The sequence below is a fragment of the Streptococcus hongkongensis genome, from assembly GCF_053206145.1.
The window spans coordinates 115,344-156,991 of the sequence record NZ_JBRUGD010000005.1 but is presented as its reverse complement, the minus strand read 5'-3'; the positions used below and the strand labels follow the sequence as shown (position 1 = coordinate 156,991).

Below are 41,648 nucleotides of genomic sequence, written 5' to 3'. Positions count from 1 at the left end.
TCCTTTTGGTGTATAATAGTCTTGCATCTCAGAGTCCTTCTAATTGTGGTTGTCGTAGATTACAATTATATCTCTTTGAGATGTTTTTTTATACACTTAAGTGGCTAACTTCATTTTAGAACTTTCCTAATTATTCTATTTTGAGCTATTCTTGACTATTTTAAAGAAGTAGTTTACTTTTTTTTCATTTTTGATATAATGAATCTATCGGATAAGTAATGCTTATTAACTTTTCAGGAAGTCTGTGGTCGCTGTGAACAGATAAGTTAACTGTATGAAATTCTACCGATAGTAATTAATCAGATAGTAATTAAGTGCACAGATTGTGAAGCTGGATGGAACCGCGCAAAAGCGCTCCAGCGATATCATAGTCTGTGCCTTTTATTTTTATAAATTAAAGGAGAAAATACTATGTTAGATTTAAAACGAATTCGTACTGATTTTGATCAAGTTGCCCAAAAATTAAAAGTTCGTGGTGTAAATGAAGATGTCCTCACTAATTTAAAAGATCTTGATGAAAAACGTCGTCAATTATTAGTACAGTCAGAAGAATTAAAAGCCGAACGTAATATCGCCTCAGCTGCGATTGCTCAAGCAAAGCGTCAAAAAGAAGATGCTAGTCAACAAATTGAAGACATGCAAAAAGTTTCTGCTGATATCAAAGCTATCGATGCTGAATTAGCAGAGATCGATGAGAAAGTTACTGAAATCATCACCATTTTACCAAATACACCTCATGACTCAGTTCCAGTCGGTGCTGATGAGGAGGAAAATATTGAAGTCCGTCGTTGGGGTACACCAAGGGAATTTGATTTTGAAGCAAAAGCACACTGGGAACTCGGTGAAAGTTTAGATATTCTTGACTGGGAACGTGGTGCAAAAGTAACTGGTGCTCGTTTCTTATTCTATAAAAACTTAGGCGCTCGTTTAGAACGTGCCATCTATAACTTTATGTTAGATGAACATGGTAAAGAAGGCTATCAAGAAATCATTACACCTTATATAGTTAACCACGATTCAATGTTTGGTACAGGGCAATATCCAAAATTTAAAGAAGACACCTTTGAATTGAAAGATACAAACTTCGTTCTCATCCCAACTGCCGAGGTCCCATTAACAAACTTCTACCGTGGTGAAATCTTGGAAGGTAAAGAATTACCAATTTACTTCACAGCAATGAGTCCATCATTCCGTTCAGAAGCTGGTTCTGCAGGACGTGATACACGTGGTTTGATTCGTCTCCATCAATTCCATAAAGTAGAAATGGTCAAATTCGCTAAGCCAGAAGAATCATATGAAGAATTAGAAAAAATGACAGCTAATGCTGAAAACATTCTTCAAAAACTCAATTTGCCCTATCGTGTTATCACTCTATGTACAGGAGATATGGGCTTCTCAGCTGCCAAAACATATGACTTAGAAGTTTGGATTCCAGCTCAAAACACCTACCGTGAAATTTCAAGCTGTTCAAACACTGAAGATTTCCAAGCGCGACGCGCTCAAATCCGCTACCGCGACGAAGCAGATGGCAAGGTTAAACTCTTGCATACTTTGAACGGATCAGGCTTAGCCGTGGGACGCACCGTAGCAGCAATCCTTGAAAACTACCAAAATGAGGATGGATCTGTTACAATTCCCGAAGTTCTTCGCCCTTATATGGGTGGGGTAGAAGTTATTGCTCCAAAATAAAATATATAGAAAAAGACAAAGCAGCTGCTTTGTCTTTTTGAGTGTCAAGATTATAAATTTTTTAATTTGGATAGTCGCCACCAGGCACACCATAATACTCTTCTAAAGTTTTTCCAGATTTGGCAATGTCCTTAGCTTCTTTTCCGACATAACGAATATGCCAGCTTTCAGCCTGATAGCCTGTAGAAGCTTCTTTATTAGGTAAATAGCGTAGAATAAAGCCATAATCTGGAGCATGCTCTAAGAGCCACTGTGAAGCTTGTGGTTCTTCTAATAGATTTCCTTGACCATCTAGAATATCAAAAGCTAAACCTGATTGATGCTCACTGTAGCCCGGTCTGGCAGAATAACGATCTGCCTGAGCTTTTCCGTCTCGATTGACATAGTTTTGGTAAAGCTCAGTTTGTGTATCATAAGACCTAAAACCACTGTATTGGTCACTAACTGAAAAGCCTTGATTTTTCATTTCAGCAATAACTTGCAGAAAAGCCTTTTTAGCTTTAGCATCTTCACCAGGATTATAATGCTTATCTAGTGGATGTCGCTTATTAACAATAATAACTGAGCCATATTTACCTTCTACACTATAATAAGAGCCGTTATTAGTGACTTTTACAGGCTTATTTTTTTGTCCAATTGGGGTCTTTTTCATCGGTAACGATCCAGTAGACTTATTAGTATCTGTTTTCTCGCCTTGAGAGGAGGTACTTTGGCATGCTGATAAAGTAAGTATTAGTGGGATTAAGAGCAAATAGTTTCTTTTTTTCAAATGAAATCTCCTAGTCATAAAAAAATCCTTCTACTAAGGATTTTAAAATTGTCTAAACTTATGATACCTCTTTTCAAGCAGTTGGTCTAGAGTCAACTTTTTCAATTCTGCAAATTCTGTGATTAAATGATCACGCATCCTATCAATTATTTCAGATGAAAAATAACCTCTTTCAGTAATCAACTGATCAACCACACCCAAATTAAGCAACTCTCTAGCTGTAATCTTCATTAATTGTGCCGCTTCACTGGCGCGCGAGCCATCCTTCCAAAGTATTGAGGCAAAGCCTTCTGGACTTAAAACAGCATAGATAGTATTCTCTAACATCCATACCTTGTCGGCTACAGCTAATGCAAGTGCGCCACCTGAACCACCTTCACCAATAATGATGGCAATAATAGGAACCTTTAGATCACTCATCTCAAGGAGATTACGGGCAATGGCTTCACCCTGCCCTCGCTCTTCTGCGCCAACTCCTGGAAAAGCTCCCGCAGTGTTAATTAAGGTAACAATCGGCCGTCCGAATTTTTCTGCTTGTTTCATTAAGCGCAAGGCTTTCCGATAACCTTCCGGATGAGGCTGCCCAAAATTGCGGTACAAATTATCATGAAGATTCTTTCCCTTTTGAATCCCAACGATTGTAATAGGCTCATCACCAAGATGACCTATCCCACCAATTATTGCCCCATCATCTGCGAATTGACGATCACCATGTAATTCTATAAAATCTGGACAAAGAGCCTTGGCATATTCTAAAGCAGTCAAACGACCTTGATCTCTTGCTTCTTTTAGAATTCTACTTGTATCAGTCATTTGCCACCTCCATGTAAATCAATCAATTGAGCTATTGTTGCGGATAAATTTGGCCTCTCTACAATGGCATCAATAAAACCATGATTCAAGAGAAATTCAGCTTTTTGGAAATCCTCTGGAAGATCTTGTCTAACTGTTGTTTCAATAACACGTCGACCAGCAAAACCAACCATGGTCTGTGGCTCCGCTAGGATAATATCTCCTTGCATGGCAAAACTTGCAGTCACCCCACCAGTTGTTGGATCAGTAAGAATGGTCAAGTAAAAGAGCCCTGCTTTGGAATGCTTTTGGATAGCTGAAGAGATTTTTGCCATCTGCATTAAGCTAAAAATACCTTCTTGCATACGCGCACCACCTGAAGCAGTAAAAATCACCAAAGGAAGCGATTCCTCAATGGCTAATTCAATCAGTCGCGTGATTTTTTCACCCACAACAGTTCCCATACTCCCCATGATAAAATGGCTGTCCATAATGGCTAAGGCTAATCTATGCCCTTTAATTGTTGCTGTTCCTGTCAAGACAGCTTCATGAAGCCCTGTTATTTGTCTTGTCTGTTGAATTTTTTGCTGATACCCAGGAAACTGCAACGGATCCTTGGTTTCAATTTCTGTAAACATATCACTAAAAGAGCCCTGATCAACAGTCATCTGTAAACGTTCTAATGCTGAAAGTCTAAAGTTATAGGCGCATCTTGGGCACATTTTCGTTAGACCTAAATCTTTTTGATAAACCATATGCTTACAAGATGGACACTTTGCAAAAAGTTCATCTGGAACTTCTGGAACGATTGCGCTACTTGAGGAGTGATTAGGAGTAATCCGAATATATTTATCTTTTCTTTTAAATAAAGCCATACGCCCTCCTAATCCTTATTGTAATTTGGTAAAAATGTTTCCATCAAAAATGACGTATCATAATCACCGGCAATAACCTGTTGATTAGCAATTAAGTCTAGTTGAAAATTCACATTTGTTGACACGCCTTCAATTTCCATCTCAAATAAGGCCCTTTGCATTTTCATCAAAGCATCAAAACGATTATCACCATGTACAATAACTTTGGCAATCATACTATCATAATATGGCGGAATGGTATAACCAGGATAAACAGCAGAATCAACTCTTAAACCGACACCTCCACTTGGCAAATATAACTCTGTTATACGACCAGGGCTTGGCGCGAAATTAAAAGAAGGATTTTCGGCATTAATCCGACATTCAATGGCGTGCCCCTTAATTGTAATATCTTCTTGTTTAAGCTCTAATGGGTTGCCTGCAGCAATCTTGATTTGTTCTTTAACCAAGTCAACACCAGTCACAAATTCGGTTACTGGGTGTTCAACCTGTATCCGCGTATTCATTTCCATGAAGAAAAACTGCCCACTAGCTTCATCCAATAAGAATTCAATGGTTCCCGCATTTTCATAGCCCACAGCCTTTGCTGCTCTAACTGCTGCATCTCCCATTTCTTTTCTCAAGGTCTGTCCAATAGCTATTGATGGACTTTCTTCAAGAACTTTTTGATTATTTCGTTGTAATGAACAGTCACGTTCACCTAGATGAATAACATGACCAAGGGCATCTCCTAAAATTTGCACTTCAATATGCCTAGCCGGGTAAATAACTTTTTCCATATACATGGTACCATTACCAAAGGCACTCAAAGCTTCTTGCGAAGCAGAGTGAAATGCAGCAGCTAAATCAGCTGCTTTTTCCACTTTACGAATACCTTTACCTCCACCTCCAGCAGAAGCTTTCAGCATCAAAGGAAAACCAATTTCTTCGGCCACTTTTACAGCCTGCTCTACAGTTTCAATCTGGCCTGATGAGCCAGGGATAACTGGTACACCAGCTGTAATCATTTCAGCACGCGCATTAATTTTATCCCCCATCTTATCCATTACTTTAGCAGATGGTCCAATAAATTTAATATGCATCTCTTCACACATGGTTACAAACTTAGAATTCTCACTTAAAAAACCAAATCCAGGATGAATAGCTTGTGCACCTGTAATAATAGCTGCCGATAAGACTGAACTCATGTTTAAATAGGAGTCCGTTGATCTTGTTGGCCCAATGCAAATGGCTTCATCAGCTAAAATCGTGTGAAGAGCATCCTTATCAGCTTCAGAGTAGACTGCTACTGTGGAAATTCCAAGTTCTCTAGCCGCTCGGATGATACGCACAGCAATTTCGCCACGATTAGCAATTAAGATTTTTTTAAACATAACTTCCCCCACAGAAACTTTCTTTTTTACTTCTCAATTGCAAATGTTAGGGTTCCACTTGCAGCAAGTTGCCCGTCTACTTCAGCTGTTGCTTGGACAACAGCAATATTCGCACGTCGTTTAACAAACTTGGCTGTCATGATTAATTGATCTCCAGGAACAACTTGTTTTTTGAATTTAACTTTATCCATACCGGCATAAAAAACGAGTTTTCCTTTATTTTCATCTTTTGATAATTCTAAAACACCAGCTGTTTGAGCCAATGCTTCCATAATGAGAACTCCTGGCATGACTGGATAGGAAGGAAAATGCCCATTAAAAAATGGTTCATTAATACTGACATTTTTTAATGCGATAATTTGGTCTTCTGAAACCTCAAGAATTCGATCTACTAATAACATCGGGTAACGATGGGGTAAAGCTTCTTGAATTGCATTAATATCCATCATTTTATTCTTACCAAACCTTTCCCAAACTCAACCAGTTCTTCATTAGCAACTAGAATTTCAGTAATTGTTCCGTCTGACGGCGCTGGCACCTCATTCATTACTTTCATTGCTTCAATAATCAGAAGTGTTTGTCCTTTTTTAACCTTATCACCTACAGCTACAAAATTTTCTTTTCCAGGTGCAGAAGATAAATAAGCGACTCCAACTAATGGACTGTTAACAACTTCTCCCTCAGCAAGACTATTATCAACAGGTGTCGAAGTCGTTTGGGGAGCTTCCCTAGTTACATCTATCTCTTTAGCAACTGGAGCTTCTACAGCCTTTGCTAATACTGTTGTATTTTCTGAAGCTTTACTATCATTTTTACTAAAACTGATTTCAGTTTCATTTGTTTTAAAGGAAAATTCCCTTAAACCTGATTCATCGAACTGTGTCATCAAGTCTTTTACTATTTGAATATCCAAATTAAGTCTCCCAATCTTCAAATTCCAAAATTGTTCCACTAAAAGATTCTTCTTCATTCAAAAAAGTCTTCGCCTGTGGTAGTATCTCTATCTTTTCCTTTGTATCTTTTATTATACATTCCGTTGAATGATTCTTTTTAAAAATTAGATCAATTTTTTCTGTTTTTAGAGTAAACTCGCTTAAGCATAATGCATCTAAATGTGAAATTAAATTTCTAATCTCCTCAAAGGTCACATTAATCCTCCCATTTCTTAAAGGCTAGGACAGCATTGTGTCCACCAAAACCAAAGGTATTTGAAATAGCATAGTGAATTGTAGCTTCTTGTCCTTGTCCAATAATGATATTAGCTTCAATATCATCAGATAATTCAGTAGTGCCTGCAGTCATCGGAATAAAGGAGTGTTGCATCGCCTCTAAAGTCGCAATAGCTTCAACTGCACCAGCTGCACCTAGCAAGTGACCAGTAAATGACTTTGTTGAAGAAACTGGAACTTGATTACCTAAAGTCGCAACAATTGCACTACTTTCACCTTTTTCATTTGCTGGAGTTGATGTACCATGTGCATTAACATAGTCTACTTGATTTGCTTCAATACCCGCTTCATTTAAGGCAAGCATAATTGCCTTACGTGCTCCCAATCCTTCTGGATGTGGCGAAGTCATATGATAGGCATCACAAGTATTTCCGTAACCGACTACTTCAGCTAAAATAGTTGCTCCACGTTTTTGAGCATGCTCTAAACTTTCAAGCACTAGCATTCCAGCTCCTTCGCCCATAATAAACCCATTACGTTCTTTATCAAAAGGAATAGAACTTCTCTTTGGATCTTCAGTTGTTGACAAAGCTGTCAATGCTTGGAAGCCGGCAATAGCAAATGGTGTAATGGCAGCTTCTGCACCGCCCACAACCATAATGTCTTGTAAGCCAAACTTAATCGTACGGAAAGCATCTCCAATAGCATCATTAGAGGATGCACAAGCTGTATTAATTGATTTACAAATCCCTTGAGCATTCAAACGCATGGCAACATTTCCTGCAGCCATATTTGGAAGTGCCTTTGGTAAGGTCATTGGTTTTAAGCGTTTTGGACCTTTTTCATGCAGTCTAATCACTTGCTCTTCAATTTCTTTAATACCACCAATACCAGTTGCTACAATCACTCCAAAACGATCTGGATTCAAGCTATCTAAGTCTAGTTTTGCATTCTTAACGGCTTCTAAAGAGGCATATAAAGCATATAAAGAATACATGTCAAAACGGTTCAAATCTTTTCTGATGAAATAGTTATCAAAAGGAAAATCATCAATTTGAGCAGCATTTTTCACTTGATACTCACTAGTATCAAACTTTGTGATTGGCCCAATTCCAATATTTCCTTCTTTTAAGTTAGTCCAAAACTCATCTGGCGTATGTCCAATTGGAGAAGTTACCCCATATCCTGTAATTACTACTCTTGTTCCACTCATTGTTATTCTCCTTTATTGCATCGTCACTCCGCCATCAATAGCAATAACTTGACCAGTTATATAGTCTTGGCTTGCTAAAAAGAGCGCTAATTGAGCCACTTCGTCTGCTTGTCCAATGCGTTTCATTGGAATTTGATTTAAAATGGCAGCTTGTTGCTTTTCTGATAATGTTCCCGTCATGTCCGATTCTATAAAACCAGGTGCGATAGCATTGACGGTTACTTTTCGACCTGCTACTTCACGGGCAACCGACTTAGTAAACCCAATTAACCCTGCCTTTGAAGCAGCATAGTTGGCTTGGCCTGCATTCCCAGTTAAACCGACTACACTTGATAAATTAATAATTGCTCCTTGTCTTGCTTTAATCATTGGTTTTAATACTGCTTGCGTCATATTAAAAGCCCCAGTTAAATTAACTTTTAAAACATCCTCAAAATCTTTATCCGTCATTTTTAAAAGAAGTTTATCATTTGTGATACCAGCATTATTAATGAGAACATCTATTTGTCCTAAAGAGCTAGTGGCTTCATCAATCATACCTTGTGCATCTGCATAATCTGATACATCACCTGAAACAGGGAGGATTTGTCCAGAATAATCTTTAAATTGATCTAATAAATCACCTGAAATAGTGGAACGTCCATTAATAACGACATTAGCACCTACTTTTGCAAACTGATGTGCGATGGCTAAACCAATACCTCGTGTTGATCCTGTTATAAATACATTTTTATTTTGTAAATCCATTACTTTACCTTCCTACTGATTTAAATAATCTGTTAAACTTTGAACTGAGTCAATACTAGTACATGATAAGGAGTTATCAATTTTTTTGAGAAATCCAGTTAGAACTTTTCCTGGTCCAATTTCAATAAAGTCTTTAATAGTCATTGCTTTTAAGGTTTCAATACTGTCATAAAATCTGACTGGCTCCATAACTTGACGCGCTAACAATTGCTTAATTTCTGCTTGTTTCATTACGCTTGCCTCAGTATTTCCAACAAGTGGCACTGTCATTTCTTGAAAGTCATAATTATCAAGAACTTTTGCCAACTCCTGACTTGCTGATTCAAGAAGTGCTGTGTGAAATGGTCCAGAAACATTCAAAGGAATGATTCTTTTGACACCCTTTTCAGTCAACAATGTGACTGCCTTATCAACTGCATCAATCTCGCCACCAATGACAATTTGACTAGGAGTATTATAGTTTGCAGGAGCAACAACCCCAAGGGATGAGGCTTGCAGACAAACCTCTTCAATAGTCGAAGCAGCTGTATTTAAAATAGCAACCATTTTACCAGAACCAGCAGGGGTAGCTTCTTCCATTAGCTGTCCTCTTTTTTGAACCAATTGCAGAGCAGCTTCAAAAGTTATTGCACCAGTAGCTACCAGTGCAGAATATTCACCGAGTGACAATCCTGCTACAGCAGTGGGTTTAATCCCATTTTCAGCTAAGAGTCTGTATATCGCTACTGAAGTTGTTAAAATAGCTGGTTGAGTATATCTTGTTTGATTTAATCTATCTGGCTCCTGATCAATTAACAATCGTAAATCATAACCTAAAATTGCTTGAGCCTGAGCAAAAGTCTCCCTAACAACTGGGAAAGCTTCGTATAAGTCACTTGCCATCCCAACAGTTTGCGCCCCTTGTCCAGCAAATAAAAATGCGACTTCTGTCATTTTCTTTCCTCTACTTCTCAGATGCGTTTCTACTAACTGAAACCCAACGCTGAGCTTCTTTATTAATTACTTCGGCAGCTGTATAGAAAATATCTTCCAAAATCTCCTGACAACTTTCCTCTTTTTTGATTAGCCCTGCGATTTGACCAGCCATAACTGAACCATTCACAACATCACCATCAACAACAGCGTCGCGTAATGAGCCAGCACCCATCTCTTCAATATCTTCTGCTGTTTTTAAATCACTCAAGAATTTTTTTTCTGCTTTTGCATAAGCAGACGTTAATTTATTCTTGATGGATCGAACGGGATGCCCGACAACTTGAGCTGAGACTACCGTATCAATGTCTTTGGCCTTGAGGATTTTATCTTTAAAATTTTGATGCGCATTTGATTCTTTTGCGACAACAAATCTTGTTCCAACTTGCACCGCTTCAGCACCAAGCATGAAGGCTGCAGCTGCGCCAGCACCATCGGCAATACCACCTGCAGCAATAACAGGAATTGAAATGGCATCAACGACTTGGCGAACCAAAGTCATTGTTGTCAATTTCCCGATATGTCCACCAGCTTCCATACCTTCCGTGATGACAGCATCGACGCCTAATTTTTCCATTCGCTTTGCTAGCGCTACACTAGGTACAACTGGAATAACCTGGATTCCTGCAGCATGTAGACGTTCCATGTATTTCCCAGGATTTCCCGCACCAGTTGTTACTACTTTAACACCTTCTTCAATCACAAGATCTACAATATCATCTGCAAAGGGTGATAAAAGCATAATGTTAACTCCAAAAGGGTTAGTTGTGATTGATTTTACTTTATCAATGTTTGCTTTAACAACTTCCTTTGGGGCATTTCCGCCTCCAATAATACCTAATCCTCCAGCGTTTGATACAGCTCCCGCTAGGTCGCCGTCAGCAACCCAAGCCATTCCTCCTTGGAATATTGGATACTTAATATTTAATAATTTCGTAATTCGTGTTTTCATTACTTTAACCTACTTTATCCAAGAAAAATAGTTTGATTATCAAACTATTATAAAAAAAGAAAGAGTGAGTTAGGTCCATAAAAGGGGCTAATCTCACCCACATATTAAGAATTATTCAGAACTAGTTACTGACTAGTTGAATTTGTCTTAACAGTATTTTATTATTTAGTTTTTGCTTCTACATAAGCAACTAAATCACCAACTGTATTTAAGCCTTCTTCAGTTTCAATTTGGATATCAAATGCATCTTCAATTTCTGAGATAACTTGGAAAACATCTAGCGAGTCAGCATCTAACTCATCAAAAGTTGTTTCCATTTTTACTTCTTCTACTTCTTTTCCTAATTCTTCAACGATGATTTCTTGTACTTTTTCAAATACTGCCATTTTATTTCTCCTTAAGTAATGTATATGTTTTTATAAATGTGCGAGGCACATGATATAACTAGATTTTAACAATTAGACTTCCCCATGTCAAACCACCACCAAAACCGGCTATTAGGATTGTTTGGCTACCATCTAATCTAATTTTCCCATTTTCAACTGACTCTGATAACAAGATAGGAATACTTGCTGCACTTGTGTTTCCATAGGTCATCATATTCTCTAGAAATTTTTCTCGAGGTAATTTGACCTTTTGTGCCATTTTATCTAAAATACGTCTATTCGCTTGATGAAAGAAGACATAATCAATTGCATCTTTGTCAATTGCTGTGCTATCAATCAAATCAGAGACACTTTTTGAAACGTCTCTAATTGCAAAGTCAAATATCGTACGTCCATCCATTGTTAAATAGGGATTGGATGAAATAGTATCAGAGAAAGGGGATACAAGTGGACTTAGTCCAGACTGTAAACTCTGTCCTCGTGACCCATCTGTATGTAGTGATTCAGCCAGAAATTGTTTTCCCTGACTACTTTCAAGCAATACACCTCCAGCACCATCCCCAAACAGTACTGCAGTTGTTCGATCTGACCAATCAAGTGTTTTTGATAAAACTTCTGCCCCTATGACAATACCTCTTTGGTATAGCCCTGAAGCAATCAACTTTTCTCCCATCGCTAAGGCATAAACGAAACCACTACAAGCTGCAGATAAATCAAAAGCAAAGGCCTGTTTAGCATTAATTTTTGCTTGGACAAGCGCTGCTGTTGATGGCATCATGGAATCGGGAGTAATAGTTGCCACGATAATAAAATCAAGCTGATCTGCCCTTAATTCTGCCACTTGTAATAATTTCAGCGCAACATGGCTTGCTAGATCACTTGTATTTTCATTTCGGCTAATGTACCTAGATTCGATTCCTGTTCGAGATTGAATCCATTCGTGACTCGTATCAAGAAATTGAGTCAGTTTATCATTTTCAATTTTTTGGTTAGGAACATAATGTGCTACTTGACTGATTTTTGCAAAAGGCATTAAATCAAGTCCTCCAAGAATTGATGTAAATTTTTCAGACCTTTTAACAGCGATTCCATACTCTCTTCATCCATACCCTCAGTCACCTGACCAACCATATTTTTATGAAATTTTGCATGCAACCTGTCAAGCAGTCTTCCTCGTTTTGTGAGGGATAAGTAAACGACACGGCGATCATTTACGGAGCGAGTCCGAGTAATATACCCTTTTGCTTCAAGTTTATTCAAGCTAGTTGTCACTGTACCTAGAGTAACCATAAGTTCCCGAGCTACATCACTTGGTGTGACATTGTCATATTTTCCGATAATATCAATGGTATGCATTTCTTTAAGTGAAACATCCTTAAATTGACTAGTCTTTAAACTAATTTCCTCAATTACTAAGATCCTATTAAAGACATCCACTAAATAATCATTGATTTTATTGTATTCCAATTCTACACCTCCTTACTGATAAACTTTGACTCTCAAATTATATCAAACGTCAAAGTTTTATGCAAGATGAGAACTTCTTATTTCCCCTTGAAGCTTGGTCTTCTTTTTTCTGCGTAAGCCATAACGCCTTCTTTAAAATCTTCTTTAAAAGCAAGCTCTTTTTGATAGTGTAATTCTTGTTTTGCGTAATTTTCCCAATCTGAAAAATTACTTTCCCAAATCAACTGTTTCATTGCGCCATAAGAGTTAGACGAACCTCTTCTCAAACGTTTTAACAATTGTTCAAGTGTTTTTTCCAATTTCTCAGGATTAGGAGCTTTGTAAACAAAACCATAATTAAAAGCTTGCTCTGCCGTAACACCATCTCCAGTCATTACCAGATGCGTCGCTTTATTAATACCAACAGCTCGTGTTAGCAGATATAGGCCACCAGCATCCGGAGCTAAGGCAACATTTACGAAAGCTTGAACAAATTTACTGTTGGTACTTGCAATACAAAAATCAACAGCAAGGGCTATGTTGAAAGCAGCTCCTGCAACCGCACCGTCCGCACATAAAATAACTGGTTTAGGTAATTGTTTTATCTCAAATGTAATATCTTGGACAAGTTCAGCAATTTTAACTAATGAATCAACAGCATCTTCTTCTACAGCTTTCTGCATTTGGACTAAGTCGCCACCGACAGAAAAAATTTTCCCATTGGCTTTGATGACTAAGAACCGAATATCACTATTTCCTTTTACACTCGCTAAAACATCTAAGATTTCTTGACACATTGGTATATTAAAACCATTAGCCACTTGAACACGATTAAATGTCAAAACTGCTGTATCATCTACTGTCTCAAAAAGAATATGTTGATATGTCATAACCACTCACTTTCTATCACCAGTAATATTTGAGATTCAAATAATTTGATAGTCAAACTATTTTAAAAACATTTTACACCACTTATTGAAATCTTGCAAGAAAAAAATAAATTTTTTTAGCGACTGAAAAAATTGTTATAAAAATAAGGTCTTTAAAAGTCAATTTTCAAGAAAAGAAAAAAGTGAGGACAATCAATTTTGTCCCCACTTTGAAGAGAATAAGTTCTCAATTACGATTAAATTTCGTCAAAAGCGTCTTTCATTTTATCCAAAAAACCTTTTTTCTTTGGTTTTGAAATACTTTCACCACTCGCTAGGGCAAATGCTTCCAAAGCTTCTTTTTGTTGATCATTTAATTTTGTTGGTGTTACAACATTAACGGTAACGTGTTGATCGCCTTGACCTGCTCCACGTAGTTTTGGAGCTCCTTTGCCTTTTAGTCTGAATACTTTCCCTGTTTGTGTTCCTGCCGGAATAGACATTTCTACCTCGCCATGCACTGTTGGAATATCAACACTTGCACCCAAAGCCGCTTGGACAAAACTAATATCCATTGTGTAATAGATTGTAGAGCCATTTCGTTCAAACTGCTTGCTTGGCAATACATTCAAAATAACAAAGAGATCGCCATAAGGACCACCATTTGTACCTGCTTCACCTTGCCCTTGAAGTCGGATTTGTTGACCTGTTTCAACCCCAGCAGGGATTTTAACAGATACTTTGTGTGTTTCTTTTTCATGACCACTTCCATGACAAGTATGACACGGTTCTTTGATTTCTTTACCTGTTCCGTAGCAGACATCACAAGTCACTTGACGACGCATCATGCCGAGTGGTGTTTGGGTATCAACATTGATCACGCCTGCACCATGGCATCGACCACAGGTTACAGGACTTGTACCTGGTTTGGCACCAGAACCATTACATGTTGAACAGCTTGATTCACGGTTATAAGTAACCTCTTTTTCAGTACCAAAAACAGCTTCTTCGAAACTTAAATTGACGCGATATTGTAAGTCATCACCCTGACGAGGAGCATTCGGATTACGCATGCCACCGCCACCGCCGAAAAAGCTTGAGAAGATGTCTTCAAAGCCACCAAAGCCAGCCCCATCAAATCCACCACCGAAGCCACCTTGTCCACCTGCCGCACCATATTGATCATAGGCAGCACGTTTTTGTGAATCACTTAAGGTTTCATATGCTTCTTGAACATCTTTGTATTTTTGTTCAGCGCCAGCTTCCTTATTAATATCTGGATGGTATTTTTTAGACAGTTTACGGTATGCTTTTTTTATCTCGTCTGAAGCTGCGTCTTTGGTTACCCCTAGACGTTCATAAAATTCAGTATTATTCATATATTTTAAATAGTAAGCCATTAAACGACTCAAAGAAAATTAAGGCCATCCAGTTAAGATAGAACACTATCCAGGAGATATTTTTCTTTTTCATCGGGTCTTAAGCATAGCAGTTCTACTTATATTTTACTAAGTAGAATTCTCGCCCTAACAACTTAATTCAATTCCTCTCTACGTATTAGACTAATTACTTCACTGTTACAAAACAATTGACTGTCTTTTTATTATGATTGACAAGAAATCTCATTATGATAGAAAGATTTCTTTTTATTACTTATAGATAGCCAAAACAGACGGGGCGAGGCGCCCCGCCTTTTTGGAATGCTACTTTAGTAGAAGTGGAGACTATTTTGTTGCCACTCAGAAACCCCCATTCACTTCCTGTTTCTAAGCTCGTGGGATAAAACAGTCCACTGAGTTGCCTCTCGCTTTTTGTTTCTAAGCTCGTGGGATAAAACAGTCCACAGGACTGTTTTATTTCTCCGTGAATTCTCCATCTACAACATCGTCACCAGCTGATGCCTTATCTGCTGATTGAGCACCTTCAGCGCCTTGTGTTGCTTGTTGTGCTGCAGCAGCTTGTTCATACATTTTAACTGCTAACGCTTGAGCTTTTTCATTCAATGCTTCAAGTTTAGCTTTCATGTCTTCAAGATTACCAGATTCTTGAGCAGCCTTTAAGTCATCAAGTGCTGATTGAGCAGCATCATGTTCTGTATCGAAGCCTTTGCCTTCTGTTTCTTTAATTGTTTTTTCAGTTGCGAAGATAGCTTGGTCAACTTCGTTCTTAAGGTCAACTTCTTCTTTACGTTTTGCATCTGCTTCTGCATTTGCTTCTGCATCTTTCATCATACGATCGATTTCATCTTCACTTAAACCATCATTTGATTTAATAACGATATGTTGTTCTTTTTGAGTACCAAGGTCTTTAGCTTTAACAGAAACAATACCATTTTTGTCAATATCAAAAGTTACTTCAATTTGAGGGATTCCACGAGGTGCAGCTGGAATATCAGTCAATTGGAAACGACCAAGAGTTTTGTTATCTGCTGCCATTGGGCGTTCACCCTGAAGCACATGGATATCAACAGCTGGTTGATTATCTGCTGCTGTTGAGAAAACTTGTGATTTTGATGTAGGGATTGTTGTATTACGGTCGATTAATTTAGTGAATACACCACCCATAGTCTCAATACCAAGTGATAATGGCGTTACGTCTAAAAGAACAACATCTTTAACATCACCAGTGATAACACCACCTTGAATTGCAGCACCCATTGCTACAACTTCATCTGGGTTAACTGATTTATTTGGTTCTTTACCAGTTTCAGATTTAACAGCTTCAACAACAGCTGGGATACGAGTCGATCCACCAACTAAGATAACTTCATCAATTTCTGATAATGAAAGACCTGCATCTGACAATGCGCGACGAACTGGTGTTTTAGTACGTTCTACTAAGTCACGAGTAAGATCATCAAACTTCGCACGAGATAGGCTCATTTCTAAGTGAAGTGGGCCAGCGCTGCCAGCAGTAATAAACGGTAAGCTGATTTGTGTTTGAGTAACACCTGAAAGATCTTTTTTAGCTTTTTCAGCAGCATCTTTCAAACGTTGCAATGCCATTTTATCTTGTGACAAATCAATGCCATTTTCTTTTTTGAATTCTTCAACTAAGAAATCAATAATTTTTTGGTCAAAGTCATCCCCACCAAGTTTGTTATCACCTGCAGTAGCAAGTACATCAAAGACACCATCACCTAATTCAAGAATTGATACGTCAAACGTACCCCCACCAAGGTCAAATACCAAGATTTTTTCTTCTTTATCAGTTTTATCCATACCATAAGCTAAAGCTGCTGCTGTAGGTTCATTGACAATACGTTCAACTTCTAAACCAGCAATTTTCCCAGCATCTTTAGTTGCTTGACGTTGGGCATCGTTAAAGTAAGCAGGTACAGTGATAACGGCTTTTTCTACCTTTTCACCAAGATAGTCTTCAGCATAACCTTTAAGGTATTGAAGAATCATTGCTGAAATTTCTTGTGGAGTGTATTCTTTACCATTAGCAGAAACTTTTTCAGAAGTACCCATTTTAGATTTAATAGAGATTACTGTTTCTGGGTTAGTTACTGCTTGACGTTTTGCAGCATCACCAACGATGATTTCACCATTTTTGAATGATACTACTGAAGGAGTTGTACGATTTCCTTCTGGGTTAGCAATAATTTTTGATTCCGTTCCTTCGAGAACTGCTACAGCTGAGTTAGTTGTACCTAAGTCAATACCAATAATTTTAGACATAATATAAGATACCAAGAACGTTGAAATAGTCCAGTGGACTATTTCAATCTGGAGATAAGAAAAGCGAAGCTTTTGACATCAACGATTGAACACGTTCAATTCCTTTCAAATTTTAAAGTTCGTTTATTAATTTATTTAGAGTCTAGTTTAACGACTTGGCGGTCGAAATAATAATTTAGATTTAATTTAGTTGAACACGGGCTAAAATCTTAGTGAAAAAGATAAATCGTTTCGAAATTCAGAATTGTCTACCGATTTCCTATTTTCATACAGATTTCTAACGCCCTTTGTATCCTAGTTAGTTGTAAACCACTACCATGGCCGGTCTTAACAAGCGTTCATGAAGTTTGTAGCCTTTTTGGAAGACTTGTGCAATTGAATCAGCTGGGTGTTCATCATCAGCTGGCATCGTTTGAATAGCCATATGTAGGTTGTGATCAAATGTTTCAACAGCAACTTCTTCAATCCCCTCTTCTTTAAGAGCTTGAAGTAAACTTTCTTGAACCATTTCTAAACCTTTTTTAACATCATCTGTTAAGCCTTCAACAGCTAAAGCACGTTCTAAGTTATCTAAACTTGGCAAGATTTTTTTAGCTAAATCCTGTGAACGATATCGTTGAATCGTTTGACGCTCTTCAGTAGCACGGCGTTGGATATTTTGCATTTCAGCATGTGCACGAAGATACTTATTCTCAAATTCTTCAGACCGTTCCATAGCTAAGTCAAGCTCGCTTTTTTCAGGAACTTTTTCTTCTGCAACATCTTCAACTGACTCATCAGATGCAACAACTTCCTCAGTCACTTGATCTAAGTCTTCATTGATTTCTTCTTGTTTGACATCATCATTTTTGTGTTTCGACAAGTCACATACCTCTTTTCATTTTTCTATTAAAATTCATTTACTTCATAGTGGTTACTATTGAGATAACGATAGTAATCTCGCAACTTCATGGCTAAGATACGACCAACGACATTGATTAAGCTAACATTGCGTCGATAATTCATGTCAATTGGACCAATCAAACTCAGTAAGCCAAACCCTCTATAAGGAATTAAGAATTTGTAAGTTAGTAAACTTAAATCAGATAAGGCCGGCTCACAACTATCAGCAACTTGAACCGTTGCCATTTCATTTTCCGCCATCCCTTGCCTAATTGACAGTGCCAAAGCTTGCTCACTATCTAAAAATTGATAAGTTTCAATCCCTGCGTATTCTAAAGCATTGACCTTTCCTGAAACAAAAATAGTTTCCCGAAAAAGACTACTGAAAATATAATCAAACAAGTCTGAAACATTATCCGTAATCGCGAAATATTTCTGTAGAACTTGAGGAATCTCTGTCCTTAACTTGTAGTGAACATCCAACAATTCCCTACCTGTCAACCTTTCATCCACAATCTCTTTGAGTTTGAACAAATCACGTGCCAAGAAATTTTTAGGAATGGCAAATTGAACAGTCAAGGGCTTTGAATCATCTAAGTTTAAAACAGCCAAAGCATCATGCGTCGATAGTTGAACGATATCAAAGCCCGTCAACTTTTGCCTTGCTGGCTCAACATCAAGAATGGCTACGCTGTAACCTGTAATATCAGCTAAAACTTGACTGGCTTTTTTTAAGATATCCTCTAAATTGAAAGCTTCGAAATCAAAAGCTTTAACCATTTGATAAACATCACGTTCATCAATGCTATCAAGACTCAAAGAATGCTCTACAAAATATTTAAAGCCGGCTGGACTTGGCATGCGTCCGCTAGAAGTATGAGCTTTTTCAAGTAGCCCCATTTTTTCCAGTTTAGCCATCTCGTTTCGAATAGTTGCACTACTTGATTCGATACTGGCTTGGAGAGCCTTAGACCCAACAGGTTCATGTGTTTGAGTAAAGAGGTCAACAATTAAATTTAAAATGTCATTTTGACGTTCTGTTATCATTAACACTCCCCCTTTTTACTTTAGCACTCTACCAGTTAGACTGCTAACTTATATTTCCATTATACTCCTAAAAAGAACCTTGTCAAGAGAAAAGCATAAAAAATTAGCACTCTTTTTTTAGAGTGCTAATGACTTAATCATATTGCGTTAAATTCTTATCTTCAATGACTTTTATAAGCTTTGTCGGATAATTTTTATCATAAGAATAGATATATTTCCCTAGTGACTCTGCTGGTGCCTTATAGCCTTCTTGCGTAGCTAACTGATGATACAATTGTTTATCCCAAATTGTACCTTGTCGAAGACAAGCAAAATAATCAGCAATAGAGGCTTCCCAATTTGGATAAGAGCTAAATTTTAATCTTGTATTATTTGGATTAGTTAAGATAGGCTTTGTTGACTCTAAAATAACATAGTTATCACCCGGTTTTGCAAGCATGGAAAATAAATTATGATACTTGGCCGCCAAAATACTTTGCCCATTTTGACTATCTATTACAATTTGACCAATCACAATAGAGGGTCTAATGCCGTATATTTTCGCATAAGGTTTCACCCTCTTTGCAATGTCATCAATAAAACCTTTTTCAGAATAAGGAACAGTGACTAGCTGACTAGCATTTGGTGTTTTAGCATGTAACAACAAGGGTGTGACGATTGCAAAAACAAAGAAAAATAACAGGAGTAAAAATGTATTTAATGTTAATCGCGATCTCATTGATTCTCCTTTAGTAAGGCAATATATTCTTCTAGCGTCAGCTTATGCTCAGACATGTACTTAGCGGAAGCTTTTCCCACATAACGATAGTGCCAATCTTCATACCCAACTCCAGTAATCTTTTCCTTGTCTTCAGGGAATCGTAAGACAAAACCATAATCAGCAGCTAGTGCAACAATTTGTTTGACCGTTTCAACATGGCTCTGATTCAAGTAGTTAGAGGTTCCCATGTCCATCGCTAAGCCAGTCACATGTTCACTAGCCCCTGCTGGTTGGGAATAGGTTTGAACTAATTTTTCAGCTTCAGCATCCGTCAAACTAGGATTATTGGCCTTTTCCTGATCAATATAAGACTGAAACAGTTGGGCTTGCGTCTCTACACTACGGTAACCCGAGATGAGATGTTCTTCGGGGTCAATGGCTTGCGCAGCTGCTAAAAATCCTGCTGCAGCGTCAACAATACGAGCATCTAGTTGGATCCCATTTAAGTCAGCTAAAGTTGGATTCAATTCTTGTGTAGGATGATCTCTATTTACCAAAATGAGTTCCCAATCTTTTGTTGATACCTTAGGTAGCCCAGTAATTTTCTTTTTGGTTGTTGTATGTTTTTTATCCTTGGTTAAATTAACTTTATCTTGCCTGACTGTCTGACTTGGATTATCCTCTCGGATAAGCACATAAAGTCCAAAGAAAAAGACGAAAACAACCAAAACTTTTCCTAAAAAAATAATAATTTTTCTATTTTTCATGACATTCTTCTTCAATCATTTGGCGACCACGTAGACGGTAGGACATATCACCAACGGTTTCAATAGTGAATTTACCATCTTCGAAGTCAACTACTGTAATACTTCCATTATCAATGTATTGTTTTTTACGACTTGGATCAATTAACCACATGAAAGTCCCAATAGTCATTCCGTGACTCACAACAATGGCATTACCTCCACCACTATTTTGAATAGATAAAGCGATAGCTTCAAAACCATCATAAATCCGTTTACGCAATATTTCCCAAGGCTCTGCCCAATTAGCAGTATCTACTTCAACAATACTTTGTGCCAATTCAGAATAAGGAACTTCTGACATATTTTCTTTACCTTCAAAGGCTTTTGTTCTAGGAAGGACACCTAAAAATAACTCCGAGTCATAGGCGCCATCTAAACTACCAAAGCACCATTCACGGATTCGTTTATCTCTAGTATAAGGTAGGAACTCATTTTCTGACTCACGTAAAACAATTTCCATGGTTTGCATGGTTCTGCCAGAGTCACTTGAAAATGCTGCTTGAAAAGGGATTGCGGCATCCTTTAAACCTAATCCTAATTCTCTGATGCCCTCTTCACCTTTTTTAGTTAAGGGTGTATCACTCCAACCTTGGGCACGACCTATTGTATTAAACATTGTTTTCCCGTGACGCGCAATATATAATCTTGTCTTTGTCATAGTAACCTCCAGATTCTCTTTAATATTATAGCATTAAATAGGCTTTCAGCCAATCTTAGACAATTAATCGATGGGCATTAAAAACCAAGAGGCTGACAAAAACACCTGCTAAAAAGCAAGTGTTTCTTCTTAATTCTTAAAGCTATGGATTGGCGCAGGGATTTGTCCACCACGCGCAATAAAGTCTGCTGATGAGTTTTTATTGACTGATATGACTGGTGCAGTTCCAAGTAAGCCACCAAATTCAATCATTTGGCCAACTTTACCTTTTGGAATAATCCTAACTGCTGTTGTTTTTTGATTAATGACACCAATAGCTGCTTCATCAGCAATCATGGCAGCAATGGTTTCATATGGGGTATCGTCAGGAATAGCAATCATATCCAGACCTACTGAACAAATCGCCGTCATGGCTTCTAATTTTTCTAGGTTCAGAGATCCATTCTGAACAGCCGCAATCATCCCCTCATCCTCTGAGACTGGTATGAAGGCACCTGACAGTCCTCCAACTTGGTTGCAGGCCATTACGCCACCTTTTTTCACAGCGTCATTTAAGAGGGCTAGCGCAGCAGTTGTCCCATGAGTCCCTACCATTTCAAGACCCATCTCTTCGAGCACGCGCGCCACAGAGTCACCAACAGCCGGAGTCGGAGCTAAGGACAAATCAACAATCCCGAACTTAACGCCTAGACGCTCACTAGCCATTTGCCCAACCAATTGACCAATCCGAGTAATTTTGAAAGCCGTCTTCTTAACGGTTTCAGCGAGAACGTCAAAGCTTTCGCCTCTCACTTTTTCAAGAGCACGTTTGACAACGCCAGGACCAGAAACGCCAACGTTAATCACTACGTCAGCCTCTCCAACCCCGTGGAATGCGCCAGCCATAAATGGATTATCCTCCACAGCATTGGCAAAAACCACCAGTTTTGCAGCACCTAAATCTGATAATTGAGCAGTTTCTTTAATGATACGGCCCATATCAGCTACCGCAGTCATGTTAATCCCTGACTTAGTTGACCCAATGTTTACGGATGAACAAACTTTTTGAGTCTCAGCTAGTGCTTTAGGAATAGAATTAATTAAAATCTCATCACCCTTTTGGTAGCCCTTTTGAACGAGTGCCGAAAAGCCACCAATAAAGTCCACCCCAATTTCATGCGCAGCTTTGTCTAAAGCCTTAGCAAGAGGTAGATAGTCTGTTGCATCAGTTGCTGCGCCAATCAAAGCAATTGGTGTGACCGACACACGTTTATTAACAATGGGAATACCCAATTCAGCAGCAATCTCATCACCAACAGCAACTAGGTTAGCAGCTTTTGTCACTACTTTTTGATAGATTTTTTCAGCCGAACGATCAATATCAGAGTCAATACAATCAAGAAGGGAAATTCCCATTGTGATGGTTCTGATATCAAAGTGTTGTTCTTCAATCATATCAATTGTTTCTTTAACTTGTTTGATATCCATTTAGAGGCTCCTTATAAGTTATGCATAGCATCAAAAATAGCCGTACTTTGGATATTAATCTTCACTTGTAAGCTATCACCGTAATCTTTAAAAGCTTGACGTAAGACCGTAAAGTCTTGCTTATCTGGACTCGAAACCAAGGCCATCATGGTAAAATAATCATCTAGGACAGTTTGCGAAATATCATCAATATTTAAACCAAGTTCAGCAATCTTACCAGAAACACCAGCAACAATCCCTTTGCTGTCTTTACCAACCACTGTAATAATAGCTTTCATTCGAAGCACCTCCTAATATTTGTTAAATTTTACCATAAAAATACGAACAATTCCAGAACACCCTTGCTATTTCGTTAATTCATTTCAGAAAGATGACAACTACAACATTTAAGATAAAAATTGTCACTCAATTGACACCAAAAAACCATACTGATTATCTATAATAGGCATAGCAACCAATAAAAGAGATAAGACAATTTTATGTTGCTTGTAAAGAACACACTATTAGAAATGTTGATTTAACAAGGTTTCTAGGTGTGTTTTTTTGTTGAAAATAATATTTATAAAAAATAGTTTATTCAATTGATAACGGTTACAAAGATGCTATAATTCCTCTTATATTAATAAAAAGGTGGTATATAGCTATAGCTATTGAGATAAAAAATGATACTTTTACAAAATTAGGTGCCTCTGAGAAGTTCGAACATAAGATATTGGTTAAGTTTAAGGATAAATCTGAATCAATTAAAAATTACCCAGAAATTAATGCTTTATCTAATTGGACTTATCAAGATAGTTTAAGTGGTTACGTTGGGAAAACAAAAATGAACCTTTCTCAAATCCAACAACAATTTAAAGAAATCTATAATCTTGATAAAAAAGCGGTAGCCGTCCAAAAAATCGGTGGAACATGGGCTAGCATGATATAGCAAAGTCACCTTCTAGATGGCTTTTGTTTCTTTTTGTGATCAATTATTAAATATAAAATCTTTTCACACTTTTGATTGTACTATTGTATCTTTTTCACTACTGAGGTATCATTTAGGTATCAAAATAATCTAAGGTATTACTTTGGAAACTCAGTTCAAAGTGTTATAACTATTGTTTCTACCCAACTTTGGCTTGCACTTTGTGAATACCTTAAAGAGGATTGTAATAGAAAGAGGGCTCGGAATGAAAAAAATAAATGATATTAAATTTATTAGGCTAATCAAAATTGTCCAAATTTTCCTTTTTCTCTTAGGAAATATTCTGTTAAGCAAAGGATTTTCAACTTATTTTAGTTATGGGATTTTAATAGTCATATTAATTTTAGCCATTCCCATTCCAAAGCAGTATAAGTGGGGCTTTACTGCTGAAAAAACGACATTTTTAAGGAATAATAATGCTGTTATCGAAACTGCAATGTTATTGATTATTATCATCAGTTTAGCATTTTTGATTGGAACTTTTATTTGATTTATCCCCCTACTCCACCACCCTAATAAATTGATGGCTTTTGCCGATGAGTCTGATTTTTTTGTCGATGTTTCCCGTTAGGGAGCGGATATAGTCTGCTTCAGTGACTTCATGGTAGTGATGAATTAGTCCTGAGACATACTCGACTTCTAGGGCATTGTCTTCCCACCCAATTGATTTGACCAGACGTGCTGTTACAGTTTGTCTTTTCATTCTATACGATGCTTTCTAGTAGATTATTCTTGTCATGTATTTCATCAAATAGCATTTTTCATGCAAAAACCGTTGATCGCCCAACGGTTTTTATTTTTTTCCAAACAACATCGAAACTAGGGCAATCACAATAGCCGCACCCAAAATTGATGGGAGCAAGGCCATCCCAGCCAAATGTGGTCCCCAATTGCCAAATAAACTTTGGCCAACTGATGACCCAATTAGACCAGCTGCAATATTAGTGATGCAACCCATTGAATCACTTTTTTCAGTTATTTTTCCAGCTATCATCCCGATGATAGCACCGACAATTATCGACCCAATCATAATAGTCTCCTTTTTAGTTTTACCCATTATATCATAGTTTGCTTCAAAGTAAGCTTTCAAGCTCAGCGCAAATCTTGAAAGTTCTTCTGACGCCTCAACAGGATAATATCTCTAAGTGAAATCAGTAGCACAGCCATCATAATAAAAAGCATACCAAGGAGATCTATGGGATAAAAAATTTCCGAAAGGAGAAGAACAGCAAAGAGTACCGAAGCAATAGGCTCAACAGCTGCTAATAAACTTCCCTTGACAGGCCCTACGAGACTTGCCCCTTTTAAAAAGAAAGTATAGGCAAAAATTGTGCCGACGATAATTAGCCCAAAAAGTGCAATGCTGTTGCCAACCGTCAACTCCAAATGGTAACGCCATGGTCGAACAATGACTGTAAAAATTGAACCCGAGAAAATCATAGCCAGACCAATAACAACCAAACTCCCCCAAGTTTCAATCAACCGTGCAGGCATCATCACATAAAGGGTAGCTGTTACAGCTGAAATCAAGCCCCATATAAGCCCTTTGGGAGTAATCGCTAAGCTGCCCAACTGTCCATGAGTGGCAATGATAGCAGTTCCAAAAATCGCAAAAAAGATAGAAAGACCTTCTGCTACACTTGGTTTACGTTTTTCATTTAAGGCAACTACTGTCATAACGAGGACAGGGGATAAGTATTGCAAGACAGTCGCCGTTCCGGCATTTGTGTGTTTAATGGCATTCATATAGGAATACTGATTCATTAACAACCCAATGATACTAAACATCAAAATATTGATTAGAATCTGTTTGTGTGATAAGACATGGAGGAGCTTTTCTCTTTGTGTCATAAACGCCATACCACAAAGAACCATTCCAGAAATCATCAGACGAAGCGAGGTAAGTAAATTCACTTCTACCCCATGTGACATCAAATATTGACCTGAAACACCTGACAAGCCCCAAGCAAGACCTGCCATCAACACCATTAATGACCCTTTATTCTTCACAATAACCACCATTCTAACTTATTTGTTCTAACTATTGTATCATAGAAAAAGTATGCTTGCAGAATCAAATTTTTGAGAAAAGTAAAAGAGAGCCAAGCCCTCTTTTTGATTAATCTAATAATTTTTGCAGTTCTTGTGCTAATAATTGTTGAGCAACTTGTGGGTTTGCTTGGCCTTTTGTAGCTTTCATAAGGAAACCTGTAAAAGCTTTATCAGCATTACGTTTGCCTGATTTAAAGTCAGCCACGGCTGCTTCATGATCAGCAAAGACTTGATGAATAATTGGAATCAAGACTTCAGGATCTGAAATTTGAACCAAACCAGCTTTTTCAACGTATTCACGCGCAGAACCACCATTTTTTGCTAAGTGAACAAAAACTTTCTTAGCAATTTTTGATGAAATGGTACCATCAGCAATAATAGCAATCATTTCAACTAAGTTTTCTGGTGTCAATTCAATTTGACTAATTGTTTTGCCTTCAGCATTTAGGAACTGAGCTACTTCACCTTGCAACCAGTTGGAAACTTGTTTAGCATCTCCACCAATAGCAACCGCAGCTTCAAAGAAATCTGATAAATCTTTGGTTGCTGTTAACTGACTAGCATCATAATCTGATAAGCCAAGTTGGCTGACATATTTGTCACGACGTTCTGCAGGGAATTGTGGTAATTGATCACGCATTTCCTCAATCCAAGCCTGATCAATTTCATACAATGGTAGGTCAGGTTCTGGGAAGTAACGGTAATCTGCTGCACCTTCTTTGACACGCATTAAGATAGTCCCTTTATTGGCTTCATCATAGCGACGTGTTTCTTGACGGATAATGCCACCAGAACGAAGAATCTTAGCTTGGCGTTCAACCTCATGCTCTAAACCTTTACGAACATTAGAGAATGAGTTCAAGTTTTTCAATTCCGTTTTAGTACCAAATTTTTCTTGTCCATAAGGACGAAGCGAAATATTGGCATCCACGCGCATTGACCCTTCTTCCATCTTAACATCTGAAATACCCGTGTACTGGATAATTTCTTTAAGAGCTGTTAAGTAGGCATAAGCTTCCTCTGGAGAACGCATATCGGCTTCAGATACGATTTCGATTAATGGGACACCCTGACGGTTTAAGTCAACATAGCTATAGCCATCAGTTCCGTGAGTGTTTTTACCAGCATCTTCCTCTAAGTGGGCACGTTCGATACGGATTTTCTTCTTAGTGCCATCTTCCAACTGCACTTCAATCCATCCATTGTAACCAATTGGCTCATCAAATTGAGAAATTTGGTAGGCTTTGGGATTATCAGGGTAGAAATAATTTTTGCGGTCAAAATGCATTTCTTGGTGGATATCCATATTGAGTGCCAGCGCAGCTTTGATCCCCGCATCAATGACACCCTTGTTAATGACTGGGAGGACCCCTGGGAATGACCAGTCAATAACATTGGTGTTTGCATTAGCTTCTTGCCCAAAATGGGCAGATGAAGGTGAGAAAATTTTTGAATTTGTATTTAATTCAACATGGACTTCAAGACCAATGATAGTTTCAAAATTCATTACTTGTCACCTCCGAAAATACTTGGTCGTTTTGTATGGTAATCTGTTGCTGCTTCAAAGGCTGCAGCGGCTTGATAGACTGTCTCTTCGCTGTACTTAGGTCCAATCAATTGGATACCAACTGGTAAGCCATCAACAAATCCTGAAGGAATTGAGATACCTGGGATACCAGCTAAGTTGACTGGGATAGTTAAGAGGTCAGCAAGGTACATGGAAACTGGATCATGGTTAAGTGTATCCAATCCAAATGCAGGGCTTGGCGTTGTTGGGCCGATGATCAAGTCATAATTAGCAAATACTTTTTCAAAGTCTTGGATAATCAGTGTACGAACACGGCCTGCCTTTTTAAAGTAGGCATCATAGTAACCTGATGACAAGCTAAATGTTCCAAGCATGATTCGACGTTTAACTTCGTCACCAAAACCTTGACTACGAGTTTTGACATAAATGTCATCTAAGCTAGTTGCATCTTCGGCACGGTAGCCATAACGAATGCCATCAAAGCGTTGAAGATTTGATGATGCTTCTGATGAGGCGATAATATAGTAAACAGCTACGCCATATTTGCTATGTGGTAAGCTAACTTCTTCAACAGTCGCACCTAGTTCTTCGAACTGTTTGGCTGCTGCTAGAACATTTTCTTTGATTTCAGGGTCGATTCCTTCACCAAGGTATTCTTTTGGAAGGGCAATCTTCATGCCTTTAATGTCTTGTCCAATTTTAGAAGTGAAATCAGCAATTCTAACTGGTGCTGATGTTGAGTCTTTTTCATCTGGACTAGCTAAGACATTCATCAATTGGGCATTTTCTTTAACTGTTTTTGAAAATGAACCAATTTGGTCTAATGAACTACCGAAGGCAATCAAACCAAAACGAGAAATAGTTCCATAAGTTGGTTTCATACCAACTACACCATTAAAAGCTGCAGGTTGACGGATTGAACCACCTGTATCAGATCCAATAGATAGTGGTGCTTGACCTGAGGCAACTGAAGTTGCTGAACCACCTGATGAACCACCAGGAACTTTGGTTTGATCCCAAACATTTTTCGTTTTCTTGAAATAGGATGTTTCAGTAGAGCCACCCATGGCAAACTCATCCATATTTGCTTTCCCAATGATAATCATATCTTTTGCCTTAGCATTAGCAATAACTGTTGCATCAAAGACTGGTTCATAATTGTAAAGCATTTTTGAAGCTGCTGTTGTTAAGATATCTTTTGTTGAGATATTATCTTTAACAACCAAAGGAATTCCAGCCATCACATTTTCAGGATCAATGCCTTTTGCATCAAGGGCATCTGCGGCTGCAAGTGCTTGCTCTTCAGCAAGAGTAATAAAAGAACCAATTGCTTCTTCACGTTCTTTAATATCAGCAATTGTCGCTTCAATTAATTGTCTAACTGTTATTTCTTTCATGACAAGGAGCTCATGTAATTGGTCAACTGTATAGTGATTATATGACATTATGCATCTCCTCCGTCTTCTAAGATTGCTGGTACTTTGATAAAGTTATTTTCTTTTTCTGGAACATTTTTAAATAATAAGTCACGGTCAGTTCCTGCTTGGGCAATATCTTGACGCATCACATTTTTACGGTCTGCCATTGTTGTTGTGATGGCAACACCTTCTGTATCAACTTCATTTAACATTTCTACCATTTCAACAATTTTTGTCAAAGTTGTGGCAAATTCACTTGTTTCTTGGTCTGTAAATGATAATTTTGATAGTGTCGCTACATGGCGAACTTCTTCTTCAGAAATTTTCATGTCTACTCCTTAGGTTTCAAATTGACATAGTCTAAGTTATTATAACACATTTCAACCCAATTTTTACAGCCGACCAACTGATTCTTTTAGGCTTTGCACTTACAAAAAACCTTAATTGATTACATATGTAATCAATTAAGGTTTGGCTTTATTTATCTACATGAAGGCTTGAGCCTTGGCCTTTAATCTTAGCTTGTGCGGCAGCTAATTTAGCAATAGGCACACGAAAAGGCGAACATGAAACATAGTTGAGACCTTGACGGTAGCAAAATTCGACTGTGTTTGGTTCTCCACCATGTTCTCCACAGATACCAAGTTTAAGCTCAGGTTTCACACCACGACCAAGTTCAACGGCCATGCCTAAGAGGCGACCAATCCCTTTTTGATCAAGTACTTCAAATGGATCTTTTTCAAAGATGTTTTTATCAACATATTCTCCGAGGAACTTGCCAGCATCATCACGAGAGAAACCGAAGCCCATTTGAGTAAGGTCATTAGTACCAAAGCTAAAGAAGTCAGCAACTTCTGCAATTTCATCAGCAGTGACACAAGCTCTTGGAATTTCAATCATTGTACCAATTGTATAATTCATTTGAATATTAGCAGCAGCTAGCTCTTCTTCAACAGTATCTTCAATAAGTTTTCTTAAAATCTTGAATTCTTCAACGATACTTACCAATGGAACCATAATCTCAGGACTAACTTTTACGCCTTCTTTATGTGCCTTGATAGCCCCTTGGGCAATTGCTCGCGCTTGCATGATGCACATTTCTGGATAGGTAATTGCAAGACGACAACCACGATGACCTAACATTGGGTTAAATTCTTCAAGTTCCTTGATCCGTTTTTGGAGATCTTTAGCTGACATCCTTAACTGGCTAGCAAGACTCTCAACAGATGCTTGATCATGTGGCAAGAATTCATGAAGCGGTGGGTCCAAAAGACGAATAGTACAAGATTTGCCATTAAGCACCCTGAAGAGTTGATAGAAGTCATCTCTTTGGTGAGGAAGTAGCTTATCAAGTGCTTTAACACGATCATCCACATTGTCAGCAACAATCATTTCACGAACGAGTGGGATACGTTCATCATCAAAGAACATATGTTCTGTACGGCATAAGCCAATACCTTCTGCACCAAATTCCAAGGCTTTTTTTGCATCACGAGGTGTATCAGCATTACATCTAACCATTATGTCACGTTCTTCATTAACCCATTCCATGAAAGTTAGGTAGTCTTGATCAAGAGCTGTTGAAGCCATTGGTACTTGATTAAGGTATACTGATCCTGTTCCACCATCGATTGATAAAAAGTCGCCTTCTTTGATAACTAATGGTCCACATGTTAAAACTTTTTCTTCTTCGTCAACCATTAATTGGCTACATCCAGCCACACATGGTTTACCCATACCACGGGCAACAACTGCGGCATGTGACGTCATTCCACCACGCGCAGTAATGATACCTTTGGCACTAACCATTCCTTCAATGTCTTCAGGAGATGTCTCTTGTCTTACGAGAAGAACTGTTTTACCTGCATTGGCTTCACGTACCGCGTCATCGGCGTGGAAGTAAATTTGACCACAAGCTGCACCTGGTGATGCAGGAAGTCCTTTGACAAGAAGCTCGGCATTTTCTAAATCTTTTGGATCAAATGACGGGTGTAATATTTGTTCTAACTGACGAGGTTCAATACGAAGAATCGCTTCTTCTTTTGTGATTAAACCTTCATTAACTTGGTCTACTGCAATCTTAATAGCAGCTTTAGCTGTCCGTTTACCATTACGTGTTTGGAGCATAAATAAACGTCCTTTTTCAATGGTAAACTCAACATCCTGCATATCTTTATAATGTTTTTCAAGGATGTTTGTAATTTCAACAAATTGATCATAAATCTTAAGCATATCTTCTTTAAGACGATCGATGCTTTGAGGTGTGCGAATACCTGCAACCACATCTTCGCCTTGAGCATTAATTAAGTATTCACCGAAAAGATGTTTTTCTCCAGTTGATGGATTACGAGTGAAAGCAACCCCTGTTCCGCTGTTATCACCCATATTTCCATAAACCATTGATTGAATATTAACTGCTGTGCCAAGCGTATGTGAAATATCGTTTAGTCGACGATAAACTTGAGCTCTTGGATTATTCCAAGATTTGAAAACTGCTTCAATAGCTAGCATCAACTGTTCTTTTGGTTCCTGTGGAAAAGCAGTTCCAGTTTCAGATTGATAAATATTTTTGAATGCGGTTACAATTTTTTGTAAGTCTTCACTTGTTAAATCTGTATCATCTTGATAGCCATTTTCTGCTTTGACTTTATCTAGAACAGATTCAAATTTGTATTTTGGAATACCAATAGCTACATCTGCAAACATTTGGATAAAACGACGGTAGCTATCATAAGCAAAGCGTTCATTTTTCGTTGCTGAAATTAGTCCAAGGACACTGGTATCATTTAAACCAAGGTTTAAAATGGTATCCATCATACCTGGCATTGAAAAGACTGCACCAGAACGAACAGATACTAAAAGTGGATCTTGATCACTTCCTAATTTTTTTTCTTGTTCAACTTCTAATTCTTCCAAAGCGGAATCAATTTGATCTAATACGATGTCGCGAATTTGACTATCATTATCATAATAGTCATTACAAGCTTCAGTTGTAATGGTAAATCCTTGAGGAACAGGTAAGCCGATACTTGTCATTTCTGCCAAATTAGCTCCTTTTCCACCTAAAAGACTGCGCATGTCTTTATGGCCTTCAACAAAACGATAAACAAACTTAGTTTCCATGTGTGCCTCCATTTTTATAGCTCATTATTTTTTAAGATTTCAAGAATAATTGTTGCTGTTTCTTCAATAGCTTTTTCAGAAACGTTAATTATAGGACAGGTAAGTTTTTTCATGACGTCTTCTGCATAGGTCGATTCTTCAAAAATACGATCCATATTTGCATAGTTCGCAGTGCTTGATAAGCCCATGGCTCTTAACCTTTCTCTTCGAACTTGACTGAGTCGTTCAATCGAATTTGTCAAACCAATTATCTTTCTTGGATTAATCTGATAAAGTTCCTTAGGAATTGGAATTTCAGGTATTAAAGGGATATTGACAACCTTAAGATGCTTATCTGCCAAGTACATACTTAAAGGTGTTTTTGACGTTCTTGATACCCCTAATAAAACTAAATCCGCAGCTAGAATTGCCCTTGGATCTTTGCCATCATCATATTTTACTGCAAATTCAATAGCTTCGACACGCTTAAAATACTCTTTATCTAACTTCCGCAACAGTCCTGGTTGTCCAAGTGGTGTAATCCCTGAAACTCTTGACATTGCTTTAATAACATTGGTTAATAAATCAACATAGACAACAGCTTCTTCTTCACATCTTTTCTGAGCATATGTAGCCAAGTGGTCGTCGACGAGGCTATACATGATGCAAACATTCTTATTTTTCGCCTCTTCTAATACATTTTCTAAAAGTGATTCTGTATTAATATTTGAGAAACGCTTAAATTGCCATTCATCTTGCATTGGAAATTGTTGTATACAGGCATTAGCGATAGCACGTGCTGTCTCTCCTAACGAATCTGATACAATATATATTTCTAATTGATCGTCCATAATACCTCCACCAATCTACTTCTCTTTTAATTCAAGGAAAAGTTTGGTAATTATCGTTTTTGACAGTTTTCCTATCACCTTTAATTTACCATGTTCAGCTTGTTCTACGACAGGAAGACTATCCACTTCTCGGGCCACCAATTTTTCAGCCGCTGAAAGGACAAATTCATCGCCACTAACAGTTGAAACATTAGGTACACGAGTCATTATCATTCCAATAGGCAGTTTTGTTAAATCGCCACTACCAATTGTCGCTTTCAATAAATCTTTCCTAGAAACTAGTCCACAGAGATAATCTGATTCATCCAAGATAAAAACGCCACCTGAATCTTCCATAAAGATTTGAACGATAACATCATAAACCGAGTCATTCTGATGTGCCATTTGAGGTATTCCCATAATATCTGACACTTTCATATTTTTATATAACTGGTATTCTTGATGAGATTCTGACTTGCCAACATAAAAATAACCAACTTTGGGTTTCGCATCTAAAACTCCTAGCATGGTTAAAACAACTAAGTCTGATCGCAAGGTTGCTCTTGTAACTTGTAAGAGATCTGCAATTTTTTCACCAGTTATTGGCTCTTTTTCTTTAACAATCGATATAATCGACTTTTGTCTTGTGGTGAATTGAATAATAAATACCTCACTTTTGCTTAAATATGATATACTATATATATCTTTACGTGATATATTATATGTCTATTTTTTCAAAAAAACAAGTCAAAAAAATATTTTTGTCTATTTTTTTAAAAATATGACTATAATTAAAAGAAGATTTCTTAGATAAAGGCTATATAGGCAAATCTGCTGGTCGTGGTTTTTACACTTACTAACCTTTTACGCCTAGTGACATAAACTCTCTTCTTTCTTCCTAAACACAATTCCCAATCTATTAAAGGCCTTAGGAGTTTTCCTAAGGCCTTTTAATAGCTAATCTAATTTTCCTGTCCAGGCGCTTGTTCCGCCTTCAACATTTGTCACATCTTCAAATCCTTGATTGCTCAGATAAGCACATGCTTGGGCTGAACGACCACCAGAATGGCAAATAATATGGTAGCTTTTGTTTTTATCCAAGGTCTGATAGCTTTCTTCAAAGTCGCTTAAGGGCATATTGACTGCACTTGGTACATGTCCTGCTTCGTATTCAAAGCTTTCACGAACATCAATTAGATTTAGCTTGTCTTGTTTAAGTAATTCTTGTAACTGTGTGATTGATTCCGATTTAAACATGGGTAATCCTTTCTGGGTAAACACTTTGATAAAGAGAGTAGGCACCATCTAAATTTTGAACGGTAAAACCTTCCTGCTTAAGAATGCGTTCCGCCAAATAAGAGCGCAAACCACTATGACAACTAACAATATACGCTTGCTCTTTATCAAGTTCATTTAATCGATTACGTAAGTCATCAAGAGGGATATTGATCCCTTCAGCAAAATGACCTGCTGCAAACTCTGAAACAGTACGCACATCCAATAGCTTTTTACCTTTTGACAATTCTTCTTCTAACTGATACCATTGTACCGTTTCACTAGTTCCCTCTAACAGATTGGTTGCGACATAGCCCGCCATATTTACAGGGTCTTTAGCAACACCAAATGGTGGCGCATAAGTAAATTCTAACTCTGGCAATTCCTCTACAGTCAATCCAACTTTTATAGCGGTAGCTAGGATATCAATGCGTTTATCAACACCTTTTTGTCCAACTGCTTGAGCGCCATAGATAAGGCCACTGTTTTTACTAAATACCAATTTAAGAGTAATGTCAGTTGCACCTGGGAAGTATGAAGCATGATCTTTGCCACTCGTATGAAGTACAGCGACATCGTTAAAGCTTTGTTTAGCTTGACGTTCACTAAGTCCCGTTGAGGCTGCCAAAAGGTCAAAAACACGGACAATAGCTGTGCCAATACTTCCTTTATTTTTGCGGCTGATTCCTGCTATGACATCTGCAACTTGACGGCCTTGACGATTTGCTGGGCTAGCCAGAGAAATCAAAGCATCTTGACCTGTAATTTCTTGTTTAACAATGATGGCATCGCCAACTGCATAAATATCATCATTGCTTGTTTGATAATTGTCATTGACCAAAATACCATCTTTAAACCCTAATGTTAACCCAGCTTCTTTTGCCAAATCTGATGCAGGCATGACACCAACCGACATAATTGTCAGGTCTGACATTAATTTGCTACCATCTTCTAAAATAATCACGCGTCCTTTTTCTTCAAAGGATTGTGCAGACTGTCCAGTAATGACTTTGATCTTATTTTTTACCAACTCTGCTTGAACAAAGCTAGCCATTTCTTCATCTAAAGGCGGCAAAACATGAAGCGCCTTTTCAACGATTGTAACGTCATAGCCTTTCTTTGATAGACTTTCAGCCATTTCAAGACCAATAAATCCTGCTCCAATGACCGTTGCTTGTCCCACTTTTTGATGATCAATCTGAGCCATAATCTTATCTAGATCTGGTATATTTCTTAAACTAAATACATTTTCAGACTCATCTAAGCCAGGTATCTGAGGAAAAAATGGTTTCGCGCCAGGTGACAAGATAAGCTTATCATAAGACTCTGTATACGTTACTCCAGCATGCTGAGCAGTAACCATTTTTTCCTTTGGATGGATCGCCATTACCTCAGTTTCTGGACGAACATCTAATTCAAACCTTGCTTTAAGTCGTTCCGGAGTCTGTACCAATAAGCTATTGCGATCAGCAATTTCTCCTGAAACATGGTAGGGCAAGCCACAATTAGCAAACGAAACATATGGACCCCGATCAAATACAATAATTTCTGCATCTTCCATTAAACGTCTGAGTCGTGTCGCTGCAGACATCCCACCTGCTACACCACCTACAATAATAATCTTCATTTTCTACCTCTTTATTATTTCGAATTTAGTTTAGGTCCTGTCCATGCAGACATGCCACCTTTAATATTAACTGTAGAGTATCCCAATTGATTCAATGTCTTACAAGCTCGTTTGCTCCGCATTCCTGACTGACAAATGACATAAATCAGTTTATCTTTTGTTCCCTTATAGGTTGTAATATCCGATAAAGGAAAATTTCTTGCTTCTCTAATATGAGCCGACTGAAACTCCTGTCGTGTTCTGACATCCAGTAACGTTACGTTATCAGTTTGTAATAGTTTTTGCAGTTCTTGTGTGGTCAAAGATGCTTGTTGTTTAAAAAATTTAGTAAAGATCATTTTCTCTCCTCAAATACCCCGTATGGTATTTTTAGAATAGCATGTCACTCTTCTAAAGTCAACTAAAAAAACAGGGTATAAATTGACAAAGCAGATTTAGGAAAGTATAATTAATCCTCGGAAGTGAGGTTTTTATGAAAACAAGAAAAAAGGATATTATTAATCGACTTAAACGAACAGAGGGGCAAATCCGAGGAATACAACGGATGATTGAAGAAGACCAATCTTGCTTTGATATTATCACTCAACTAACAGCAATTCGTTCAAGCATTAATAGTACAATGGGCGTCATTATTGGTGAAAAAATTACTGAAGTAATTGAAAATCCATCCGAAGATCCTAAACTTCAAGAAGAACGTATTAACCAAGCAATCAATTTAATTATTAAAAAGTAGACGAAAAAGACGTGGTTTCCCCACGTCTTTTTAAATCAGTTTAGCACCAAGAACAGACTCAAAATGATTGAGTGCCCATTGATGATTTTCTTCTGAAATACTAGCAACCGCATCTTATACAATTTCAATAGGATAAGCTAAATTGTAAGCATCAATCGCTGTATGTAAAACACAAATCTCTGTTAACACTCCAGATTAGTTACTCTATGTTTTCAAACGAACATCTAGGTTAGTTCCAGAGAATGCCGAATAATATCGCTTATCTAACCAAAAAAACAGCATCATCAGCCTTTATAGCCTCATAATAGTCAGCTAGGGCAAAATACATGTCGTCCATTTGTACCCAGAATATTATGAGGTGGAAATAATTTTGATTCTGGATGAAAACCATCCTCAAAATCATGACTATCTACAGTAAAGAAGATATAATCTCCTCGTTCGAAACCAGCCTTAGTCACTTCAAAGATTGCTTCTGATATGGCTTAAGCTGGCTTACTATCTGTTAATCTTCCATTATCGACAACAGAATCTTGAGTATAATTAATGATATTAAGTACTCTAGTCACATATTAATATTCCTTGAGTTTTTCGAAGATTCCTTCGTTAATGACTTTCAGGTAGGTTCCCTTCATACCAAGCGAACGACTCTCAATAATACCAGCACTTTCAAGTTTACGTAAAGCATTAACAATTACTGAACGTGTAATTCCAATACGATCAGCAATAACAGAGGCTGTTAAGCGACCTTCATTTCCATCTAATTCACCTAGAATTGCTGCAACAGCCTTCATTTCAGAATAAGATAAGGTATTAATTGCCATGTTAACAGCTGTTTGTTTACGGATTGTTTCTTCAAGATTTTCAGTTTGTAAGTTCAACAATTGAATACCCACTACCGTACTTGAAATTTCAACTAAAATCAAATCATCATCATGGAATTGCTCATCATTTCGCCAGATAATTAATGAACCAAGTCTCATTCCTCCGCCGTAGATTGGCGCAATTGTTGTTAAACCATCTGGATAAACATCTTTTGACTCTACAGGGAAAATGGTTAATTCATTTTCAACTGTTAAGTTTGCCTCAGTATCATAGACACGACTTGCAGCTTTTACATAAGAATCTGGAAACTGCTTAGCTTCAAAAAACTCTTCAACGCGGTCATTATTTGTTTTATATTTCATGGCATAACCTAATAACGTTCCGCCACCATTAATAATACATGCATTACAATCAATAATATCTGCTAAACGAGATGCCATTGTATTGTAAGGTAATTCAGTTTCTAAACTATCAACAGACCGTTGTAGAATGGATGTAATCTTACGTGTTTTTTCTAATAAATTTGGCATTTTTCACCTTTTTCCTTTGATTTTATTGCGTCTCAATTATATCAAAGGAAAATCGATTTCGCAAGGAATTATCAGAAAATTGTTTATTATTTCTACAATTCCTATTTTAATCTTTTTTTCACTTCATTTAAAAAAAGAAACTCGGAAAAATATGCCAAGTTTCTAAACTTTTTTTAGTTATTATCGTTTATATTGACTAAGAACACGAGTGATTTTTTCTTGAACATCTGCTAATTCTTCTACAGTTGGAAGATAAACAATGCGGAAATGATCTGGTTCATTCCAGTTAAAGCCCTTGCCATGAACGAGCATTACTTTTTCTTGCTTTAATAAGTCTAAGACAAACATCTCGTCATCGTCAATAGCATACATGGTTCGATCAATCTTTGGAAAAATGTAAAGCCCAGCTTGTGGTTTAACAGCTGACAAACCCGGAATATCATTAATTGCCTTGTAAATAAAATTACGTTGTTCATAAATCCGTCCACCTGGCAATAACAATTCATCAACAGATTGGTGACCACCTAGAGATGTTTGTACAACTTGTTGCGCTAAGACATTAGAGCATAAGCGCATATTAGCTAACATATTTAAACCTTCAATATAACCATGAACATTACGTTTTGGACCAGATAAAACCATCCACCCAACACGGAAACCCGCAATCCGATGTGATTTAGACAAGCCATTCATTGACACGCAAAAAACATCAGGGGCCAAACTAGCAATAGCCTTATGCTGAGCACCATCCATAACCAAACGATCATAGATTTCATCAGCAAAAATAATCAAATCATTTTCTCTAGCAACTTGAATAATATCTAATAAAATATCATCCGGGTAGAGTGCTCCAGTCGGATTATTAGGATTAATCACAACAATTGCTTTTGTTCTGTCTGTCACTTTTGACTTGATATCTTCAATATCTGGATACCAATTTGACTGTTCATCACAAAGGTAGTGAATAGCTTTTCCACCTGATAAGCTAACACAAGCTGTCCATAATGGATAATCTGGCATAGGAACAAGTACTTCATCTCCATCATTAAGTAAGGCCTGCAATGACATTGAAATAAGCTCAGACACCCCATTTCCTAAATAGATATCATCAATATCTACTGGTGGGAATTTTTTGAGTTGACAATATTGCATAATAGCTTTACGAGCAGAAAAAATACCCTTACTATCAGAATACCCTTCACTCGAACGTGCATTAACAATTAAATCACGAATAACTTCATCTGGTGCTTCAAATCCAAAAGCAGCTGGATTACCTGTATTTAATCGTAATATTTTCTCCCCATTTGCCATCATGCGTTCTGCTTCTTCTAAAACAGGTCCACGGATATCATAAGCAACATGGTCTAATTTTGACGATTTTTCAAATATCTTCATAGCAAACTCCTTTTGCTCTATATTATAAACAAATATTTTAAAAATAGAAAGAATTTTTCGATAATTAAGATTTGAAACGATATTCAAGATTTATTTCAGTAAAAAACATAAAACGCTTTCAATAACTTATAAATTGGTGTATAATACAAGTATAAAGTATACTTTATTAGTTTTACATAGGAGGACAAGGTTATGTCACAAAAGTATGAACACATTTTAGTTGCAGTTGATGGTTCTTTCGAATCAGAATTGGCTTTTAACAAAGGTGTAAACGTTGCACTTCGTAATAATGGTGAATTAATTCTCGCTCATGTTATTGATACACGTGCCCTACAAAGCGTTGCCACATTTGACACTTATATTTATGATAAATTAGAACAAGAAGCCAAAGATGTCTTGTCCGAATTAGAGCAACAAGCACGTGCCCAAGGGTTAACAAAAATACGTCAAGTCATTGAATTTGGAAACCCTAAAAACTTACTAGCTCATGAAATCCCTGACCGTGAAAACGTTGATTTGATCATGGTTGGAGCAACGGGTCTTAACACCTTTGAACGTCTGCTTATCGGATCTTCATCTGAGTATATCATGCGTCATGCCAAAGTCGACCTATTAGTTGTACGTGATAGCGGAAAAACACTATAATCAAAACCTTATTAAAAAGCACTCCGATCGCTAGCATATGGAGTGCTTTTTTTATTTTTCCAATTTTTGTAATGATTTTTGTAATTGCTTATCTAATTCTTTCTTGATAGACTTTTCTGGCGCATAATGCTCTTCCCAATCTGATGGTTTTAAGATTTTATGCGTAACCGGATCAAAATGAGCCTTCCCATCAGGGAACATTTTCCCCATATTTGACTCATGGACTGTTTCAAAAATCGGCTGAGGATCAACTCCCATCAAAACAAAGGAACCATATGTAAAGTAAAGCAAGTCTGTAAGAGCATCAACTTGACCAACCATTGGTGTCTCAGGGTGTTCTTTTGATTGAACTTTAATAGCTGCGCGATCTATTGCAGAGTGTAAATCCATCAAGGACTGGGTGAAATGACTTTTCTCACCTTGGCTAGTCGCATATAAGAATTCAACAAGTTCTTCAACCTTAAAGTCAGCACGGTGACTGGCTTCTTTCAATGAATAACCTCGTGGGGTTTCCACGGTATCTCCATCCATAACTCGGTGAAAATCCTTAACCTTGTTGAAGTTTTCATCGCGACTCTTAAAGCTCTTTTCAATATCCAAGTGAATCAGACCATAATGAGCTAGAGCTTTTGAGATTCCCCCATTATTATTGGAAGCTGTAACAAAGTGAGCCCCTTCTTTAACCAATTCATCGGCATTGCCCATGGCAACTCCGACTCCCACACCATTCAACATCTCCAAATCATTATCAGAATCGCCAAAGGCCATTACCTCTGATAAGTCAAAACCAAACATCTCACCTAAACGTTCAATTCCCTTGATTTTCGATTGTTCCATCGAGATGAAATCAATGGAATAGGGACTACTTCTAGTAATCTTAACATGAGGAAATTTTTCAATAATTTCTTTTGTTTCCTCAACTGAGGCTACCATAACCACTTGATAAATGGGCTCGCGCATAATTGTAACGAGATTTGTGAAACTCTGTGGCTTAATGCGACGAATCAAGTTTTTAAAGCTGCTTTCAACTGTCGTTACCATACTTTTAGGGACAATACTTGAAACAACTTGTCCAAACTGACTAGTCCCCATATCAATAATACGTGAACCAGCTAAGCCTGCTACCGTTCCCAACGATACTTCTTTTTTCTTTTCACTAGCATAACGAATGATTTTATAAATCAGTGATTTTGGTAATTGATTTTGATAGAGAATCTTATCACGTGTTAAAATAATTTGGCCATTATAAGTTACTGCAAAATCTAAACCAAAATTTTCAAGAAAAGGCTGCACAAAACCAGGCCCGCGACTCGTCGCTAGACCAACCATAATACCTTGATTTTTAAGACTTCTGATTGCTTTTTGAGTTGTTTTTTGAACGTTTTTTCGGTCATTTAATAATGTCCCATCAATATCAAAAAAAACGGCTTTAATTGTCAAAACTTATTTTACTCACTTCTCTTTATGTTAGAATAGATTATACCACAAATCGAAGGAAGTAGGATAAATAATGAAACAAATTTTGGTCTTACATACTGGCGGTACGATATCTATGCAGTCAGATGCATTTGGTAAAGTCGCTCCAAATCACATTAATCCAATGACGCAAATTGGTCTTGAACTCGAAAATATCCAATTAAGTGTCGTTGATTTCTTAAATTTACCAAGTCCTCATATCAGACCAGTTCATATGCTTGATCTCTACCACAAAATTAAAGAAGACGGACCAAAATATGATGGCATTGTCATTACACATGGAACGGACACCTTAGAAGAAACCGCCTATTTTTTAGATACTATGCAAGTTCCTAAAATTCCAATTGTTATTACTGGAGCAATGCGCAGTTCAAATGAAATTGGCAGTGATGGTATTTATAATTACTTGACCGCCTTACGTGTTGCTAGCAATGACAAAGCAAAAGACAAGGGGGTTTTAGTGGTCATGAATGATGAAATTCATGCAGCTAAATATGTGACTAAAACACATACTACTAACATTTCAACCTTTCAAACACCAACACATGGTCCACTGGGCGTTATTTTAAAAGATGATATTCTCTTCTTCAAAACAGCCGAGCCTCGCGTCCGCTTTGACCTCAAGCAAATCTCGGGAACTGTTCCAATTGTCAAAGCTTACGCCGGAATGGGTGACCAAAGTATCCTCAGCTTGCTCACACCTGACACTATTCAAGGCTTAGTAATCGAAGCCTTAGGAGCTGGAAACATCCC

General features: G+C 37.5%; 45 protein-coding genes and 1 pseudogene (1 of these 46 only partly in view). 6 read left to right on the top strand and 40 right to left on the bottom strand.

Translation table 11 applies throughout. The annotated features are described in order from the left end of the window. Positions 1–411 precede the first annotated feature (411 nt). The gene (serS, locus tag ACVRZD_RS04675) at positions 412–1,689 is read left to right on the top strand and encodes a serine--tRNA ligase (protein ID WP_447450307.1); all 1,278 of its coding nucleotides are present in this window, start codon (positions 412–414) and stop codon (positions 1,687–1,689) included. 61 nt (positions 1,690–1,750) lie between these two features. Here the strand turns inward: serS and ldcB are convergent, their stop codons facing one another. The 24 genes from ldcB to ACVRZD_RS04555 all read right to left on the bottom strand — a co-directional run bounded on the left by ldcB (position 1,751) and on the right by ACVRZD_RS04555 (position 22,773). Continuing rightward, positions 1,751–2,458, bottom strand: coding sequence for an LD-carboxypeptidase LdcB/DacB (gene ldcB, locus ACVRZD_RS04670; RefSeq protein ID WP_037624961.1), 708 nt, complete (start codon positions 2,456–2,458; stop codon positions 1,751–1,753). A gap of 42 nt (positions 2,459–2,500) precedes the next feature. After that, positions 2,501–3,271, bottom strand: a complete 771-nt coding sequence (locus tag ACVRZD_RS04665; protein WP_037624959.1) for an acetyl-CoA carboxylase carboxyl transferase subunit alpha — start codon at positions 3,269–3,271, stop codon at positions 2,501–2,503. Next, the gene (accD, locus tag ACVRZD_RS04660; RefSeq protein WP_037624957.1) at positions 3,268–4,125 is read right to left on the bottom strand and encodes an acetyl-CoA carboxylase, carboxyltransferase subunit beta; all 858 of its coding nucleotides are present in this window, start codon (positions 4,123–4,125) and stop codon (positions 3,268–3,270) included. Before accD ends, ACVRZD_RS04665 begins: the two co-directional genes overlap by 4 nt. An 8-nt stretch (positions 4,126–4,133) precedes the next feature. Further along, positions 4,134–5,498, bottom strand: a complete 1,365-nt coding sequence (locus ACVRZD_RS04655; RefSeq protein ID WP_037624984.1) for an acetyl-CoA carboxylase biotin carboxylase subunit — start codon at positions 5,496–5,498, stop codon at positions 4,134–4,136. A gap of 26 nt (positions 5,499–5,524) precedes the next feature. Beyond that, entirely contained in the window at positions 5,525–5,947 is a 423-nt protein-coding gene (fabZ, locus tag ACVRZD_RS04650) for a 3-hydroxyacyl-ACP dehydratase FabZ (protein ID WP_037624955.1), read from the bottom strand. Further along, positions 5,944–6,411, bottom strand: coding sequence for an acetyl-CoA carboxylase biotin carboxyl carrier protein (gene accB, locus ACVRZD_RS04645; RefSeq protein WP_037624953.1), 468 nt, complete (start codon positions 6,409–6,411; stop codon positions 5,944–5,946). The genes fabZ and accB overlap by 4 nt, the downstream gene beginning before the upstream one ends. Before the next feature lies 1 nt (position 6,412). Beyond that, positions 6,413–6,646 (bottom strand): hypothetical protein, encoded by a 234-nt coding sequence (locus ACVRZD_RS04640; RefSeq protein ID WP_037624951.1) that lies wholly within the window; start codon positions 6,644–6,646, stop codon positions 6,413–6,415. A gap of 1 nt (position 6,647) precedes the next feature. After that, the gene (gene fabF, locus ACVRZD_RS04635; protein WP_037624949.1) at positions 6,648–7,880 is read right to left on the bottom strand and encodes a beta-ketoacyl-ACP synthase II; all 1,233 of its coding nucleotides are present in this window, start codon (positions 7,878–7,880) and stop codon (positions 6,648–6,650) included. Between the two features lie 12 nt (positions 7,881–7,892). Then, a complete protein-coding gene (fabG, locus tag ACVRZD_RS04630) occupies positions 7,893–8,627 on the bottom strand; it encodes a 3-oxoacyl-[acyl-carrier-protein] reductase (RefSeq protein ID WP_037624947.1) in 735 nt (244 codons plus the stop codon). 12 nt (positions 8,628–8,639) lie between these two features. After that, positions 8,640–9,560: an ACP S-malonyltransferase gene (fabD, locus tag ACVRZD_RS04625; protein WP_447450306.1), complete on the bottom strand. Its 921-nt coding sequence runs from the start codon at positions 9,558–9,560 to the stop codon at positions 8,640–8,642. 10 nt (positions 9,561–9,570) lie between these two features. Continuing rightward, positions 9,571–10,551: an enoyl-[acyl-carrier-protein] reductase FabK gene (fabK, locus tag ACVRZD_RS04620; RefSeq protein ID WP_037624944.1), complete on the bottom strand. Its 981-nt coding sequence runs from the start codon at positions 10,549–10,551 to the stop codon at positions 9,571–9,573. Positions 10,552–10,712: 161 nt separating this feature from the next. Next, entirely contained in the window at positions 10,713–10,937 is a 225-nt protein-coding gene (locus ACVRZD_RS04615; RefSeq protein ID WP_037624942.1) for an acyl carrier protein, read from the bottom strand. Positions 10,938–10,995: 58 nt separating this feature from the next. After that, the gene (locus tag ACVRZD_RS04610; RefSeq protein ID WP_037624941.1) at positions 10,996–11,970 is read right to left on the bottom strand and encodes a beta-ketoacyl-ACP synthase III; all 975 of its coding nucleotides are present in this window, start codon (positions 11,968–11,970) and stop codon (positions 10,996–10,998) included. After that, positions 11,970–12,404 carry a fatty acid biosynthesis transcriptional regulator FabT gene (fabT, locus tag ACVRZD_RS04605; RefSeq protein WP_037624939.1) on the bottom strand — a complete coding sequence of 145 codons (435 nt, stop codon included), beginning with the start codon at positions 12,402–12,404 and terminating at the stop codon, positions 11,970–11,972. The genes ACVRZD_RS04610 and fabT overlap by 1 nt, the downstream gene beginning before the upstream one ends. Positions 12,405–12,481: 77 nt before the next feature. Then, entirely contained in the window at positions 12,482–13,273 is a 792-nt protein-coding gene (gene fabM, locus ACVRZD_RS04600) for a trans-2-decenoyl-ACP isomerase (RefSeq protein WP_037624937.1), read from the bottom strand. A gap of 236 nt (positions 13,274–13,509) precedes the next feature. Next, positions 13,510–14,631: a molecular chaperone DnaJ gene (gene dnaJ / locus ACVRZD_RS04595; RefSeq protein ID WP_037624982.1), complete on the bottom strand. Its 1,122-nt coding sequence runs from the start codon at positions 14,629–14,631 to the stop codon at positions 13,510–13,512. A 474-nt stretch (positions 14,632–15,105) separates the two neighbouring features. Next, a complete protein-coding gene (gene dnaK / locus ACVRZD_RS04590) occupies positions 15,106–16,935 on the bottom strand; it encodes a molecular chaperone DnaK (protein WP_037624935.1) in 1,830 nt (609 codons plus the stop codon). A 298-nt stretch (positions 16,936–17,233) separates the two neighbouring features. Continuing rightward, on the bottom strand, positions 17,234–17,797 hold the full coding sequence (grpE, locus tag ACVRZD_RS04585) for a nucleotide exchange factor GrpE (RefSeq protein WP_037624934.1): 564 nt from the start codon (positions 17,795–17,797) through the stop codon (positions 17,234–17,236). 26 nt (positions 17,798–17,823) lie between these two features. Then, entirely contained in the window at positions 17,824–18,864 is a 1,041-nt protein-coding gene (gene hrcA, locus ACVRZD_RS04580; RefSeq protein WP_447450305.1) for a heat-inducible transcriptional repressor HrcA, read from the bottom strand. A gap of 133 nt (positions 18,865–18,997) precedes the next feature. Next, entirely contained in the window at positions 18,998–19,582 is a 585-nt protein-coding gene (locus ACVRZD_RS04575) for a glucosaminidase domain-containing protein (protein WP_447450304.1), read from the bottom strand. After that, positions 19,579–20,331 (bottom strand): M15 family metallopeptidase, encoded by a 753-nt coding sequence (locus ACVRZD_RS04570; protein ID WP_037624932.1) that lies wholly within the window; start codon positions 20,329–20,331, stop codon positions 19,579–19,581. The genes ACVRZD_RS04575 and ACVRZD_RS04570 overlap by 4 nt, the downstream gene beginning before the upstream one ends. Beyond that, entirely contained in the window at positions 20,321–21,028 is a 708-nt protein-coding gene (locus ACVRZD_RS04565) for a histidine phosphatase family protein (RefSeq protein WP_447450303.1), read from the bottom strand. Before ACVRZD_RS04565 ends, ACVRZD_RS04570 begins: the two co-directional genes overlap by 11 nt. 129 nt (positions 21,029–21,157) lie before the next feature. Then, a complete protein-coding gene (locus ACVRZD_RS04560) occupies positions 21,158–22,495 on the bottom strand; it encodes a PFL family protein (RefSeq protein WP_037624929.1) in 1,338 nt (445 codons plus the stop codon). Positions 22,496–22,506: 11 nt separating this feature from the next. Continuing rightward, positions 22,507–22,773: an ACT domain-containing protein gene (locus ACVRZD_RS04555; protein WP_037624927.1), complete on the bottom strand. Its 267-nt coding sequence runs from the start codon at positions 22,771–22,773 to the stop codon at positions 22,507–22,509. A 434-nt stretch (positions 22,774–23,207) separates the two neighbouring features. Between ACVRZD_RS04555 and ACVRZD_RS04550 the strand changes: the two genes are divergently transcribed. Then, a complete protein-coding gene (locus ACVRZD_RS04550; protein ID WP_037624925.1) occupies positions 23,208–23,423 on the top strand; it encodes a hypothetical protein in 216 nt (71 codons plus the stop codon). 244 nt (positions 23,424–23,667) lie between these two features. After that, positions 23,668–23,952: a hypothetical protein gene (locus tag ACVRZD_RS04545; protein WP_037624923.1), complete on the top strand. Its 285-nt coding sequence runs from the start codon at positions 23,668–23,670 to the stop codon at positions 23,950–23,952. Positions 23,953–23,961: 9 nt separating this feature from the next. Here the strand turns inward: ACVRZD_RS04545 and ACVRZD_RS04540 are convergent, their stop codons facing one another. From ACVRZD_RS04540 to ACVRZD_RS04485, 12 genes are all read right to left on the bottom strand, one after another. Continuing rightward, positions 23,962–24,165 (bottom strand): hypothetical protein, encoded by a 204-nt coding sequence (locus ACVRZD_RS04540; RefSeq protein WP_447450302.1) that lies wholly within the window; start codon positions 24,163–24,165, stop codon positions 23,962–23,964. Positions 24,166–24,255: 90 nt separating this feature from the next. Beyond that, positions 24,256–24,492 carry a GlsB/YeaQ/YmgE family stress response membrane protein gene (locus tag ACVRZD_RS04535; RefSeq protein ID WP_037624980.1) on the bottom strand — a complete coding sequence of 79 codons (237 nt, stop codon included), beginning with the start codon at positions 24,490–24,492 and terminating at the stop codon, positions 24,256–24,258. A 62-nt stretch (positions 24,493–24,554) separates the two neighbouring features. Next, the gene (locus tag ACVRZD_RS04530; RefSeq protein WP_037624919.1) at positions 24,555–25,484 is read right to left on the bottom strand and encodes a DMT family transporter; all 930 of its coding nucleotides are present in this window, start codon (positions 25,482–25,484) and stop codon (positions 24,555–24,557) included. 97 nt (positions 25,485–25,581) lie between these two features. Next, positions 25,582–27,021 carry an Asp-tRNA(Asn)/Glu-tRNA(Gln) amidotransferase subunit GatB gene (gene gatB, locus ACVRZD_RS04525; protein ID WP_037624917.1) on the bottom strand — a complete coding sequence of 480 codons (1,440 nt, stop codon included), beginning with the start codon at positions 27,019–27,021 and terminating at the stop codon, positions 25,582–25,584. Further along, positions 27,021–28,487 (bottom strand): Asp-tRNA(Asn)/Glu-tRNA(Gln) amidotransferase subunit GatA, encoded by a 1,467-nt coding sequence (gene gatA / locus ACVRZD_RS04520; protein WP_037624915.1) that lies wholly within the window; start codon positions 28,485–28,487, stop codon positions 27,021–27,023. The genes gatB and gatA overlap by 1 nt, the downstream gene beginning before the upstream one ends. Continuing rightward, positions 28,487–28,789, bottom strand: a complete 303-nt coding sequence (gatC, locus tag ACVRZD_RS04515; protein WP_447450301.1) for an Asp-tRNA(Asn)/Glu-tRNA(Gln) amidotransferase subunit GatC — start codon at positions 28,787–28,789, stop codon at positions 28,487–28,489. The genes gatA and gatC overlap by 1 nt, the downstream gene beginning before the upstream one ends. Before the next feature lie 148 nt (positions 28,790–28,937). Beyond that, on the bottom strand, positions 28,938–31,583 hold the full coding sequence (gene ppdK, locus ACVRZD_RS04510; protein WP_037624977.1) for a pyruvate, phosphate dikinase: 2,646 nt from the start codon (positions 31,581–31,583) through the stop codon (positions 28,938–28,940). 14 nt (positions 31,584–31,597) lie between these two features. Further along, positions 31,598–32,413, bottom strand: coding sequence for a pyruvate, water dikinase regulatory protein (locus ACVRZD_RS04505; RefSeq protein WP_037624913.1), 816 nt, complete (start codon positions 32,411–32,413; stop codon positions 31,598–31,600). Between the two features lie 15 nt (positions 32,414–32,428). Then, the gene (ccpN, locus tag ACVRZD_RS04500) at positions 32,429–33,085 is read right to left on the bottom strand and encodes a transcriptional regulator CcpN (protein WP_037624911.1); all 657 of its coding nucleotides are present in this window, start codon (positions 33,083–33,085) and stop codon (positions 32,429–32,431) included. A gap of 264 nt (positions 33,086–33,349) precedes the next feature. After that, positions 33,350–33,649 carry a rhodanese-like domain-containing protein gene (locus ACVRZD_RS04495; RefSeq protein ID WP_037624909.1) on the bottom strand — a complete coding sequence of 100 codons (300 nt, stop codon included), beginning with the start codon at positions 33,647–33,649 and terminating at the stop codon, positions 33,350–33,352. Beyond that, the gene (locus ACVRZD_RS04490) at positions 33,642–35,294 is read right to left on the bottom strand and encodes an FAD-dependent oxidoreductase (protein WP_447450300.1); all 1,653 of its coding nucleotides are present in this window, start codon (positions 35,292–35,294) and stop codon (positions 33,642–33,644) included. The genes ACVRZD_RS04495 and ACVRZD_RS04490 overlap by 8 nt, the downstream gene beginning before the upstream one ends. 14 nt (positions 35,295–35,308) lie before the next feature. Next, on the bottom strand, positions 35,309–35,632 hold the full coding sequence (locus ACVRZD_RS04485; RefSeq protein WP_037624907.1) for a rhodanese-like domain-containing protein: 324 nt from the start codon (positions 35,630–35,632) through the stop codon (positions 35,309–35,311). A 134-nt stretch (positions 35,633–35,766) separates the two neighbouring features. Between ACVRZD_RS04485 and ACVRZD_RS04480 the strand changes: the two genes are divergently transcribed. Beyond that, positions 35,767–36,027 (top strand): metal-sensitive transcriptional regulator, encoded by a 261-nt coding sequence (locus tag ACVRZD_RS04480; RefSeq protein WP_037624905.1) that lies wholly within the window; start codon positions 35,767–35,769, stop codon positions 36,025–36,027. A gap of 30 nt (positions 36,028–36,057) precedes the next feature. Here the strand turns inward: ACVRZD_RS04480 and ACVRZD_RS04475 are convergent. The 3 genes and pseudogenes from ACVRZD_RS04475 to ACVRZD_RS04465 form a co-directional block, all read right to left on the bottom strand. Beyond that, a pseudogene (locus tag ACVRZD_RS04475) lies at positions 36,058–36,593 on the bottom strand (cysteine hydrolase family protein). 3 nt (positions 36,594–36,596) lie between these two features. After that, entirely contained in the window at positions 36,597–37,379 is a 783-nt protein-coding gene (gene codY / locus ACVRZD_RS04470; protein ID WP_037624903.1) for a GTP-sensing pleiotropic transcriptional regulator CodY, read from the bottom strand. A gap of 180 nt (positions 37,380–37,559) precedes the next feature. Further along, the gene (locus ACVRZD_RS04465) at positions 37,560–38,774 is read right to left on the bottom strand and encodes a pyridoxal phosphate-dependent aminotransferase (protein ID WP_447450299.1); all 1,215 of its coding nucleotides are present in this window, start codon (positions 38,772–38,774) and stop codon (positions 37,560–37,562) included. 192 nt (positions 38,775–38,966) lie between these two features. Between ACVRZD_RS04465 and ACVRZD_RS04460 the strand changes: the two genes are divergently transcribed. Next, complete coding sequence (locus tag ACVRZD_RS04460; protein WP_037624900.1) at positions 38,967–39,419, top strand: universal stress protein; 453 nt, start codon at positions 38,967–38,969, stop codon at positions 39,417–39,419. A gap of 51 nt (positions 39,420–39,470) precedes the next feature. On the opposite strand, the gene ACVRZD_RS04455 is transcribed toward ACVRZD_RS04460, so the two are convergent. After that, on the bottom strand, positions 39,471–40,859 hold the full coding sequence (locus tag ACVRZD_RS04455) for a Cof-type HAD-IIB family hydrolase (RefSeq protein WP_037624898.1): 1,389 nt from the start codon (positions 40,857–40,859) through the stop codon (positions 39,471–39,473). 70 nt (positions 40,860–40,929) lie between these two features. Here ACVRZD_RS04455 and ACVRZD_RS04450 point away from each other — a divergent pair, with 70 nt between their 5' ends. Then, on the top strand, positions 40,930–41,648 hold the 5' portion of the coding sequence (locus ACVRZD_RS04450; RefSeq protein ID WP_037624896.1) for an asparaginase. Its footprint extends 244 nt past the window's final position; the window shows 719 of its 963 coding nt (coding positions 1–719); the start codon lies at positions 40,930–40,932; the stop codon falls past the right edge of the window.

What these genes read in the sequence shown, in the direction of transcription:
- serS (WP_447450307.1), top strand. Translation starts at nt 412, where the DNA reads ATGTTAGATTTAAAACGAATTCGTACTGATTTTGATCAAGTTGCCCAA.
- ACVRZD_RS04665 (WP_037624959.1), bottom strand. Translation starts at nt 3,271, where the DNA reads ATGACTGATACAAGTAGAATTCTAAAAGAAGCAAGAGATCAAGGTCGT.
- accD (WP_037624957.1), bottom strand. Translation starts at nt 4,125, where the DNA reads ATGGCTTTATTTAAAAGAAAAGATAAATATATTCGGATTACTCCTAAT.
- ACVRZD_RS04655 (WP_037624984.1), bottom strand. Translation starts at nt 5,498, where the DNA reads ATGTTTAAAAAAATCTTAATTGCTAATCGTGGCGAAATTGCTGTGCGT.
- fabZ (WP_037624955.1), bottom strand. Translation starts at nt 5,947, where the DNA reads ATGATGGATATTAATGCAATTCAAGAAGCTTTACCCCATCGTTACCCG.
- fabF (WP_037624949.1), bottom strand. Translation starts at nt 7,880, where the DNA reads ATGAGTGGAACAAGAGTAGTAATTACAGGATATGGGGTAACTTCTCCA.
- fabG (WP_037624947.1), bottom strand. Translation starts at nt 8,627, where the DNA reads ATGGATTTACAAAATAAAAATGTATTTATAACAGGATCAACACGAGGT.
- fabD (WP_447450306.1), bottom strand. Translation starts at nt 9,560, where the DNA reads ATGACAGAAGTCGCATTTTTATTTGCTGGACAAGGGGCGCAAACTGTT.
- fabK (WP_037624944.1), bottom strand. Translation starts at nt 10,551, where the DNA reads ATGAAAACACGAATTACGAAATTATTAAATATTAAGTATCCAATATTC.
- ACVRZD_RS04615 (WP_037624942.1), bottom strand. Translation starts at nt 10,937, where the DNA reads ATGGCAGTATTTGAAAAAGTACAAGAAATCATCGTTGAAGAATTAGGA.
- ACVRZD_RS04610 (WP_037624941.1), bottom strand. Translation starts at nt 11,970, where the DNA reads ATGCCTTTTGCAAAAATCAGTCAAGTAGCACATTATGTTCCTAACCAA.
- fabM (WP_037624937.1), bottom strand. Translation starts at nt 13,273, where the DNA reads ATGACATATCAACATATTCTTTTTGAGACAGTAGATGATACAGCAGTT.
- dnaJ (WP_037624982.1), bottom strand. Translation starts at nt 14,631, where the DNA reads ATGAATAATACTGAATTTTATGAACGTCTAGGGGTAACCAAAGACGCA.
- dnaK (WP_037624935.1), bottom strand. Translation starts at nt 16,935, where the DNA reads ATGTCTAAAATTATTGGTATTGACTTAGGTACAACTAACTCAGCTGTA.
- hrcA (WP_447450305.1), bottom strand. Translation starts at nt 18,864, where the DNA reads ATGATAACAGAACGTCAAAATGACATTTTAAATTTAATTGTTGACCTC.
- ACVRZD_RS04575 (WP_447450304.1), bottom strand. Translation starts at nt 19,582, where the DNA reads ATGAGATCGCGATTAACATTAAATACATTTTTACTCCTGTTATTTTTC.
- ACVRZD_RS04570 (WP_037624932.1), bottom strand. Translation starts at nt 20,331, where the DNA reads ATGAAAAATAGAAAAATTATTATTTTTTTAGGAAAAGTTTTGGTTGTT.
- ACVRZD_RS04565 (WP_447450303.1), bottom strand. Translation starts at nt 21,028, where the DNA reads ATGACAAAGACAAGATTATATATTGCGCGTCACGGGAAAACAATGTTT.
- ACVRZD_RS04560 (WP_037624929.1), bottom strand. Translation starts at nt 22,495, where the DNA reads ATGGATATCAAACAAGTTAAAGAAACAATTGATATGATTGAAGAACAA.
- ACVRZD_RS04555 (WP_037624927.1), bottom strand. Translation starts at nt 22,773, where the DNA reads ATGAAAGCTATTATTACAGTGGTTGGTAAAGACAGCAAAGGGATTGTT.
- ACVRZD_RS04545 (WP_037624923.1), top strand. Translation starts at nt 23,668, where the DNA reads ATGAAAAAAATAAATGATATTAAATTTATTAGGCTAATCAAAATTGTC.
- ACVRZD_RS04540 (WP_447450302.1), bottom strand. Translation starts at nt 24,165, where the DNA reads ATGAAAAGACAAACTGTAACAGCACGTCTGGTCAAATCAATTGGGTGG.
- ACVRZD_RS04535 (WP_037624980.1), bottom strand. Translation starts at nt 24,492, where the DNA reads ATGATTGGGTCGATAATTGTCGGTGCTATCATCGGGATGATAGCTGGA.
- ACVRZD_RS04530 (WP_037624919.1), bottom strand. Translation starts at nt 25,484, where the DNA reads ATGGTGGTTATTGTGAAGAATAAAGGGTCATTAATGGTGTTGATGGCA.
- gatB (WP_037624917.1), bottom strand. Translation starts at nt 27,021, where the DNA reads ATGAATTTTGAAACTATCATTGGTCTTGAAGTCCATGTTGAATTAAAT.
- gatA (WP_037624915.1), bottom strand. Translation starts at nt 28,487, where the DNA reads ATGTCATATAATCACTATACAGTTGACCAATTACATGAGCTCCTTGTC.
- gatC (WP_447450301.1), bottom strand. Translation starts at nt 28,789, where the DNA reads ATGAAAATTTCTGAAGAAGAAGTTCGCCATGTAGCGACACTATCAAAA.
- ppdK (WP_037624977.1), bottom strand. Translation starts at nt 31,583, where the DNA reads ATGGAAACTAAGTTTGTTTATCGTTTTGTTGAAGGCCATAAAGACATG.
- ACVRZD_RS04505 (WP_037624913.1), bottom strand. Translation starts at nt 32,413, where the DNA reads ATGGACGATCAATTAGAAATATATATTGTATCAGATTCGTTAGGAGAG.
- ACVRZD_RS04495 (WP_037624909.1), bottom strand. Translation starts at nt 33,649, where the DNA reads ATGTTTAAATCGGAATCAATCACACAGTTACAAGAATTACTTAAACAA.
- ACVRZD_RS04490 (WP_447450300.1), bottom strand. Translation starts at nt 35,294, where the DNA reads ATGAAGATTATTATTGTAGGTGGTGTAGCAGGTGGGATGTCTGCAGCG.
- ACVRZD_RS04485 (WP_037624907.1), bottom strand. Translation starts at nt 35,632, where the DNA reads ATGATCTTTACTAAATTTTTTAAACAACAAGCATCTTTGACCACACAA.
- ACVRZD_RS04480 (WP_037624905.1), top strand. Translation starts at nt 35,767, where the DNA reads ATGAAAACAAGAAAAAAGGATATTATTAATCGACTTAAACGAACAGAG.
- codY (WP_037624903.1), bottom strand. Translation starts at nt 37,379, where the DNA reads ATGCCAAATTTATTAGAAAAAACACGTAAGATTACATCCATTCTACAA.
- ACVRZD_RS04465 (WP_447450299.1), bottom strand. Translation starts at nt 38,774, where the DNA reads ATGAAGATATTTGAAAAATCGTCAAAATTAGACCATGTTGCTTATGAT.
- ACVRZD_RS04460 (WP_037624900.1), top strand. Translation starts at nt 38,967, where the DNA reads ATGTCACAAAAGTATGAACACATTTTAGTTGCAGTTGATGGTTCTTTC.